Here is a 57,671-nt window from a genome sequence, read left to right as displayed (position 1 = left end):
GGTGCCGGTGTCGGTGCGGTAGGCGGTGCGGTGCTTACCGGTGGCAGCACCTTCGGAACACTGGGCGGCGCGGCGATCGGTGGTTTGATTGGACATGAAGTGAGCCGTTAATTTAATTGCTGCCGCGTTATTAACGTTGGCAGCCAATATATTAATTAACCTGTTTTATTGCCTGCTTAAATTATTCCGCTGTACTTCAAATGCAAAAAAGGCCGCCCAATGGGCGACCTTTTCCGGCACTTCCTTGTGCGACCATTCCCTATTTGTATAATTCTGCGGTCATGTGCACGCGCTTATTGGTATTTGCAGCGGTAATTTTATACTGAGCACCTTGCTCCTTAGCCTGCGCAGCGATTTTTGCTTCGGCACCATCCAGAGTAGAAGAGGTGACGGAAACGCTTTGCGCGCATTGGGTATGAGTAATTCCCAGGCAAAAAAAATTTAATGCTGTGCCAGGTCGATGATTAAGAGACGAATTTCGCGCGTGTTGACGTATCTTAACGCAACCTTCCTCGTCAATTTTCCAGGCCACTGTCAGTAATGAGTGTTTCAACCGGCATCTCCATGAAAGTTTTGGCGGCGCTCAGTTCTACGCTGATGCTTGCCTGCGTTAAAGGCCTCGGCGGAACTGTGCCGGTTGGTGAAGTGATTTTTTTCCGTTCGTTTCTCGCCATGCTTCCTTTGCTGGTTTGGCTTCGCCTGCAGGGAAATGTGAAAGAGGGGATCACGACGTCAGATGTTAAAGGGCATTTCTTGCGTGGGCTAGCAGGAACGGGCGGCATGTATTTAAGTTATCTCTCGCTGCTCTATATTTCCCTGGCCGATGCCACGGTGCTTAACTACGCAGCACCGCTTTTTACCGTCGTTCTTGCGGCCATTATTCTGCGTGAAAGGGTGAAGTTTTATCGCTGGATCGCGGTATTAACCGGGTTCGCGGGCATTCTGGTGATGCTTTCAGGCCTGATCGCTTTCTCTGGTTCATCAATCAGTTTTGCTTCGTCGGCGGGCGTGATGCTGGCAATCGCCGCTGCCTTATGTACGGCGGGCGCATCGATACAAATCCGCTTGCTTAATAAAACAGAAAAACCCGGCGCCATTGCTTTCTGGTTTGCGGTCATGACCGCCTCGACATCACTGCTTACGGTCGTTGCCGGTTGGAAGATGCCTGATAGTCGTGAACTGCTGTTATTAGTCGGTTGCGGCCTGTTTGGCGGAATTACACAAATCCTTCTGACGCTCAGTCTGCGATATGCTGATGCCTCATTACTGGCCCCATTTGATTACACCACGCTGATCTGGTCAGTATTAATTGGCTTTATGTTCCTCGGAGCATTACCTGGGATTAATACCTTTGCGGGTGCGGCGCTGGTTATGGCGGGTGGACTGTTTTCCATCATTGGCGAGCAGCGCCAGCGGAAAGCAGCGACGCTTCATCCATAAAATTCCCGGCGGTAGCCGGGAATGTGTCTTTCATCAAAAAACCAGCTGCACCTTCGCCGCGCGCTCTTTATCCGCCGCCAGTTCCAGTGCGAATGCCGCATCCTGCATCGGCATTTCGGCTGAAAGCAGCGGTAGGGGATTGATTTTGCCTAGCTCAAGCCAGCGTACCGCGGTGGTGAACTCGCTGGTGAAACGGAAGGATCCACGCAGCTGTATCTCTTTGACCAGCAGCGGTCCGATGGGATAGTTCACTTCTGCCGCGCCCATGCCGAGCTGCACGATAATGCCACCCGGACGCGTAAAGGCAACCAGCGAAGCCACCGCCGCGCCTGCGCCTGATGCTTCAAAGCAGACATCAAAACTGCCGCCATTCTCTGCCCAGAGTGCAGTTTGCTGCTCCTCACGCGGATCGAGCGCCGCGCTGGCGCCCATCTCGTTCGCCAGCTGACGGCAACGCTCACTGATGTCGGTTGCTACTACTTCGGTGGCACCCGAAGCCAGCGCCGCCGCGATGACCAGACAACCGATCGGTCCGGCGCCGGTGACCAGTACGCGCTTGCCGGTCAGATCGCCAGCCTGACGTACCGCATGAATGCACACCGCCAGCGGTTCGGCGAAGGCCATCACTTTGGCATCTGCGCCTTCGCTGTACGGCACGCACTGCACGGGATTAACCGCCACATATTGGGCAAATCCGCCGTTAACATGTGGGAAAAACTGCGCGCTGCCCATAAAGCGCATTGAGTGGCACAGGTTCTGTTTTCCTTCCTGACACAGCGCGCACAGCTGGCACGGTTGGGAAGGGTTGATCGCCACGCGCTGGCCAACCTTCAGGTCGCTGTTTTCTGGCACTTGCTCGATGATGCCAACAAATTCATGGCCTAAAATCATCGGCGCTTTCAGTACCGACATGCCCGCGCGGCCATGCTGGAAATAGTGAATATCCGAGCCACAAATCCCGCCACGCTCAACTTTGACTAACACTTGCTGCGCGCTCCACTCAATTTCCCGCGACTCACAGCGCACATCATGTGCGGCATTGACGATCACCGCGTTCACTGTTTTCTGCTGCATTATGCTTCTCTCTATGCGTTTGAAGGGGTTTCGAATTTCTTCTTATTTTCAGCTTGCTGTTCGCCGGGCGGCGTCATCACTTCAATTTTGCCAACCAGCAGCAGGTAGGCCAAAAAGCCCATCAGCGCGACGGCGGCGATGTACCACATGGCGTACTGGAAGTTGTGGGTGCGCTGCAAAATAACGCCAATGATGATCGGGCTGACAATGCCGGAGAGATTGCCAAAAATATTCAGAAAGCCGCCGATGGTGCCGATTAAGTGACGCGGAATCACATCGCTGCACACCACCCAGCCCAAATTAGAGAAGGCGTTGGCGAAGAAGGCGATAGAGAGAATAGCGATGGCAATCACCGGGCTGTCCTGGAAGAAATTCACCAGCGCAATCGAACAGGTGAGCAACATGCCCAGCATTACCGGCAGCTTGCGGGCAAAGGTGCGGCTGCGTCCACGCTTCAGCAGGAAATCACTCAGCGTTCCGCCGCACAGCACGCCAGCCATCGCCATCAGATAAGGGAACATCGCGCCAATCCCCGCTTTATCGATCGACAGATGCAACCCTTTTTCCAGATAGACAATAAACCAGGTCAGGAAAAAGTAGAGCGTCGACGAGGCCGCGAACTGCGCGATAAACAAACCCCATGTGGTGCGCTGACGCAGGATGTATTTTACCGACTGCCAGTTAACCTTGCCGTTTCCGGTTTGCTGATTCACTGAACCGTGGCCTCCGCCTTTGCGGATAATATCGAGTTCCGCATCATTCACTTTGCTGCTGTGCTGCGGATCGCGATAGACAATCAGCCAGTAAATGCCGAACACAATGCCAACCAGGCCAGAGAGATAAAATGACATCTCCCAACCCCATTGAGAAACGATTAACGACAGCACCGGCGTCAGCAGCGCCAGACCAATATATTGCGCGCTGGAATAGGTTGCCGTTGCACGCGCACGTTCATGGTCGGGAAACCAGGTGGCGATGATTTTGGTGTTGGAGGGAAAAGAGGGCGCTTCCGCCACGCCAATCAGCGCGCGGCACACCAGCAGCATCATAAATGACGCGGTGGCGGTGGTGAAAAAGTGATGCGACGCCAATCCCATCAGCAGGGTAAACAGGCTCCACAGCACAATCGCGCTGCCGTACAGCCAGCGCGAACCAATCCGGTCGAGCAGATAGCCGACCGGAATCTGGCTCAGGGCATAAAACCAGGTAAACATCGAAAACAGTAAACCCAACTGCGTGGCGGATAAGAAAAACTCGCCCTGAATATGGGAACCGGCCACCGCCAGGTTAGCGCGATCCATGTAATTGATAGCGGTGACAATAAACAGCATGAATAAAACGCTTAAACGCGTGCGCGTGGGTTTCATGGTCATGACTTCATTCTCTATTAGTATGCAGAGCGGGTTTGTGCCGTTGGCGTGCTTAGGCTGCTAAAGGTGGTCAGCGCGGTGAGTAATACCGCCACGACCAGCGATCCGCCCATAAATACGTAAGATGCCGCCGGGCTGCCGGTCAGGCCATTGAGATAGCCCACAATCCACGCGCCGACGAAAGATCCCAGCGCACCGAAGCAGACCACGAAGGACATCGCGCCCGCCACAACGTTGCGTGGCAGCATCTCAGGGATCGCAGCGAAGAAGGGTCCGTACGGCGTGTACATCGCACCGCCCGCGATCACCAACAGTGCCCATGAGAGCCAGAAGTGCGTCGCACCGAGCGTAAAGGAAGCAATGAAGCACACCGCGCCCAGCCCAAGGAAAAGCAGCACGATGTTTTTACGCTGTTGATATTTATCGGAGAACCAGGATGCGGTCAGCATCAGCGGCACGGCGAGCAGATAGGGCGCGGCTGAGAGCCAGCCGGTCGCGACGATGCCCATGCCGGACGCGCTCTTCAGCATGGAAGGCAGCCACATGATGAAACCGTACATGCCGATATTCCAGAAGAAGTGGATAAACGCCAGCGCCAGCACTTTAGGCGAGCGGAAGGCTTCACGGTAATTCTTAACCGGTTTGATCGACTGCTGCTCTGCCGCCAGCGCGTTTTCCACCGCACGCTTTTCGGCCTCGCTCAGCCATTTGGCATCACGCGGTCGGTCGGCATAAATTTTCCACCAGATAAACGCCCATAAGATGGCAGGCACGCCTTCAATAATGAACATGCCGCGCCAGCCAAAGGCGTTCACCAGATAGCCGGAGAGAATCGACATCCACAACACGGTGATCGGATTGCCGAGGAACAGAAAGGTGTTGGCTTTGGAACGCTCCGCGCGCGTGAACCAGTGGCTGAGGAAGATCAGCATCGCCGGCATCACCACACTTTCTGCTACGCCGAGCAGGAAGCGGATCACAGCCAGCAGCGCCACGCTGTGCACCATGCCGGTGGCGGTGGCCAATGCGCCCCACAGGATCAGGCTCCAAAAAATCAGCTTCTTCGCCGAGTGCTTTTCGGCATAAATGCCGCCCGGCACCTGGAAACAGAAGTAACCGAGGAAAAACAGTGCGCCAAGTAACGCCGAAATGGCGGGCGTGATATTGAGATCTTCAGCCAGACCTGCGGCGGCACCAAAACCGTAGTTGGCACGATCGAGGTAGGCGAGGCTATAGGTAATAAAGGCAATCGGGATGAGTTTTCCCCACCGACTGGCCGGTAAAATCCCTGCAATATTCTGGTTCATGGTATGACCTCAGGTCGCTTGAGTAGGATACAGCTGAGTCTTGATGCCCAGCTTAGGTCGTTTAAATCGGCCCTTTACAAGGTGGCGAGCCAGCCGCCATCCACGTAAATCATCTGGCCATTGACGTAATCGGAAGCAGAGGACGCCAGATAGATGGCGGTACCAACCAGCTCGTCGGGTTTTCCCCAGCGACCAGAAGGATTACTGCTGCAGACCCATTTATTGAACTCTTCGTTTTTGACCAGCGCTTCGTTCATATCCGTGAGGATGTAGCCCGGCCCGATGCCGTTGGTCTGGATGTTGAACGGTGCCCATTCAGCCGCCATCGATTTGGTTAGCAGCTTGATGCCGCCTTTCGCCGCAGTGTAAGGCGCGACGGTAGGGCGCGCGGCTTCGCTGGTCAGCGATCCGATATTGATAATTTTCCCACCGCGCTGGCGTTCCACCATGCGTTTGGCTGCGGCACGCGAGACGAGGAACGCGCTGGTGAGATTGACATCCAGCACGCGCTGCCAGTCGCTCAATGCCAGTTCCAGCATCGGTTTGCGGAACTGAATGCCTGCGTTGTTGATCACAATGTCGACGTGAATGTTCTCTTCATCAAGCTGCTGAAATACCGCTTCAATCGCGGCTTCATCTGCCACATTGAACAGAAAGCCTCGGGCATCAAATCCCCGTTGCTGTAATTGCTCCAGCGCCGTATCCATGTGCTCCTGACGCGTGCCATTCAGCAGCACCTTTGCGCCGGCCTGCGCCAGGCCTTGTGCATAAGCAAAGCCCAAACCGCGCGTTGAGCCGGTGATCAGGGCAGTTTTTCCGGAGAGGTTGAATAAGGTCTGCATAACAAAACGTCCTTCATGTAACATGACTAACAAGTTGGATGGGTTACTTTTACGTTATGCGCAGAATGGCAGCAATTGGCAGGCGAGAGATTTGTAAGATATCTCACAAATTTTTAATGCCATCGCCAGCAGGGAATTATCCAGTCTCTAAATTAAATCACTGAAAGTAATCACTAAATTTCGCTATTTTGCACTAATGCTCTTGATGTCACCAAAATTCATGCTTGTGTTGCAAGCAGTGACGCGTTAAAAAGCGGTAGACATGTAGGACAAGTGAGTGACGCCGTGGCGCTGGAAAGTATCCAAAAACATAATGTGGTTGATGTCATCTACGAGCAGATGAAGCAGAACATTCAGGATGGTCTGTGGGAGCCGGGCTGTAAGTTGCCGTCTGAAGCGGAACTAACCGCAACCTTTCAGGTAAGCCGCGTCAGCGTGCGCAGTGCCGTGCAGAAGCTGCGTGACCTTGGCGTGGTGGTGACGCATCAGGGAAAGGGCACGTATGTTACCCGCGAAGTGGCGCGCTACGGATCGTTCAGTGATAACCAGCCCATTCTGCATCTTTCGCAGGAAGAGTTTGATGATATGCGGGTTTTCCGTCAGACCGTCGAGTTCAAATGCATGGAGCTGGCAGTGCAGAACGCCACCGATGAGGATGTCAAAGTGCTGGAAAGCGCCTTGAATCGCATGCTGGTGAGTAAAGATGACTACAAGAAGTACTCGCTGGCGGACTACGATTTCCATCTGGCGATTGTGAAAGCCTCGCACAACAAGGTGTTCATCCACGTAATGGAATCCCTGAAGGGGATTTATGTGCATTACCTCGAAGAGTTGAACCGCGTATTAGGCATCACGCTGGAAAGCGTTGAAGCCCATATCAAAGTCTTTATGGCGTTGAAAAACCGCGATGCATCGCTGGCGGCCGAGACGCTTAATAGCGCGATGACACATAACGTGCACGCCATTGAAGATGTACGCCATAACTGAATAACCAAAAGCCCTGCAAGGGGCTTTTTAATACACATAACATGTAGGACATCATACAGCATGTTATCCAGATACCGTGAGGATCATGATGAGTAACCTGAAAATTACCGATGTAAAAACCATCCTTACCGCGCCAGGCGGCATCGATTTGGTGGTGGTAAAAATCGAAACCAGCGAACCCGGTTTATACGGCTTGGGCTGCGCCACCTTTACTCAGCGTATCTACGCGGTCGCCGCCGCGATTGAAAACTACATGAAGCCGTTTTTGATCGGCAAAGACCCGGCGCGTATCGAAGATATCTGGCAATCGGCGGCGGTCAGCGGTTACTGGCGTAACGGTCCGGTGATGAATAATGCGCTCTCCGGTGTGGATATGGCGCTGTGGGATCTGAAGGGTAAAGTTGCCGACTTGCCGGTGTATGAACTGCTTGGCGGCAAATGTCGCGATGGCGTGCCGCTTTATCGCCACTGCGATGGCGCTGATGAGATCGAAGTTGAAGATAACATTCGCGCGCGCATGGAGGAGGGCTATCAATATGTGCGCTGTCAGATGGGCATGTATGGCGGCGCGGGTACCGATGATTTGCGTTTGATTGCCGGCAAGCTGGCCAAAGCGCGCAATATCCAGCCGAAAGTGTCACCGCGTAATCCTACTCACGGCATCTATTTCGATCCGGATGCTTATGCGCGCGCAGTACCGCGCCTGTTTGATCATCTGCGCAATAAACTCGGCTTTGGCGTCGAATTTATTCATGATGTGCATGAACGCATCACGCCAATCGCTTCGATTCAGCTGGCAAAATCACTCGAACCGTATCAGCTATTTTTCCTCGAGGATCCGGTTGCGCCAGAAAATATCGACTGGCTGAGTAAGTTACGCAGCCAAAGCAGCACACCAATTGCCATGGGCGAGCTGTTTACACAAATCAACGAGTGGAAGCCATTAATTCAAAACCAGCTGATCGATTATATTCGCTGTCACGTCAGCACCATTGGCGGCATCACGCCGGCGAAGAAACTGGCGACCTTTGCGGAACTGTTTGGCGTGCGCACTGCGTGGCACGGTCCGGGCGATATCTCACCGATTGGCGTGGCAGCAAACCTGCATATTGATCTGAGCATCACCAATCTTGGCATTCAGGAGTACACGCCGGTGAATGAAGCATTGCAGGAAGTGTTCCCAGGCTGTCCGGAGATTGATCGCGGTTATGCCTACCTCAGCGATCGTCCGGGGTTGGGCGTGGATATCGATTTGAAAGAGGCGGCGAAATATCCGGTTTCAGGCGGTATTCCGGACTGGACTAACGCGCGTCTGCCAGATGGCACGGCGGCACGTCCGTAAACGATTTGAGTGTGTTAATTCCGGGGTATTAACCCCGGATTTTTATTTATAACAGCCGGGCGCGTGAGCGTTCGCTGGAAGGTGTATGACCGAACACGTGTTTGTAGCAGACCGTGAAATGGTTGCTGTTGGAAAATCCGCACATATAAGCGATGTCAGTAATGCTCTCTTCACTTTCGCGTATTTTCGCCCGCGCAGACACTAAACGCAGGCGCTTAATGAAATGCTCAGGCGTCATGCCGGTGGTGTCTTTAATCTGACGATAGAGCGTTCTTTTCGTCAGTAGAAACTGATCGCTTAACGCGTCCCAATTAATCTCTTCGAAACAGTTATCCTGAAGCCAGCCAATTAACTGATGCAGTTTATATTTGGTGTGACCGCGGCTGATGTTGCTGATTGCCTGATTAATTGCCATCAATAACTGAAAAAAGGCTACTTCTTTAAAAGCGTGCGCCATTTCATTTGAATTGGGCTGTTGGGACTGGATAAGTTGCGCAATTAACGACTGACAGGTACTGCGTTGCTCAGGTAATAACCATCCTTGCTGTAACTTTGAGGCTTCATTAATACGATTAATTAAGGTGTCGGTATTACTCAGGAAGTGGAAATCCTGCTGGCGATTAATCAGCACATTGGTGAGTTTTAACGTGCCGAGTTCATCATAGAAGTGATGATCGCCTTCGTTAACGAAAAAGACATCACCTTCCTGGATATAACTCGGTTTACCGTTAATCACATGCAAACCATGTCCACTCTCCACCAACACCAGTTCCGCGAACTCATGGCAATGTTCGTGATTATTATCTTCAGGATCACTGGAATAGACGGAAAATTGATCGCTGCTGTGAATGAAATAATCATCAATGTGAAGCTTGTGCATGGTGCGGGCGTTCCTGGAAACGAGAGGTAAGGCGCTTACCTTAAGGCAAGGTTTTTACGCTTTCCAACTTAAGTGCAGAAATTGTGATCGCATCCTTTCACACCACTCTGCCAGTGACATCAATAACCTCGAAATGGCAATTTCATAATAGCTGGTGGATAGAGGTCGCCCGTAATCTTCTCGGCATCACTACATGAGGAGATAACGATGGCACAAGGATTTCAGCAACTGAAGGATCACCGCCTGAAGAGAAATAGCCGCTTTCTGCAACTGGCTGAATCTCTGACCCCAGAATTACAGCAAACAACGATTCGCCCGCGCACCATCGTTCGTCTGCATAAGGATGATCGGCATCCCCATGGCTGGTTTGCAGAAGATATTGCCACCCCAGATTCACTGGATACACAGCGCCTCAATACCGGCGATGAAGTGATTCTCGATTTAGGGACGCATTGCGTCGGCTACCTACATCTCAGCTGTGAGGTGATGGGCAGCCCACAGGATGCTCCAGTGCATCTTCAGTTTATCTTTGGCGAAATTACCGCAGAAGTTGCCGAGGATTTCGCAGACTATTCTGGCTGGCTCAGCAGTAGCTGGTTGCAGCAGGAGCATCGCTATATCGATGTGCTGCCGGAGAACATTCAGCTTGCGCGCCGTTATTGCTGCCGATATGTCAAAATCCGCGTCGTTGCCACTTCGCAAAAATTTGGCATTCGATTAAGCGACATCGCCTTTACCTGTGTTTCATCGGCGCAAACGTTGCCTGCGCTGACGCGTTTTAGCGATCCGCTGCTGCAGAAAATCGATGATATCAGTGTGCTGACGCTGAAGAATTGCATGCAGAGTGTGTTCGAGGACGGTCCAAAGCGTGACAGACGACTATGGCTGGGCGATTTACGTTTGCAGGCATTAGTCAATTATCAGACTTTCCAGCAAGACAGTCTGGTGCGACGCTGTCTGTATCTTTTTGCCGGTGTAACCCGCGAGGATGGCATGGTTGCAGCCAATCTGTTTATGCAACCAGAAGTGATTGCGGATGATACCTACCTGCTGGATTACTCGTTGTTCTTCGTGGCGACCTTAGCCGATTACTTCGCTCATTCCGGTGACCGGGAAACCGTTGAGGATCTGTGGCCAACGGCCTGGCGACAAATTGAACTGGCGCTTGAGCGCCTGGATGCAGATGACCTGCTGCAGGATAGCGAGCAGTGGTGGGCATTCATTGACTGGCATGAACAGCTCAATAAGCAGGCACCGGCGCAGGGCGTGTTTATCTATTGTCTGCAGAAAGCCCTGATCCTTGCCAAAGCCGTTGCGCCGGCATCCGTAGCGGTAATTGCACAACTGCAGCGGCGCTTAAAAGACGCCAGTATGCAGCATCTCTGGCAACCCGAAATGGGCTTCTTTGCCAGCGGTAAGGATAAGCAGATTTCATGGGCCTCGCAGGTATGGATGATTCTAGCCGGGGTAGGTGATGAATCCTTCCAGCTGGCACTGCTCAACAGATTATCGTCCGATGCGCCCGCGATCGCTCTCCAGACTCCCTATATGATGCACCACTACGTAGAGGCACTTATACGGTGCAGGCAACATGCTGGGGCAGAGCAGGTGATTAAAGCTTATTGGGGAGAAATGGTTAATCGCGGTGCCGATACCTTCTGGGAAGTGTTCAATGCCGAGGATCCCACGCTCTCGCCATACGGCAGTCACCTGATCAATAGCTACTGTCATGCATGGAGCTGTACGCCTGCATGGTTATTACGTCAAAAATAAAAAGAGAAACAATATGACCTCTACCTTCGCTCAATGGCAACAACGACTGGGTTACGGAATTGCCGATCTCTCCTGTAACCTGGTCTGGCAGCTTATCTCGCTATACCTGATGTTTTTTTATACCGATATTATGGGGCTACCGGCCTATTATGCCGGCCTGATGTTTCTGGTTACGCGCTTAGTTGATGGTGTGGCTGACGTACTCATGGGGCTGGTGATTGATAACACCTCAACCCGCTGGGGGCGCTGCCGTCCGTGGCTGCTGATCGGCGCTATACCTTTCGGGCTGCTCTGCGTGATGGTTTTCTGGGTGCCCGAGTTTTCGACCATCGGTAAGCTGATTTACGCCTTTATTACTTATCTGTGCCTTTCGTTTCTGTATACGCTGGTGAACATCCCTTTTAGCGCCATGCTGCCGTTCCTTACCAGTGATGCTAAAGAGCGCACGGTGTTATCAACGGTGCGCATCATCATGGGATCACTGGGATCAACGCTGGTGGCCGTCGCCACGTTGCCGCTGGTTAAAACGCTGGGTAACGGCAATCAGGAGCAGGGTTTTCTCTACACCGCTGTCATCTTTGGCTGTATCGCCAGCTTCTTCCTGCTGCTGAGTTTTCGCAATGTGGAAGAGCGGATCAATGTCGTCAATGAAAAAATGACACTGTCACGTGCGTGGTACGGCCTGAAGAACAACCAACCCTGGAAGATCTTTGCGGTTAATATTTTCCTGATGTGGGGCGCATTCTTCTTCCAGACAGGGGCGCTGGTGTATTACTTCACCTATCACGTTCGCAGTGCAGATCTGACCGCCTTAGCCGCCGGGATTTCAACTTTTGTTCCGCTGCTGGGTACGCTTACTGTGCCGTGGCTGGCCTCCCGCATGAAAAAGATCTACGTCTACCAGGTTTCCTGCGCGGTGAATCTGCTGGGGATGGCGGTGATGATCCTGTCCAGTGATAGCGTTATGGGCCTGCTCACCGGTGCGGTGATTCTGTCGATTGGGGCGGGTCAACGTACGGCAATCTACTTCTCTATGCAGGCCGATCCTGTCGATTATGGCGAGTGGAAAACCGGCATCAATACCGCTGGCATCCTGAAGTCTGTCAATGGTTTCCTGGGAAAAGTGGCGATGGCCAGCGCTGGCGCGATTTCAGGTGGATTACTTTCCTGGGGCGGCTACATGGCGAATCAAAGCCAGTCGCCTGAAGCACTTCTGGCTATCAAAGCCTGCTACCTCTATATCCCAGCCGGACTCATTCTGCTGTCAATGATGTGGATGGGACGCTTCTACAAGCTGGACGCCCAATATGAGCGTATTCGTCGTGAGCTGGATCAACGTAATAACATCGAGCCCCAGCCCGAGATGACCGCCGTTGCTGACAACGCCCTTAACACTGTGAACGCCAATCTAAAATAACGAGAAAAAAATGAACAAGATCTCTCTACACGCTGCGCTCTGCTGTGCGCTAGCGGGGGGCGCTTTCGTGCCTATGAATAGCATGGCTGCGGTAAAAATGACGGTAGAACAGCGACTTGAACTGCTGGAGCAACGTCTCAACCAGGCTGAGTCCGATGTTAAAAATGCCCAGGCGAGCGCCGAAACCGCGCAACAACAGACGCGTTTAGCTGAGCGTCGTGCCATGGAAGCCGAACAAAAACTGGCCCAGCAGCAGGCCCAGACAGCGGAAAGTCAGGGCGCGACAACGCCAACCGCCGGTAAAGGCAAAGCGGAAGATTTCGAATTTTCCGGCTATGCGCGTTCAGGCATGTTGGTCAACGGCAGAGGACGAGGAGGGCGCGGCGGTCCCGGCGTTTCGCCCGCCAGCTCAATTGGTGGCGATGCGCACGTTGGGCGTCTCGGCAACGAAAAGGATAACTATGTCGAGCTGAGTTTTATCAAAAAACTGCAGTTTGAGGATGGGTCACATGCACGCTTCAAAGCCATGCTGGCGGATGGCGCGAATAATCCCGATCCCTGGGTGCAGGATAACGATAGCCATCACATGAATATTCGCCAGGCTTACGTCGAGATGGGCGATTTGCCGAGCTTTGGTGGCGTGGCGAAAGACGCCACGTTGTGGGCGGGTAAACGCTTCGACCGTGACAACTTTGATATTCATTTCACAGACAGCGACATTGTCTTCCTCGGAGGAACCGGCGGCGGCATTAATGACATCAAATGGACGCCTGGCCTGAGCAGTGATTTTTCCATCTATGCACGTAATTTCGGTGACTTAGGCAGTGACAGGTACAACGATAACGATGTGCAGAATGTCATGCTCACGGCCAATACTTTCTGGAATGGTTGGCAATGGATGATTACCGGCATGAGTGCGCAGGGTAACGATGACCTGAAAGATAACACGTCCACAACCGGGAGCTATGCCTACCGCAGTGATAACACGGCGAAACAGGGCATCTATAGCATGCTGGCATACCATGATAAGAGTCGATTTTATGGTCTGACCGAAGGGAGCTCTGAAACGGCGATCCAGATTGGACGAGGACTGGGCGCTGAAGCCCGGCAACCAGGCAGCGACGGGGATTTAACCGCGAATGCCAATACGCTACGTTTTGCTTCGTATGGCATCATGCCGATCAATGAAACCTGGGATCTCGCGCCGTCCGTGATCGCTCAGCACAGTGAAGATCGCTACCGTCAGGGCGATCGTTATGACTGGGCAACGTTCAACCTTCGAGCCTCGCAGGCGATCACCGAAAATTTTGCGTTACTGTATGAAGCATCGTGGCAGTACATGAATCTGAATCCGAATGGACGAACCTACAATAATGACGGCGATGTCGCGGCGTATCGCGCGGTTAAAGGTGATTTCTATAAATTAACCTTTGCGCCAACGTTCAAAGTAGGCGATGTATTTGATATCAAAGCACGGCCGGAGATCCGCTTTTTTGCCAGCTATATGAACTGGTCAAAAGAACTGGATAACTATGCGATGAACGATGATTTTGGTAGTGCCGGATTTACTTCGGGTGGGAACTGGAATTTTGGCGTGCAGGCGGAAATATGGTTCTGATAGTCGATGCGCTGATTTTGCTGTGATTAAAACCGACGCCCAAGCTTATGCGAGGGCGTCAATTCCAAGGCGGACATCTGAATTTAGCCACTACACACCAAAGGGCGCATAATGTATATTATGTTAAATGCGATATCTCATTGCGCACTCAAACCGTCACCCGCTCATCACCTGCCTTCTTTCACCTCCGTCACCAACAATCCGTAACCCGCAATAATCCTGGCGACGGACTGTTGAACTCACGCTGCCGTTATCTGCGCCCTTTAATCACTGACGCCTTCCAGTTGAAATCGCTGACTTCGCTCTCTTTCAACGATTCCGGTTTCTTCCTGCGCGTTGGCGTTTTCTTTGCCTTTTCAGCCAGCGCTTTCTCTTTGGCCAGTTTCGTTGTCATGATCTGCTGCCGGGCTTCCGCCGTGAACTCTTTCTCTTTCTTTGCATCCGGCTCTTTGCCGGTGCGCTGGCGATACTTCTCCATCAATCCTTTAAACGCTTCTTCTACTGCAACGCGTTCACTGAGATTGAATTGATCGATGGAAATCATTTTCTTGTCGTTCATAGCGTACCGTCCAATAGTGATTTTCTGGCAACAAGTGTACAGCATTTACCGCCAATGAAGATCGCACCATTGCCGCTTGCGTGGCTTTCTTGTAACCTTTGCCGTCAACATTTTAAGGATTTGCTATGAACGATCATCGCTCCAAAGATCCCTTGCACGGCGTCACGCTTGAGATGCAAATTAATGCGCTGGTCGCCCATTATGGCTGGGCCGAACTGGGTAAGCTCATCAATATCAACTGCTTCAAAAGCGATCCGAGCCTCAAGTCGAGTCTCAAGTTTTTGCGCCGCACACCTTGGGCACGCGCTGAAGTTGAAGCACTTTATCTGGATTCACTGGATGATTTTGCTGCAGATACGCCGGATGATTCAGCGCCAAATCCTTGGACGATGGGCAAAGATAAGTAATTTCTGGCGATAAAACCGGCAGCGCTACGTGAATTCTCGCTAACTTACACCCTGCTCTTTTCACAGAATTCACGTAGCGACGCCAGTGAAATTTGCCTCATTGCAGCATCGAAACCGACTATCCTGATATACTACCGCTCCTAAACTATTAAGGAGATTCAGATGGCACGATGCCTCACTCTATTTAAATCCCCCGGAAGCGCTGCCTTTCTGCCGCTTACGTTAATGCGCGTCGCTTTTGGTTTATTTTTCTTCGCATCCGGTTTTAACAAAGTGTTTGTTGCTGCTAATCAGGCGCTGATGCTGGAAACCATTACTGAAGCGGGCATTCCATTTCCAGCGTTCATGTCGGTGTTTGTCGCCAGCTGTGAAACCGTGTTTGGACTGCTTCTGGCGTTCGGTTTGTTTACGCGTCTGGGCGCGTTGGTGTTGCTGGTGATCAGCCTTGTGGCACTTTTTACCGTTGGGCTGTATCACATTCCCAGCGATCTTAACTTGTTAACCTGGTATAGCTGGCTGCTCTATCTGCCTGAATCCAGTTACATTTTAATGTGCGTAATGCTGATTGTTCAGGGCTGTGGCCCGTGGGGAATTGATCGTCTGATTGCTCAACGTTGTTCGCGCCAGTAACCTGTTTGTCCGCTGGCTTTTCCTAAGCCAGCGCTCTCCCTGAGATTTTTACTTCCTGCCAACCTTGCCCGCGTCATCACATTTTCCAATGACCGATCATATTGTAAGTTTCCATTCTGCATGACAATATCGCTACATGTATATACATGTACCACCAAGAGAAGCCACATCATACTAACAATAATCCCCCACTTTTAGACGCTTCAGCGAGGAAACTATGTCAGCCGAATCACCTGCAGCAGATTACGCCGGCGCAGAGAAACAGCGCCTGTCAGAAACGCGATCCATTGATTACATTCCTCCGAGCGAACGCCACGGTCATCCTTTCAGCCAGTTCACCTTGTGGTTTGGCGGCAATTTGCAGATCACCGCCATCGTAACCGGCGCGCTGGCCGTGGTGTTGGGCGGTGATGTGGTGTGGTCGATCATCGGCTTGCTGGTTGGGCAAGTTGTGGGCGCGGCGATCATGTCACTGCATGCGATTCAGGGACCGCGCCTCGGATTGCCGCAAATGATCACCAGCCGCATGCAGTTTGGCGTTTATGGTGCGGTGATTCCGTTGGTATTGGTGTGCATCATGTATGTCGGATTCTCTGCCAGCGGCACGGTGTTGGCCGGACAGGCGCTCGCCAAACTGATCGATACCAGCAATACGTCAGGCATGATCCTGTTCAGTGCGATTATCGTCGTCATCGCGGTGCTGGGATATCGCGTGATTCACCAGCTCGGTAAAGTGGCCAGCGTGATTGGCGTGCTCGCCTTTGTTTACCTGTTTGTCACGCTGCTCTCAACCCATGATCTGTCCGCGGTGTGGCAGAACCAGCATTTCACGGTGGCTAACTTCCTGCTTGCCGTTTCGTTGTCGTCTTCCTGGCAGATTGCATTTTGTCCGTATGTCTCTGACTATTCGCGCTATTTACCGGCTAACGTCTCAGCAAAAAAGCTCTTTAGCTGCGTTTTCTTCGGCACGGTTTTAGGAACCCAGGCTTCAATGACGTTGGGTGTGATTGTCGCGGCGATTGCCGGCAAGGCTTTTTCTGGCAACGAGGTTGGCTATATCGTCAGTTTAGGCAGCAGCGCCACGATGGCGATGGTGATCTATTTTGCGATCTGCTTCGGCAAAATCACTTTCACCACGCTGAATGCTTACGGCAGCTTTATGTCGCTCACCACCATCGTTTCTGGCTTCCGTCAGAAAACCGCATTAAGTCGTGGCGGCCGCATTCTGTTTGTGATTCTGATGGTGACGATTTCTTGTGTGATTGCGCTGATTAGCGAACCCGCATTCCTTAAATCCTTCACCCATTTCCTGCTGTTTTTACTGGCTTTTTTTGTGCCGTGGAGCGCAATCAGCCTGACCGATTTCTACCTGATCACCAAAGGTAAAGTCGATGTACCGGCGCTCTCCCAGCCCAACGGACGTTACGGTCGCTGGAACTGGGCGGGCATTATTGTCTACTTCTGCGGCGTGCTGGTGCAGTTGCCGTTCATTGATAATCCACTGCATCACGGTTCGTTAACCTGGATTTTTGCCGGTAATGATGTGTCATGGATTATTGGCTGGTTTGTCACTGCGCTATTGTGGTTAGCCGCAAGAAAGTCTGATCGTCGCGGGATTTTAGCGCAATCTATTTATCCCAATTAGTGACATTGTCACGCACTCCGTATTAATGAATTGCGCTCACAAGTGCTTGCAGCTTTGAGCGCATTATCATTCAGCCAACTCGCCGCTACACTTTAACCATGCTGCACTTACATGGAGATAAAGATGAACGATCAATTTGACGGCAATGGCATTTTCCCAAAAGGGCCTAAAAACGACGCTTTTGCGCAATATTTTACCGGAACCAGCTATCTGAGCATGCTGACGACAGAAGGCGTCAACATCGGCAACGTGGTATTTGAACCGGGCTGCCGCAACAACTGGCACATCCATCACGGCGGCGGGCAGATTTTGCTGGTGACTGGCGGAACCGGTTGGTATCAGGAGTGGAATCAGCCAGCGCGTCAGTTAGTGGCGGGTGACGTGGTAAACATTCCTGCGGGATTGAAGCATTGGCATGGCGCGGCATCAGATAGCTGGTTCGCACACATTGCTATCGCAGTACCGGCTGAAGGCGCTTCTAACGAGTGGCTGGAACCTGTTTCTGACGAGGAATATAAGCAACTGTAAGGCTGCTCCGTAGGGTGCGCATTTATGCGCACCTGGTCACCATAAATGACGACCCTACGGTACGTAACTCACCGCCGTCACCCAATTGGCGTCACCGCCGGCCGGTGCTTCGCCAACGCGCTTCAGTGCCCCGCTTTCGTGATCAATGGCATAGCTGCCGGTCACCGCACTCTTTTCGCCGCTGGCAATCAACCAACGTCCGTCAGCGGTTATCGCAATGCCGCGCGGCTGTTTCTCAACTTGCCAGCTATCAATCAGCGTCAGTTTGCCGTCTGCTTTGTTAATGCGGTAACCGCTGATGGTGCTGCTGGTCCGCTCGCTAACATAGAGAAAACGGCCGTCCGGCGTCAGACGAATATCGGCCGCCCAAATGCGCGGCGTAGTGTCGCTGTAGCCCGGCGGTCGCTCTTTGCCGTGTTGCAGTTGATATTTTTCCGCTACCGCATTCGGCGTCTCCGCCACCTTCACCAGCTCACCGCTGGCTTCACGACGAAACTGCGTAATGATGCCGCCCATCTCGCCGATGTTGTAGAGATAGCGATTATCCGGCGACAACACCGAATGGCGCGGTCCGTTTTCTGTCGCCGTTTTCACATAGCCGTTGCCTAACCCCGACAGTTCGCCCTCGGCGCTCAACTTCAATTGCAGCACGCGATCGGTGCCGAGATTGCCGACATAAGCATGCTCGCCGCTCGCATCGACAATCACAGAGTGCGCGGCATGTCCGGTTTTATAGCTGCCGACCGGCGGCGCAATCAGCTTGCCCTCGCTATTGAGTCGATAAACGTGCACCACATCGCCATCATAAGACGCGCCCAGCAGAAAACGTCCCTGCGGATCCGTGCTGATGTAGGGATAACTGGCCGCAGCGGATACGCTATTCAATGGGCTGAGATCGCCTGTTTTGCTGTCGATGTTCCAGCTCACCAGTTGCAGCGGTTTGCTGCGAATCGCGGCGTACAGATGTTTATGATCGGCGCTCAACGCCATTGGCATCACTTTGCCACCGGCCTGAGTGCGTCCCAATAGTTGTAGCGCACCGGTTTGCTCGTTCAGCGCGTAGCGCGCGATGGTGCCATCATCGGCTTCTGAAACGTAGACAAAAGTCTGCGCCAGCAACGGCGCGCTGGCGGCCAACGACGCTAAAAGCGTCGCCGCGCGTAATAGGTTCTTCATGCTGCTTCCTTAGCGTACCAATGACGGACGTTTGGCGTCATAGCGCCAGTTATCGATCAAAAACTGCATCCCCAGCGCATCGTTGCGATTTTTATCCGGCAGCGCGTTATACAGCGCATGCGCCTGTTCGATGCGATCCATATCCAGCTCGATGCCCAATCCCGGCCCCGGCGGTAACTCCAGATAACCATCGCGGATCTGCGGCGGTTGACGCGTGAGCTGCTGACCATCCTGCCAAATCCAATGCGTATCAAAGGCAGTTTGACGATCGCCCGGAGCGGCTGCACCCAGGTGCGCCACCATCGCCAGCGAAATGTCAAAATGGTTATTGGAGTGGCAGCCGGTTGTCAGGCCCCATTCGTTGCACAGCTGCGCCACCACGTTGGCGTTACGCATTGTCCAGAAGTGCGGATCGGCGAGCGGAATATCAATGGCATTCAGTTGCAGCGCATGATGCAGCTGGCGCCAGTCGTTGGCGATCATATTAGTCGCGACCGGCACGCCGGTGGCGCGGCGAAACTCGGCCAGCGTTTCCCGGCCTGAATAGCCTTGTTCAGCGCCACAAGGATCTTCGAGATACGGCACCTTCCCCGCCAGCTGCTTGCCAAAGCGAATCGCCTCCTCCAGCGACCAACTGGCGTTGGGATCGACGGTGACGCGTGCTTCAGGGAAGCGCGCCAGTAGCGCTTCCACCGTTGCCACTTCCACTTCGCCTGCCTGCACGCCCCCTTTGAGCTTGAAGTCGCGGAAGCCATATTGCTCAACCGCCGCTTCGGCCAGACGCACCACGGCATCGCTGTCCATCGCCGCTTCATGACGCAGACGGAACCAGCCATCTTGCTCATGTTCTCCCGATCGATAGTGCATATTGGTGCGCTTGCGGTCAGCGATATAAAACAAATAGCCGAGCACCGGAATACGATCGCGCTGTTTACCGCTGGCGAGCAGATCCGCCACCGGCAGGTTAAACAGTTTGCCTTGCAGATCCAGCAGCGCCGCTTCAATGGCGGCGGCGGCGTTATAAAACTTCTCCGGATTCATCTGCGGGATATGAATGTCGTTGGTGTGCGAGGTTTGTTGCTGACGCGCCTCGCTGCTGAACAGCTGGCTCAGCGTCGCGTTGAGACGCAGCAGCGAACTGCCCTCTATCAGCGGGCGAAACTGTTCCAGCAGCTGCAAGGTGGATGCATGACACGGCGTTTCGCCAACGCCGGTATGTCCGGCGGAATCGGTCAATATCACGATGATGCGCGTGAAGTAGCAGTTATGGGCGCCGCCAATGTTCAATAACATGCTGTCGTAGCCGGCAACCGGCACGATGCGCATCGATTTAATGACTGGACTGTCTGACATGGTTTCTCTCCGTGTGACCGAAAGCGGGTGGAACAGGTTTGCGACGCAGCAGCAAATAGAGTCCGGTCACCACGGACACGCTGGTTAGCGCGTAAAGTCCGCCGGTGGTGCTGCCGGTGTGCATTTCGAGGTAGCCGAATACCGTGGGCGCAAAGAAGCCACCGAGGTTGCCAATCGAGTTGATTAGCGCAATGCCTGGCGCGGCAATCGAGGCGGGTAATTCACCTTGCGGCATCGGCCAGAAGAACGCCGCGCTCACTTTGGATCCGATACAGGCCACAATCATCGCCACAAATCCAAACCACGGCGTACCCAGCGTGGCCATAAAGGTGCCGCACGCGGCGATCAGCATGGCGATGCCGAGCCCTTTATCCAGTTTATCGCGATAGCGGTCGGTGGCTTTGCCGAGCAGGAACAGCGCGACGATAGCGAACAGCCACGGCACTGCGGTCAGCAATCCGGTTTCAAAGCTGTTGAAGCCCTGAATGCGCTGAATGATTTGCGGCAGCCAGAACACTAACGTGTAGCCGGTCATGGTCATGGTGAAGAAGATCAGGCAGTAAGACAAAAGGCTGCGATCGCTGATCAAGCCCCAGCGGCCGTGTTTCACCGCGTGCTCTTCGCGCGCAGCATCTTCCAGCGCTAACTGCTGCGCCAGCGCCTGTTTCTCGGCATCGCTCAACCATTTCGCGCCTTCCGGTTTGGATACCAGCACAAAGGCAGCCAGCAAGCCGATAACAATCGATCCGCCGCCTTCCATAAACATCACCCATTTCCAGCCCGCGATGCCGCCAACATCATGCATCATCAGAATGGCGCCGGTGAGCGGACCGGAGAACAGAAAGGCGCTGGCGGTGGCGCTCAACACCATCGCGGTGGCACGTCCTCGCCACGCATTCGGCACCCATTGACGGAAGTAGAACAGCACGCCAGGGAAGAAGCCGGCTTCCGCCACGCCGAGCAGGAACCGCAGCAGATAGAAATGCAGCGGCGTACTCACAAAACCGGTAAGCACTACCACCATGCCCCACGTAATCATGATGCGCGTCAGCCACACGCGTGCGCCGAGTTTCTTCAGCATCATGTTGCTCGGCACTTCAAACAGCGCATAGCCGATAAAGAACAGCCCCGCGCCTAAGCCGAAGGCGGCCGCGCTGATGCCCGCATCCGTTTGCAGTTCGGCTTTAACGAAGCCAATGTTAGCCCGGTCAATCTGGTTCACAATTAACATCAGCGCCAGCATCGGAATGATGCGGCGGAAGAACTTGCCGATGGCCGAGGCGATATGCGCGTCATGATCGGGCGATAATACGTATTGTTGTTGTGTCATGCATCACCTGTAGGGATAAAAGCATCGCTATAGGTATACGCAGCAGAGTGAGGCCTGGTGTATGTGGCATTGCCCGAGACCGCTTAGGCAAATGCCCTATGATTGTTAAAATTCATGGTGTTATATTAATTCGCGTCGAAAAGTTTACGCCTGGTTTGTGCGCTGGCTCACTGGCATTAACGTTGTTTTTTTCCAGGTGCGCATAAATGCGCCCCTACGAAACCTCTTTAGGGTCGCCATTTATGGTGTAATGCTCGTCAGTTAAGACATGAACACCCGTAATTACCGAGAGCACACATTGTAGCGGCGCAATTCATTGCGCGATAAATCGCGCCGCTACGGAAGGTGCGGTGATTTGATACGGCGCTTAACTGATCGGCATTACGCCATTAATGGCGACCTTATCCCGCAAACCTACTGTTTCCTCGTCTACACTTGCCTCACGTGAAAACGCTAATAGAGGTAAAAATGTCGCAATCTAATCAACGTAATCAAGCTTGGCTATTAGCCTCACGCCCACATGGTGAACCGGTAAAAGAGAATTTCCGCCTGGTGGAGCAGCCCATTCCTGACGTGAAGGACGGGCAAATCCTGCTGCGCACGCTCTATTTGTCGCTCGATCCGTATATGCGCGGGCGCATGGATGACAGCAAATCTTATGCTGCACCTGCTGAACTCGACCAACCGATGGTGGGCGGCACGGTGAGCGAAGTGGTGGAATCTAAACACGCGGATTTCCAGCAAGGCGATGTGGTGCTCGCGCAAAGCGGCTGGCAAAGCTATGCGGTTTCGGACGGAAACGGCGTGGCGAAACTGGGCGATCTGCCCCATCCTTCCTGGGCGCTGGGCATTCTTGGTATGCCGGGCTTTACGGCCTATATGGGCTTGATGGATATCGGCCAGCCAAAACAGGGTGAAACCTTAGTGGTCGCGGCGGCTACTGGCCCAGTCGGTGCAACGGTGGGTCAGCTTGGCAAACTCAAAGGCTGCCATGTGGTAGGCGTTGCGGGTGGCGAAGAGAAGTGCCGTTATGCGATTGAGAAACTCGGTTTCTCCGCCTGTATCGATCACAATCGTGACGATTTTGCAGAACAGCTGGCGGCTGCCTGCCCAGACGGCATCGATATCTACTTCGAAAACGTCGGCGGCAAAGTGTTTGATGCCGTATTCCCGTTGCTGAACACCGCGGCGCGCGTGCCGGTCTGTGGCCTGGTTTCTGGCTATAGCAGCCGCGAATTACCGCCGGGCCCGGATCACACCCCGCAAATCATGGGCGGCATTCTCAAGCGTCGTATTCGCATGCAGGGCTTTATCATCTTCCAGGATTACGGCGATCGTTATCCTGAATTCCTCAAAGCGATGACGCCGCTGGTGGAGCAGCAAAAAATCCACTACCGCGAGCACATGATCGACGGACTGGAAAATGCGCCGCAGGCGTTTTTCGATATGCTAAAAGGCAAAAACTTCGGTAAAACCGTGGTGAAAGTCGCGCAGTAAGCCGTTGTGTTAACGCTATTTTTCACTTTGCATAGCCGCAATTGAGATATGGCGCGCGCTGAGCGCATGAGAAGATATTTTCCCTACATCGTCATTATCGGGAGTTCTCATGTCGCTCAGCCAAACCCACATCCTGAAGGTAAATTCCCAACAGCCTGAAGCCCCCGTTCCCTTACCTGCTGAACTAGCGCATATCATTCGTGATGATGCCGAAGCCATCGAAATTGCTCAACGTCTGGCCAGAGCGTTTGCGCGTGACGCCGCACTGCGCGACCGCGAAGGCATCTTGCCGCTCAACGAATTGGATGCGTTCTCACAAAGTGGCTTGTGGGCGATGGCGATCCCTAAAATTTATGGTGGCGCGGGCGTATCCTGGGTGACGGTGGCGAAAGTCATCGCCATCATTGCGGCGGCAGATTCCGCACTCGGCCAACTACCGCAGAACCATTTAGCCGGCGTGGCGCATCTGGTGGCGGATGGCAGCGAGGCGCAGAAAACGGAACTACTGGGCGAAGTGCTGGCTGGCTTGCGCTGGGGCAACGCTTTCTCAGAGAAGAATTCGCGCACCGTCGCCGATTTCCAGACGCGTTTTCAGCGTGAAGGTGATGACGTGGTGATCAACGGCGAGAAATTTTATGCCACCGGCGCGCTGCTGGCGCATCGGATTCACGCAGTGGCGCTCGACGATCAGGATCGCGCGCATCTGATCGTGCTCGACCGCAACACGCCGGGCGTGACCATCATCAACAACTGGTCGAGCTTTGGTCAGCGCACCACGGCATCGGGCACCGTGCTGCTGGAGAACGTGCGCGCCCCGCTATCCCGCGTGATCCCGGCTTATCAGGCGTTTGAGCGCCCGACTGCCGCCGGTCCGATTTCGCAGATTATTCAGGCGGCGGTGGATGTGGGCATTGCGCGCGGCACTATTGAAGACACGCTGCATTTTGTGCGCGAGCGGTCACGTCCGTGGATTGATAGCGGCCAGGAGCGCGCATCCGATGATCACTTTACGCTGGCGGCAGTCGGGGATTTAAAAATTCGCCTGCACGCCGCTGAAGCCTTGCTGTGGCGCGCTGGCGAAGCGATTGATCTGGCGCTGGAGCAACCCGATGAAAGCACGGTGGCTGCAGCAACGGTCGCTACCGCTGAAGCCAAAGTGTTAACCACCGAAATCGCTATTCTGGCAGGTAACAAACTGTTCGAACTGGCGGGTACGCGCGCAACGCTGCAGGAGTTCAACCTCGATCGCCACTGGCGCAACGCGCGCACCCACACCTTGCACGATCCTGTGCGCTGGAAGTATTACCACGTTGGCAATTATTACCTCAATGGCACCCCGCCGCCGCGCCATGCCTGGAATTAACGGCGGCGAAAACGTGCCGCTGGATGGTCAGCCGTGAGTCGCGGCTGACCAAACAACCGTTCGCGCAACGTCACGGCGTGCGCAGGCGTTTCGCGGATAAGCCCTCGGCTCCGCAGCACCGGCATCACATGCTGGATAAAATCCTCAAAGCTGCCGGGACTAATCGCCCAAGCCAGATTGAAACCATCAACACCCGACTCCGTGGCAAACTGTGCCAGCTGATCGGCGATACTCTCCGGGCCGCCGATCAGCAGCGGATGTAAGCCGCCAATGCCGATGTAGCGCGCCGCATCACGCAGCGTCCAGCGTTTTTGATCGTCAATGCGCGTCAGGCTGGCTAAAGCTGAGCGACAGGCATCGGTTTCGCGGAATGCCAGCGGCGTATCCAAATCCTCCAGTGACCAGTCGATACCGGTCCACGCAGAGAACAGCGCCAGCGCGGCCTCTTCGCTGATGTACTGCTGATATTCGCGATATTTAGCCTGCGCGGCTTCATCACTCTCTGCGGTGATCACCGTGATCGCCGTGACGAAACGCAGTGAAGCCGCATGGCGCCCTTCTGCTGCGGCTAACTGGCGGATGCGCTGGATATCCGCAGCAATGGCCTGCGGCGTAACGCCGCCGAGAAAAATTACTTCCGCGTTGCGTGCAGCGAATTGCGCCCCGCGACTGGAGGTTCCCGCCTGAAACAGCACCGGCGTGCGCTGCGGGCTCGGCTCACTCAGGTGCGCATCCGGCACCTGATACCAGCGCCCGGCATGCTTGATAGCGTGCACTTTGGCCGGATCGCTATACACGCTGTTCTGCTTATCACGCCGCACCGCGTCCTCTTCCCACGATCCTTCCCACAGCTTGCCGGTGACATCGAGAAACTCCTGCGCGCGATCGTAGCGTTCATCGTGCGGAATTTGCTGCATCAGCCCCAGATTACGCGCCGCTGAATCCAGCATTGACGTCACTATATTCCAGGCGATACGCCCGTTGCTCAGGTGATCAAGCGTGGTGAATTTGCGCGCCAGCAGATACGGCTGTTCGTAGGTGGTGGAAACGGTGATGCCAAAGCCCAGATGTTGCGTCACCGCTGCCATCGCAGAAACCAGCAACAGTGGATCGTTAACCGGCATTTGTGTCGCCAGACGCAGCGCCGCGTCCGGCGTGTTTTGCCACACGTCCAGCTGACCCAGCGCATCGGCGATGAACAACGCATCAAACCCGGCGCGATCCAGCTGTTGGGCAATTTCGGTCCAGTAACGCAATTCGGTATAGCGATGTGCCTGATCCTGCGGATGCCGCCACAATCCTGCAGAGATGTGGCCCGGCACATTCATCATAAAACCAAACAGTAAAAACGGTGCCCGGCTCATCTTTGACCTCTCTCAGCTGTGACGACGCGCGCGCAGAGCCCCGACGGCCAGCACAATGAAAATTAATCCGCCGGTGGCGACCTGTTGCCAGTAAAAATTCCAGCCGACCAGCAGCAAGCCGTTGGCGATAAAGCTCAGCAGCACTACGCCAAGCAACGTGCCCAACACATTAGGCCGACGTGACGGCGCGAAGGTCGCGCCAATAAAACTGGCACCAATCGCATTCAGCAGATAGGCATTGCCCGACAGCGGCACCCAGGCTTTGACGTTAGCCGCCAGAATCAAACCGACGATACCGGCAATCAACGCTGCGAGAATAAACGCCAGCGCAGTGAGCCGTTTCACCGGCACGCCCGAATGCTGTGCGACGCTGTACTGCTCGCCCATCACCCGCAACGAACGGCCGGTGGCGCTGCGATGCAGCAACTGATAGAGCGCCAGCGCAACCAGCAGCAACAGCCACAGCGGCAGCGGAATGCCGAGCAGCGCGCCGTGACCTATCGCCGAAAATCCGTCGGGCAGTTTCTGGCTCAGCAGATACACCGGTTGTCCGCCGTTTGACGACAGTTGCTGCACGCTTTGTCCGATAAACAGCGTGCCAAGCGTGGCGAGAAACGGCTCCACGCCTAACTGTGTCACCAAAAAGGCGTTAAACACGCCAACCAGCAGCGCAGCAATCAATGCCGCGATCAGCGCCACTGGCAAACTGATCTGATGCAGCACCAGTGTCACCAAAACCAGACAGGCAATATCGATCGCCGTGCCCACCGAGAGATCAATCGCGCCAATGCGTGTCACCAACGTCATCGCCAGGGCGACAATCGCCAGCGGCGCGACGTTATTCAGCAACACACTGCGAATATTGGAGACAGTGGCAAAAGCGGGTGCCGCGACAATAAAGAACACGAGCAGCGCCACAAAGGTCAGCACGATGGTGGCGCGCAGCCAGCCGGCCTGGCGCGGGCGTGGCGCGACAGCTGATAACAGAGAGTCAGACACCTTGCGTTCTCCTTGACTGGCGACGACGTAACAGCGCGGTTAACGCCACCACTAACAGGATCAACACGCCTTCGACGCCGTTTATCCAGTAACTTGAGACATTGATCAGCTGAAAGCCGTTAGCAATCAGGCTGAGGAACAGTGCGCTGATCAGTGCGCCGCCGAGTGTCGGCACCAGACGACGGGAAAACACCACGCCCAACAGCGCGGCCGCGATCACCATCAACAGATTGTCGTTGGCGCCAGGTGAACTGCCGCTTAATAGCGACACCGACGCAATCGCCGCGATAGCCGCGCTGACGCCACACAACACGTAGCTCAAACCCTGATAGCGTTTGACGCCGATGCCCGCCGCATTCGCTGCCTGCGGATGGCTGCCCACCGCCTGCAAGCGCAGGCCAAAGGACGTCAGGCGGCTCAAGGCGATCACGCCAAACGCCAGCAGCAGAAACGACCAGCCCAGCCACGACACCGCTAACGGACCGTTGCTTAACAACAGATTTTGCAGATCGCTGCTGGCTGACACCGAGGCGTTGCTGGTCAGCACCATTTCCAGGCCGATAGCGATATTCATGCTGGTGAGCGTTGCTAGCAGCGGCAAAATCCCCAGCCAGACAATCGCCAGCGCATTAAACAAACCCACAGCCGCGCCGGTTAACAGCGTCAGCAGCAGCGCAATCGCGATGGGCTGCCCGGCGTTGAGCTGGCTGGCAAACACCGCCGCACTTAGGCCAAGGTTGGCGGCAATCGACAAATCAATACCGCCGGTAATGCCCTGCAAGCCGCCGCCGCTCAAAACCAGCGTTAAGCCCAGCGCCAGCGTGCCAACCACCGCGGTTTGCTGCAGCACGTTGCCGAGATTCATCACCGTAAGGAAAATCGGCGACAGCCAGGCAAAGACGGCTAAAACCAGCATAATAATCAGCAGCGAAACGTGTTGCAGCCACTGCTGACCGCGCACGCTGCGTGGCGCTGCAAGCGTTGCAGATTGGGTAACATCACTCATGAAGCACGCTCCGTTAACGCGCCGGTGCCCGAAGCCCAGGAGAGAATTTCCTGATGGCTGGTGTGCTGTGCCTCCAGCGTGGCGACATGTTCGCCGCGCGCCAGCACCATAATGCGATCGGCCAGCGTTTGCAGTTCGAGTAAATCGGTGGAGAACACCAGAATCAGTGCGCCATCATCAGCCAGCTGCTGCAGCGTGTGATAAATCGCCGCCTTAGCCGCAATATCAACGCCCACGGTGGGCTCATCCAGCAGATACAGGCGCGCACCGGTGTTTAACCATTTGGCCAGCACCGCTTTCTGTTGGTTGCCGCCCGAAAGCTGGCGGAGCGCCGCCAGCTGCCCCGGCGTGCGGATATCCAGCTGCTGGATGTTCTTCGCCACCAATTTGCTCTCCGCCTGGCGCGATACGCCGCCCCAGCGCAGCAAGCGCTGTACCGTGGTTAAGGTGACATTGTCACGCAGAGACAAATCCAGCGCGACGCCGTTGGCTCGGCGATCTTCTGGTACAAAGGCGATACCGCGCTTTACTGCGGCATGCGGTGAAGCCGGCACGCCGCTCACTTCGCCCAGCGTAACCTTGCCGCTGACGCCGTTTTCCAGCCCGAACAGCGCGCGAATCAGCGCTTTACCGCCGGAACCTAATAAGCCGGTGATGCCGATGATTTCGCCTTGTCGGCCGGTGAATGACACACTGTGAAAACTGCCGGGCGCGCTGAGCGCAGTAACCTGCAGCACTTGCGCACCGGCGCGGCGCGACTGACGCGGTGCCAGTTCATGACGCGCATCGCCTACCATCGCCGCGATCAGTGCCGCCGGTGATAGCTGATCTGCGTTGAACTGCGCCACGTCTTTACCGTCACGCAGCACCGTGACGCGTTGGCAGAGCTCCTGAATTTCATCGAGATAGTGCGAAACATAAATCAGCGCGATGCCCTGCTGGCGCATGCGTTCAATCACCCGGAACAGCGCATGCACTTCATGGCGCGCCAGCGCGGCGGTCGGTTCATCCAGCACCACCACGCGCGGCGCGTTTTGCAGCACGCGGCAGATTTGCACCAGTTGCTGCTCCGCCACGCTCAGCGTGGCGATCAGCGCATCAGGATCGAGTTGCAAACCAAAGTGCTGCTGCAACTGCTGCTCTGCCTGCTGGCGCATACGACGTCGCAGGATAAACGGCGTACCGGCTAAGCGCGGTTCGTTGCCGAGCCACAGCGCTTCTGCCACCGTCAGCGAGCCGGGCAACAATCGCTCCTGATGCACGATGGCGATGCCCTGGCGCTGCGCCTGCGCGGGCGTAGACAATGCAAGCGGCTGACCATCCAGCTCGATGCTGCCGCGATCGGCGGCGTGAATGCCGCCTAACACTTTGATCAGCGTCGATTTGCCCGCACCGTTATGGCCAATCAAGCCGTGTACTTCACCGGCATGCACGCTGAGCGACACCGATTGCAGCGCAGGCACGCCATCAAAGGCTTTGCTGATGGCGTGCAGTTGCAACAGCGGCGCGTTATTTGCCATCCGTTTGACCCAGGGTTTTCTGCGCTTCGGCAGCGTTCTCTTTGGTCACCAGAATCGACGGCACATAGGTTGCGGGTGGCAGCGAACGATCGCCAGCGAGGTATTTCGCCACGTTCTGCACCGCCGTTTGGCCAATCACATACGGCTGCTGCGCCACCACCGCTGCCGCGCTGGATTTGGGATCTTTAACCAGCGACACCACATCCGGGCTGCCATCCACCGCGTACGTTTTGATTTCGTTGCGTCCGGCAGCGTCTACCGCCTGCGTGGCGCCGATTTGCGGCACATCCCACGCCGCCCAAATCGCCTGCACTGAACCTTTCGGATATTTATTCAGTAATTGACTGATTTGCGCATACGCATCCTGCACGGTATTCGGGATGACATCGCGCAATTCAGGTTGGATAATTTTAATTTTCGGATACCACTTCAGCACGGCTTTTAACTGGTCGTAGCGCATGGCTACCACCGGCACGCCATAGAAACCGTTAAATACCAAAATATTGCCTTCGCCGCGCAGGTCATTTACCAGTTTTAATGCTAACTGTTCGCCAATATAAAAGTTATCCGATGTAGTGACGTTAATACTGGATGGGCTGGCGGTATCAACAGTAAATAAAGGAATGCCCGCTTCGCGGATTTTTTTCAGCCAGGGTTCCAGCACCGACGCCGTGCCGAGCGTTTCAATAATGGCATCCGGTTTTTGCGCAATAAGCGTTTGAATCTGCGCAATTTGCTGCGACTCTTTACGCCCGCCATCCAGTGCAATCGGCGTTCCACCAAGGCGCTTCACCTCATCAATTTGTCCCTGATAAGCTTTCAAATCCCAATAGTGATCGGTACCCGCGACGGTGATGCCAATACGTTTACCCGCCAGCGACGGAATCGGTTGATCTTCGGCGTGTGCCATTCCTGATAATAGTGATAAAGAAGCCAATAACAGACCTGCCAGGCGGTGCTTTTTCATTCTTAATATCCCTGGAAACAATAAAATAATGTTGTATGACGCCTGTTATCTGGCGTGTGAAATAAAAATTATCACAGCCATTTTTTATCCATAATGCTATTTTCTCCTTAGGCTAGCTGGTGATTGGTAATAGCCAATACGCACTATTTCGGTGCGTGTTTTTTACCGCTGCGCTTTGTCGGTTATTTATGCACAGTTAAGTAAAGATACTGGTAATCCATACAGATAAGGTTCAGGATGGTCGCTCATCCTGGATTAGCACCCACGGCAATTCACCCTCAATCTGAGGGCTCGTTATGTACTTTTATTCAACTGAAACCGTTTGCGCCATTACCGGTGCCAACCGCGCCAATTTACGTCGCTGGTTGCGCGGTGGATTAATTTCTGAGAATCACGTCAATAAGGACTGGAGCCGACATCAGGTTGATGAAGTGCTCGCCATGATGGCATTGACCGCGGGTGGCGCCACGCTGTGGCAAATCTATCAGGGCCGACACTGCGGGCTCGATTACTCTTCGTCTGGTTGGGTGGCACGCCGCGGCGATCTGCTACGTCAGCTGGAGTTAGGTTCCGACCGTGAACTGGCGCGTACCGTGCGCAATCTGGCAGGCGATTACAGCAGCGATGATTTCGTCAATGTGCTGATGAAACCACTCAATCGCTGGCTGCGCGATGATACGCGTCGCGGCGCATCGCGCAGGTTGACGCGTTTTCATGAGGCGATCGTTCATCACAGCGACTGCGTCAAACGCGCTTCAGCCCGTCAGCAGCAGATGCCGCTGTTGCTGGAAGTGGTCAGCACCGGCGATGAAACGGAAGTGTGGCTGGAAGCTATTCGCCTTACCGGACAAGGATTCTGCGTCGATGTGGATCAAACCTCACAACCGATGCTGTACGGTTCAGAAAGCCGCCACGATCATCACCTGCTGTGGTGCGGTGCCGGGATCAGCCATGAACGCATGACCCAATTCCAGCGCGGATTACGTTCCGGTAAACCGGTGATGCTGAGCGGACCCGACCGCAGCGTTCATCCGGCTGTTGCTGAAGCCAGAGTCGCTTAGCCGGTGCTTTACGCACCGGTCTTATCGCATTCCGCACTTTGCTTATTCAAAAGAAGTAGTTAGCCACGGCAACAACGGTTAAGTCACATCTCTCCCTCTTCTGTTACGCTCTCGCCTCCCAATCAGGAGGATCCATGAGTTCATTAATCGATATTTTCACCAGTCATAAAAGCGATCGCAGTTTTACCGACCTTCCCGTTGCGGATGCGGTGCTGGATCGCATCATTTCGGCCGCGTATCGCGCGCCAACCTCGGTGAACTCGCAGCAGGTCTCTTTGGTGGTCACGCGCGATGCTGAAAGACGCGCACAAATCTCACAGATTGCCGGCGGCCAGCCGTGGATTGCCAAAGCGCCGGTGTTTATTACCCTGGTGCTGGATATGCATAAATCGCGTCTGGCGATGAACGCTATCGACCGCGAGCAGATCGCCCAGCAGAGCATCGAAAGCATAGTGTCGGGCTCAACCGACGTGGGTATTGCATTGGGTTCCATCATGGCGGCGGCGCGTGCGGAAGGTTTGGGCATTGTGCCGATTGGCGGTATTCGTCGCGATTCGCAGGCGTTAATCCGCTTACTGGATTTGCCGGAATACACCTTCCCGGTGGCGGGCGTGGTGATTGGCCATGTCGATCAGCCTGCGCATCAGAAGCCGCGTCTGCCGCTGGCAACCTTCCGTCATGAAGAGCGCTATCAACGTGAAGGACTGGAGCAGCACATCGCCGCCTACAATCAGGAGATGGTGCAGCACTGGAAAAATACCGGACGTGAGGATGGCGAGAGCTGGAGTGAAAGCGTCAGCGGTTATTATCACAAAATTTACTTCCCGCACGTGCTGGACGCGCTGAAAAAGCAAGGATTTGGCAACGACAAGTAACGGCTTTTCCCCGCGCGCTCTGCGCGGGGAATGAAAATTAACGCCCTTTCTTCTTACGACCCGGCTGCGCGAAACGCTGGCGATTAGCCGGTTTCGCCCCCGCTTTCTCACCCGGTTTTGCAGCAACCGCCGCGGGCTTTTTCGCCGCGCTGGCCGGTTTCTTCTTCGCCTGCGTCTTCTGCGTTTTTTGATCTTCGGACGATGAGTCTTCAATCAGTTTGAACAGGTCGATCAGCTCATCATCGGTTAAATCGCGCCACTCGCCGAGCGGAATGCCTTTCAGGCTGACGTTCATGATGCGCGTACGTTCAAGCTTGGTGACTTCAAAGCCGAAGTGCTTGGTCATACGACGAATCTGACGGTTCAGCCCCTGAACCAGAATGATGCGGAAGACAAAAGTCGACTCTTTTTTAACTTTGCACTTCTTGGTGACGGTGCCGAGCATCGGTACGCCCGCGCCCATTCCGGCAATAAATTCATCGGTGATCGGCTTATCGACGGTGACCACATACTCTTTTTCGTGGTTATTACCGGCACGCAGGATTTTATTCACCAGATCGCCGTGATTGGTGAGGAAAATCAGCCCCTGCGAATCTTTATCCAGACGACCAATCGGGAACACGCGTTTGCTGTGATTGACGAAATCGCCGATGTTGTCACGCTCACCCTCTTCCATGGTGGTGATGATGCCAACCGGTTTGTTCAGCGCAATCAGCACTAAATCCTCTTCGTCACGCGGCTCTATCAGCTGCCCGTTCACTTTGACTTCATCCCCTGCAAACACCTGCGCACCGACGGCAGCGCGTTTACCGTTTATGAAAACGTTGCCTTGCTCGATGTAACGATCGGCATCGCGGCGTGAGCAGATTCCGCTCTCGCTGATGTATTTGTTCAGGCGTGTGGATGAGTTAGGCAGCATGGTTCCTCCGAAAAAAAACGGACTATACAGCAACCTTAGGCGTTGGTTAAGCATCGCGACAATCATCAGCATTTCTCTTACCACGATATAACCGCACACTAACAATGTGGTTGTTGTCAGCGGATCGATCAGCGACAATTCGCACCCATCGTTTTTTCTTATGACAGAGTGATTCCCTAATGACAGATCAGCCATCGGTGACGTGGATAACATCCGTGCGCACCTTTCTGGCCCGCCTTTGGCCTCATCCGTTACCGGGGGGCAAAAAGCAGATGGTCATCGCCAGCATTGGCGCGGGATTGGGTTTGATGATTACCAGCCTGACCAGTCACTGGCTGCTGGGCGAAGTGAATCTGTGGTTTGTCGCGCCGATGGGCGCTTCGGCGGTGTTGCTGTTTGGTCTGCCGAACAGCCCGCTGGCGCAGCCGTGGTCAATCGTGGGCGGCAATCTTGTGGCGGGCGTTGTTGGCGTCACTACCGCGCTGTGGGTTCCCCATCCCGCGCTAGCGTGTGGTATCGCGGCCTGTGTAACGATTGCACTGATGTTTCAACTGCGCTGTTTGCATCCACCGAGCGGTGCGGTGGCGCTGACCGCAATTTTGGGCGGTAACGGCGTTCAGCAACTGGGTTACCACTTTATTCTGACACCGGTGCTGTTGAACTCGGTTTGCCTCGCGCTGCTGGCGTTGCTGTTTAACAATCTCGCCGGACGTCGTTACCCGCATCCGCTGGCGGCAACGGAAACCAAAGCGCCGCCTGTGGTGATCTACGTACCGATTACGCGTGAAGACCTGCATCAGGCGCTGGAAAGCGGTGAAGTGCTGGATATCGATGAGGATGATTTGCAGCAGTTGCTGCAACGCGCCGAAGAGATTGCGATTCTTCGTCAGCGCGGGCAAATGCCGGCATCATCATGAGCGGTCGCCATAAATGGCGTAATGTTTGTCAGTTAAGAGATAAAAACACAAATTACTGCGCGCACAAATCGTAGCGGCGCAATTCATTGCGCGATAAATCGCGCCGCTACGAAATGTGCCGTGATGTGATACGGTGCTTATCTGATGGCATTACGCCATGAATGGTGACCCTACACCGTATTCTTTCACGCGTACTTCATCGCCCTCAATTTCAACCACCGCAAACGGCACCTCATCTGCCCCATCCAGCATGCCTTTGAGTGTATAAAAGCCTGTCTGACCGATGCGAGCAAAGCCGCCGCGGTGGTCGTGTCCAGAGAAGCAGCATTGTATGTTGTAACTAGAAAGCAGCTCTGCCAGCGCGCTGCCGTTGAGTAAGTTGTGGCTGTTGTGCGGCGCCAGCGGATAATGGCCAAACACCACCACTTTCTCCCCTTGCAGCTGCGCTTGCTGCAACTGCTGCTCAATCCATGCCAGTTGCTGCGTTCCTACCGCACCGTTCCAGGGTTTGGCCTGCGGCTGCTGGCGCGCGGTCAGGTCCACCAGCATCGCCTCCGCCTGCACGCGATCGTCACCGTTCTGCGTGTTGCAATAGAGGCTGATGTCATTGCCGTCATAAACAATAAAACGCCAGCCCTGCAGCCCAAAAGCGTAATAGCTTTTGGGCAACGCCGCTGCTTCGTTGAGATGCTGCGCAATGGTCTGCGCATCGTGATTGCCCAGCACCACCGCATGCGGATGTTCGAGGCGATCGTAAATCGGCAATATCGCCGCGTAGCTGTTCCAGTCGCGATCGACTAAATCCCCCAGCGTAACGACAAAATCCAGCGGCTGCTGATTCAACACCTCAATCGCCTGCGGCAGCTTACGCAGCGCGTGGCGATAGTAGAGATTTTTCGCCCTATCGGCGTCGATGTCGGCATATTGCGGATCGGCAATCAAACCAAAACGCAGCGTGCTGCTCAGCAGCGCGGAACGCACATCGGGCAAGGCATAGAGCTCGGCGACATCGCCCAGCAGTTCACGCTGCAGTTCAGTCAGCGGATGCGGATAAGACACGAAAAGCACTCCTTAGCGAATACCGGCACGCATAAAAGACTGAATAAATTGACGCTGGAAAATCAGAAACAGCACCAACAGCGGCAACGTGGTCATCAAAGTAGCGGCACCAATCAACGCCCATTGCACGCCCTGCTCTGGCGCAGAAAACAGCTGTAAGCCCACGGTCAGCGGCCGCACGTTCACAGAATCGGTAATCACCAGCGGCCAGAGGAAATCATTCCAGTGGAAGCTGATCGACACCAGCGCAAACGCCACATAAATCGGCTTCGCCAGCGGAATATAAATCTTGCGCAGAATGTAAAAGCGGCTGGCACCTTCCACAATCGCCGCCTCTTCCAATACCAGCGGAATACTTTTAAAGGTCTGGCGCAGCAGAAAGATGGCGAAGGCCGAGGAGAAATACGGCAGCGCGATGCCGGTCAGCGTATCGCGGAAACCCAGCGCGCCGATGGTTTTATAGTTATTCAGAATCAGCACGTCGGGGCTGATCATCAGCTGCAGCAGAATCAGCGCGAAGATCGCGCCCGAGAATTTCAGGCGGAAGCGCACCAACGCGTAAGCGGCCATGGTCGCCAGAATCAGCTGCACCACCACAATCATCAGCACCAGCAAGCTGGTATTGAGGAAGTAGCGACCAAAGGGCGCGGCGTGCCACGCATTGATGAAATTCTGCAAGATCAGCGGCGAAAAAAGCGAAAAGTTCGCCTGATCGGATGCCGGATGAATCGCCACCCAAAACGCCACCAGAATCGGTAAAAACCACAGCAACGCGGCAAGCCCAATAGCCGTATTCAGGCACAGGCGACCAAAAGTGATTGTCGGCTTCATTGGTAATGGGCTCGCTTGTCCAGCAGGTTGAATTTAAGCAGCGCAATCGCGGCGAGGATCACCAGCAGCACCACCGTCATTGCTGCTGCGGCGGGCATATCCCAGAAGCTGAAGGCAGTGCGATAGATATAGAACAGCAGCAGGCTACTGCTGTTATTCGGCCCGCCGTTGGTCATCGCGATCACCTGATCGACTATACGAAACGCATTCATCGAAGCATTGATCAGCACAAACAGCGTGGTGGGCATCAGCAGCGGCCACTGCACGCGCCGGAAGAAATAGCGGCGTGACGCCCCTTCTATCTGCGCGGCTTCGCTGAGGCGCGGATCGATCTGCTGCAAAGCGGCGAGATAAAAGATCATAAAGAAGCCCGCTTCGCGCCATACCGACACCGCCATCAAACAATACAAGGCGCTACCCGGTTCGCCGAGCCAGTTAATCGCCGGCAGCGAAAACAGCGCCAGCAGCTTATTCAGCAAGCCCAGCTGCGGCGTGTAGAAGAACAGCCACAGATTGGCGATGGCGATCATCGGCAGCAGCGAAGGAATAAAGAACGCGGTGCGCACCAGCGCATTGGCGCGCATATGGCGATTGACCGCCAGCGCCATCAGCAGCGCCAGCGTGACCGCCAGCGGAATGGTGATCAGCGCATACAGCAGATTATTCCACAGCGACTGGATGAAGATGTCGTCATCCAGCAGCGCGAGATAGTTATCCAGCCCAACAAAATGGGCTGGACGACCGTTACGCGCTGCGCTGAACAGGCTTTCCCACACGGTCGCAACCGCCGGATAGTGGGTGAACAGCAGTAAAAAGCTCAGTGCCGGCAAAATCAGCAGATAGCCATACAGCTGCATCGACCATAACCGGGGACGACGAACCGGCGCGACGGTGAAAATCGTGCTCGTCATTATTGATAAGACTTCAGCAGACGATCGGCTTGCTTCTGCGCACCTTCCAGTGCTTCGGCTGGCGTTTTCGCCTGCGTCACCGCGGCTTCTACCGCGTGATTGAGCGCATCCTGAATCTGCACGCTGTTGTAAGTCGAGAGTTCCGGCTGGGCATACTTCAGCTGTTCACGCGCCACCAAGGCCTGCGGAACGTCTTTGACGTAATCCTTCATCACCGTGGTATCCCACGCTGCCGGAGATGTCGCAACGTAACCGGTGGCGATACTCCAGCGCGCTGCCTGTTCCGGTGACGTTACCCAACGGATAAACTCCATCGCCGCTTTCTGCTGTTCTGGTGAGGCATTTTTAAAGACATACAGGTTACCGCCGCCGGTTGGGCTGCCGCGCTGGGTTTTCTCCGGCAGCATCGCCACACCAAACGGGAACTTCGCGTTATCACGCACGTTGGTCAGGTTGCCGGTGGTGGTCACCATCATGGCGGTTTTGCCGCTGATGAAGTCTTGCGGCGTGGTGCCCCATGCAATGGCACCCTTCGGCGACACTTCCTCTTTCTGGCCGAGATCGGTCAGCCACTGCAGCGTTTCCACGTTGCCCGGCGTGTTGAAGTGCACCGCTGTGCCTTTGCCGTTATCCAGACGACCGCCGTTGGTGGCGGACAAGCCCTGGAAGTTCCAGTAACCGTTTGGCGTGGACGGAATCTCGATTCCCCATTGGCTGACGCCGTTAGCATCTTTGATAGTGAGTTTCTTACTGAACTCGACCACTTGCTGCCAGTTGGCCGGTGGCGTATCGGCGTTTAAACCGGCTTTCTCAAACGCCTGTTTGTTCCAGTACATCACCACGGTTGAACGCTGGAACGGTACGCCCCACACTTTGCCGTCAATGTGACGCAGAAACGCCGGATAGAAACCGTCGATCCATTTTTTGCCTTCATCGCCCTGCGCTAAGTCGCTGGCCGCCACAATCGCACCGGCATCAATCAGTGAATACGCTTCGATATCGCCGATCACCGCCAGCTGCGGTGCGTTGCCACCACGAAAAGCGGTCAGCGCTTTGGTCACGGTGGTGGCGTAATCACCGGTATACACCGGCTGAATGCTCACGTCCGGATGTACTTTCTGGAAATCCGCCACCAGCGAATCCACGGTGTGGCTCACTTTGCCGCCCACCGCGATCGGGTAATACATTTGTAGCTTGACCGGTTCAGCTGCAAAAGCTGAGGTGGTGATGGCGAGCACTAATGCAGAAAGACGTGAATAACGAATCGCAGACATGATTTTCCCTTGGGCAAATGACAACGGTTAAACGGCGTATTTTTTCTGTGAAGCAAACATCTGTTGTTCGGCTGGCGCGCAGCGCTTACCGCTCTCGCGATGAAACAAATATTGCCGCGCGGCGGACCACTGCAATCCCACTTCGCTGCCATCAGTGAAGCGCTGCATGCCAGGCACTTTGATGGTCAGCGGTTCGCTGATGCCAGCAAGCAGGCACACCAGCAACGTATCAGCCCCCATATATTCAGAACTGATTACCCGCGCGGTCAGCGCCGCCTGTTCTGCGGCGATCAGCTGGATATCTTCGGCGCGCAATCCGAGACTCAGCGGCGCATCGCGGTATTCCACCACCGGCGCGGTGAGATGCAGCAGATAGTGATGCGCGCCGTTGCGCTGCAGCGGCAGGATGTTCATCGGCGGTGCGCCAATGAACTGCGCGGCAAACACGCTGGCGGGATTGTTGTAGAGATCGTCTGGCGTGCCGTGCTGTTCGATGTGGCCATCGTTGAGCAGGATAATGCTGTCGGCCATGCTCATCGCTTCGGTCTGATCGTGCGTGACGTACAGCATGGTCAAGCCGAGTTTTTTCTGCAGTGCGCGGATTTCACGGCGCATGCTTTGACGCAGCTTGGCGTCGAGGTTCGACAGCGGCTCATCCATTAAACACAGCGTGTTATTGGCGATCACCGCACGGCCCAGCGCCACGCGCTGCTGCTGTCCACCGGAGAGCTGCGACGGCAAACGATCCAGCAACTTATCCAGCTCCATCAGCTTGCTGACGTTATCCAGGCGTGCAGCAAAAGACTGTTTCTCCTCGCCGCGCGCTTTCAAACCAAACAGCAGGTTTTCGCGCACGTTGAGGTGGGGAAACAGCGCATAGGACTGAAACACCATCGATAGCTTGCGCTGCGACGGCGGCAGATGGGTGATGTCGGCGTGTTTAAAGTGGATCGTCCCACGATCGGCTGTTTCCAGTCCGGCGATGGTGCGCAGCAGCGTCGATTTACCGCAGCCCGACGGACCGAGCAGCGCGACAAACGAGCCTTCTGCCGCGTCGAAGCTGATGTCGTCCAGGGCGATTTTCTCGCCCCAGGCTTTAGTGATGTGATGAAGCGAAAGGTGGCTCATGCATCCGCAATCCAGAAATCAGAATGGCGGTAAGCTAGCGGAAGGAAATGAAGGTTTTATGTCATTGCGGTGACCGCGCGGTTAATCAGATGCGCAATGAATTGCGCCGCTACAAATATTTGCATGCTTTTGTAGCGGCGCGATTCATCGCGCTCTTTTGACTTTTTACTGATTAAAATAGTGCTGATGCAAAATCGCCGCACCATCATCAATCGCTTTCATCAATATCTTTTCACTGGTGACCGCATCACCCGCCTGTAGCGCTTCCAGCAGATGATCATAGTTATGATGCCCATTCACCACCTCGGCCGGCTGCGGATAGAGATAGTTAAAGCACGGACCGATCTGCACCCAAAGCTGTTCGATCAGCGCCTCAAGCGTTGGCATTTGCGCATAGCTATACAGCGTAAAACGGAACGCGCGATTGGCTTCTAACGCCGCCTCCGCATCACCGCTCTGCTTGGCTTGCATAAAGCGCGCGCAGAGTTTTTTCAGCTCAGAAATTTGTTTTTTTCCCACAAATGGCGTCGCCGCCCTCACCGCTAAACCTTCAAGCTGCTTACGAATCAGCGTAATCTCATCAAAGCGCTGGCGCGTCATTTCCGGTACCAGAAACGCCGCAGCTGGCGTGGCATCCAGCGCTCCGGCAGAAACCAGTCGCAATAATGCTTCGCGTACCGGCGTGATGCTGGTGCCAAGCTGCGCCGCCAGATCGCGCGTCACCAGCCGTGCGCCAGGTTTTAACTTGCCGACAATCAGCGCGCTGCGCAGTGACGATTCCACCTGCGCGGTCAAACTCATGCGCTGCGCTTTATCCATTTCGATCATACGTTGAGAGCCTTTTACTGGAATTCGCAAATGGTAAGTTATTTTTAATGTTTTATTGCCAACCTGCCAGATTATAGGATATATCATGTATTACAAATAAGCACAGTCTTGATTCTGGCAGTATCCACTCTTTTCACTACCTTGCCGTTGGCAATTTTGGGAAACGTTATGAGACTACCTGCAGTGAAGTTTGCCACCACCGCGTTGCTATTTGCTCTGATGCCAGCAGTACAGGCAGCGGAACTGACCATTGGCCAACCCACGTCTGCTACGGCGATGGATCCCGGCTTTCTCAAAGAATCTGCCACCTTAGTCGACAACATCTTCGATACCTTAGTGCGCCGCGCCGATGACATGTCATTACAGCCGGGCTTAGCCACTGAGTGGAAAGCGATTAACGAAAACACCTGGCAGTTTACCCTGCGCCAGGGCGTGAAATTTACCGATGGCGAGCCGGTGAACGCCGAAGCGGTGAAATTCTCCATCGATCGTATTTTAGACCCCGCCAATCACGCACCGACGATTTCCTATATCCGCACCATCAAATCGGTGGACGTGATCAACGATTATCAGGTGCAGATCCACACCAACGGCCCGGATCCTCTGCTGCCCACGCGCATGAGTCGCTACCCGGCTTACATCGTGCCACCAGCCTACGTGAAGAAAGTGGGTGCCAGCGAGTTTGCGCGCAAACCGGTGGGCAGCGGCGCTTACAAGCTTGATAGCTTTATCCCGGATGAAAAAGTGGTGATGGTCGCCAATGAAACCTACTGGCGCGGCAAACCGGCGATTGATCGCGTCACCTGGCGTCCGATTCCCGAAGCCACCGCACGCCTCACCGCGCTGCTGACCGGCGAAGTGCAGCTGATTGAAAGCGTGCCAGCCGATTTAGTGCCAGCGCTGAAAAATCGCCCTAACGTCGAGCTGGAACAGGTAAAAGGCGGCGGGCTGACGATTTACCTCGGCCTTAAAGATGATGAGAAACCGCTGAGTGATGTACGCGTCCGTCAGGCGCTTTCGCTGGCGTTAAATCGCCAGGCTTATACCCAACAGCTGCTGCACGGTTTCGGTACGCCAACCGGCACCATGGCCGGTGCTAATGACTTTGGTTATCTGGCAGTTCCGGCCACCGCGCAGGATGTGGCGAAAGCCAAATCGCTGCTGGCTGCAGCCGGTTACGCAAACGGCTTTACCCTGCGCTTCCAGGCGCCGCGCCGCTATATTGCCAGCGCCGATGTGGCGCAAGCCATCGTGCAGGATTTAGCCGCGATTGGCGTGAAAGCCGAGCTGGAAGTGCCGGAATGGTCGGTTTACACCCAGCAGGTCGCGTCACAGAAACAGGCTCCGATGTATATGCTGGCGTGGGGCTCCACCCAGACGCTGGACGCCGATGCCGCGCTGTTCCCCATCCTGCGCAGCGGCGAGCCCTATTCCACCGTGCATGATGCGGAGCTGGATAAGCTGCTCGACCAAAGCCGCCAGATTGTCGATCCCGTTGCGCGCAAAAAAGTGTTAGAGCAGATTCAGCAACGCGTCGCGGAACAACAGCCGCTGCTGCCGCTGTATCGTGAAGACACCTTGTATGCGCACAGCACGTCGCTCAACTTCAAAGGCCGCGTCGATGCCCGCATCCCGCTGTTTGATCTGAGGCTGAAATGATTTCACCGGGCACCGTGCTGCAGCGCCGTCCGCGCCGCCTGATTTACGGCGATGCGGTGATCGGCAGCGTATTGCTGATCGTGGTGATTGCCGCGGCGCTGCTCTCTCCATGGCTGCCGTTGCCCGATGCCTTAAGTAATAACCTCAATGAAATGTTCCTGCCGCCGGGTTCGCCCGGCGCGCAAGCCACGCATTGGCTCGGCACCGATCAACTGGGGCGCGATCTGCTGGCACGCATTCTCTCCGGCACGCGCTTGTCGCTGTTGGTGGTCTTGGTTGCGGCGGCGATTGGCGCGGTAATTGGCGTCGCGCTCGGTATGTTCGCCGGTTACGCTGGCGGTTGGGTCGATGCGCTGATCATGCGCCTGATCGACATTCAGCTGGCGGTGCCGTTTATTCTGTTGATTCTGCTGGTGATTGCGCTGATGGGCGCATCACTCACCAACATCATTGTGATTATGGGCTGCACCAGCTGGGCGATTTATGCCCGCGTGGCGCGCGCCAAAACCTTAGAAATTCGTGAACTGGAATATATTCAGGCGGTGCGCGCCATGGGCTTTTCGCCGCTGCGCGTGCTGCTGCGGCATATCCTGCCCAATCTGCTGACGCCGCTGGTGGTGTTGCTGACGCTGGATATCCCACGCTTGATCGTGCTCGAAGCCTCAGTGGGTTTTCTCGGTATGGGCATTCAGCCGCCCACGCCAACGCTGGGCAACCTGATTGGCGAAGGCCGCTCTTACATGCTGCTGTCGCAATGGCTGGTGCTCTATCCCGGTTTGGTGATTGCGGCACTGGTGATTGGCTGCAACCTGCTCGGCGATGCGCTGCTACGTCGCACGCACACAAGGCTGGATTAAGATGCTGAACATTCTGCTCAATCGCCTTGGCCAATCGGTATTAGTGCTGCTCGGCGTGTCGCTGCTGATTTTCTTTAGCCTGCACATGACGGGCGATCCGGCGGCGCTAATGATGCCGCCCGGCTCCAGCCAGCAGGAGATGGATACTTTTCGTCACAGCATGGGTTTTGATCGTCCGCTGCTGTGGCAATACAGCCACTATCTTGGCGGCGTGCTGCACGGCGATTTTGGTGAATCGCTGCGCTACAGCCAGCCGGTATTGGCGTTGATTGCCGAACGTCTCCCGGCGACGGCTCTGCTGGCGGTGAGTGCGCTGGCGTGGAGTTCGCTGCTCGGTCTGCTGCTGGGCATTATTAGCGCCCTGCGACCGCACAGCCTGTGGGATTTGTTGTGCCGCCTGCTGGCCTTCTCCGGCCAGGCGATTCCGGTGTTCTGGCTCGGGCTGCTGCTGATTCTGCTGTTTAGCCTGAAGTTACAGTGGCTGCCATCCAGTGGTTACGGCACCTTCGCCGCGCTGGTGATGCCGGCGCTGAGCCTGGGTGCATTTTACATGAGCGCCGTGGCTCGCCTGACGCGCGCCAGCCTGATGGATGTGCTGCAACAGGATTATATCCGCACCGCGCGCGCCAAAGGGCTCAGCGCCTGGCGCATTGTGGTACGCCACGGTTTGCGTAACGCACTGATTCCGGTAATCACCGTGCAGGGCATGTATTTCGCCTCGCTGCTCGGCGGTGCACTGGTGACCGAGATTATTTTTGCCTGGCCGGGCATTGGTCGTCTGGCGATTCAGGCGATTCAAAACCGCGATTTCCCGCTGGTGCAGGCGATTGTGTTACTCGCTGCCGTGGTGTTCGTGGCGATCAATTTGCTGATCGACCTGCTCTATCTGGTGCTGAACCCGAGGATTCGTTTATGAGCCGCCTTGACGCCACGCTTGAACTGCTGAGTGAACTGACGCGCTGGCCAAGCGTGGCCGGTCAGTTATCCTCGCAGCGCGGGTTGGCTGCCTGGCTGGAACAGTGGATGGTAACGCAGCTGAATGCCGCGATCGTCTATCCGGTGGCGTCTCAAACCGATGATGTCCCGCCGCTGGTCCATGTGCGCATTGATAACGGCAGCAGCAAAACCGTGGTGCTGTACAACATGTATGACGTGATGCCTGCGGATGATGCCGGTTGGGATGTGCCGCCGTTTGTTGGTGGCGTGTGTCAGTGGGACGATGTTGGCGCGGTATTTGTCGGACGCGGTGCGGAGAACAACAAAGGCCCGGTCGCCGCCCTGCTGATCCTGCTACGTGAACTGCAGCAGAGCCAGCAGCTGGATTTTAATATCGAAATCCTGCTTGAAGGCGAAGAGGAAGTGGGCAGCGGCGCGCTGCGGCGTTATCTGGCGCAACAGCCTTGTCCGATTGCTCCCGCTGAAGCCGTGCTGTTTCCGTCACTGTGCGAATACGGTGGCGGCGCACCGCGCGTCTATCTCGGCTTTACCGGACTGGCCAGCGGACGCCTTAGCGTCACCGGCGGCGCATGGGGCGGACCGTCTTCCGCCATTCATGCCAGCAATGCCGGTTGGATCGCCAATCCGGCGTGGCGCTTAGTGCAGGCATTAGATGCCATCGCGCCAGCTGAACACAGCGGCGTATTGGCGTGTCACGCCACGGACGATGAGGCGAATCAATTATTGGCGACCTTAGCCGCTGAATTCAGCATCGATGACGAACTGCAGTTCCGTCGCAGCCAGCGCCTGATGATCGCAGGCGACACGCTGAGCTGCCTGCAAACGCTGCTCGGCAGCGCGGTCTTAACGCTGGCGGAATTGCACAGCGATCCGCCGGGCGGACGCGGCGTCATCCCTTTCCGTGCCAGCGCGGAACTGGCGTTCCGCATTCCGCCGGGTTTCGATCAGGACGCGATGATTGCCCGCGCGCAGCAGCGCCTGGCACAACCCGACTTAGCCGGCAGCGAGCTGCACCTGTTTGATCGTTATCCCGGCGTGCGCTTTAGCCGCAGCGCCAGCGGCGTCGATGCCTTGATCGCCAGCTATCAAACGCTGGGCGCGGCACCGCAAATCTGGCCGTGGGCGCCGGGCTGTGCGCCCGCCTACGCTTTCGCGGCCGTCGCGCCCGCCTTTTTGATTGGCGGATTAGGCCACGGCGGCAACGCTCACGCCGTCAATGAGTTTGTCACGCTGGGGGGACTCGAACGCTTCCAGCAATCCATGAGCTTATGGCTCAACGCATTCAATGATTCGGCCATTGGCCGGGTCGCGCCACACCAGGGAAACACCGCAGTACACAAAAATAAAGGTAGTAAATAATGAAATCAGTAGAAGAGTTTGAACGCGTTCCGCTCGGCTTCTTCCCCACTCCTCACGAGCCGCTGCCGCGGCTCAGTGAGGCACTTGGGATTACGCTGACGATCAAACGTGATGACTACAGTGGCTTCGGCGGCGGCGGCAATAAAGTCCGCAAGCTGGAGTATCTGATGGCGGAGGCCTGCAAAACAGGCGTGAATGTGGTGATCACCACCGGCGGGCATCAGTCGAACCACGCCCGCATGGTGGCCGCCGCCGCACGCAAGTTTGGTATGCGTCCGGTGCTGGTGCTGCGGGGCAATCCGCCCGCAAGCTGGCAGGGTAATCTGCTGCTGGATAAGCTGTTCGGGGCCGAGGTGCAGTTCCTCGATCCCGACGGCTATTTCAGCCAGATTGAAGGCGCGATGCAGGCGCACGCGGATGCGGCTCTCGCGCAAGGTGAAATCCCAATGATTATTCCGCTGGGTGGCGCAACGCCACTCGGCGCATTGGGTTATGTACGCGCAGTGGAAGAGATTGCGGCGCAGCTGGCACCCAGCCAGACGCCCGCACCCGATTTCATCGTCGCACCCACCGGTTCCGGCGGCACGCTGGCGGGATTGCATGTGGGTACGCGTCGCTATTGGCCCAATACCCGGGTGATTGGCGTGAGCGTCAGCGCCAAAGCCGACTGGTTCCAGCCACGCATTGCCGGCATGGCGCAGGATTGTGCCGATCTGCTGCAATGGCCGCAGCAGTGGCAGCCGGATGATATCTGGATTGAAGATGGTTATGTCGGTCAGGCGTACGGCGTGCCATCGGACGGCGGCATTGCCGCCATCTATCAACTCGCCCAGCTGGAAGGCGTGCTGCTGGATCCGGTCTACACCGGTAAAGCGATGCACGGCCTGTTCTCGCTGGTCGAGCAAGGGCGCATTCCGCAAGGGTCGCGCGTTACCTTCGTGCATTGTGGCGGTTCTCCGGCGCTCTATCCGTTCGCCGATCGCCTGCTGGAGCAGTAATGGAAGCCTTATTGCGTGTACTGGATGAAGCTACTGTCGCGCAATTAGGCGGCGGGGATGTCGCTTTGGCGCTGGAAGACGTCAAAGCGGTGATTCAGCTGATGCGTCTCGGCGAAGCGCAGATGCCCGCTGAAAACCATATCGACCTCGGCACGCCGCTCGGTAAAGCTTATGCCTTACCCGCGCGCGTCGGCGGCACCTACAACGCCGCAGGCGTGAAGTGGACGGCACATCGTCCACAGCGACCGGATGCGTTGCCCGCCGCCTTAGCCTTAACCCTGATTAACGATGCGCAGAGCGGCATTCCGCGCGGCTTGCTGGCCAGCGGCGCACTCACTGCGGCACGCACCGCGGCGGTGAGCGCACTGGCGTTACAGCTGGCCGCACCGCGTCCGGTGAAGCGCGTACTGCTGCTCGGCGCTGGTTTGCATGCGCAGGCGCATCTGCGCATGCTGCAGCAGCTGTTTCCGCAGCTGGAACAGATTGGCGTGTGGAATCGCTCTCCTTTTAAACTCAGTGCGTTGCGCGAAGTGCAGATCGAAACCGATCTGCAGCTCGCTCTGGCGCAGCCTTATGACGCCGTGCTGACCTGTACCAGCGCCGACCAGCCGATTGTCGACGCAGCAGCGGTACGTCCCGGCAGGATCATTGTGCAGGTTGGCTATCACGAAGTGAGTTTTGCCGCCATCAAAGCCAGCAGCAAGGTGGTGGTTGATGCGTGGGGCGATTTTGCCCAGCGCAGCGCCAAAAGCCTGTTCCAGATGTTCCGCGCTGGGGAGTTTAGTGAGCAGGGTGTGGCGGCCGATCTCACCGCGCTGCTGCTGGATAACTGGCGTCCACAGCCCGATGACAGCGTCTATTTCTCCTCGTTTGGCCTCAACGTGTTTGATATCGCCCTCGCCGCCCGCGTGTTACAGGCCGCCGAGCACGACGAGCTCGGTTCGTTGCAGTCGCTGTTTTCAGGAGTTCTGCATGATCATTGATGTGCTTTCACTGCATCAGCGCCAGGCGCGCGGCGAAGCGTTTCTGCTGATCGATGTGCGCAAATTTGCCGACTGGCAACGCGCCACCTTGCCCGGTGCGCAGCACTGTAACGTCTATGACTATTTTATTGAGGATTGCAGCGAGACAGGTTTAGCGGTGATGGCAGCCGAAGCCGCCACCGCGCTGCAGCCGATGTTTACCGCCTATCCCAACGCCACGCCGGTGTTTTTCGAGCAGCAGGTTGGCATGCGTTCACCGCGCGGCGCCTGGTTCGCGTGGCTGCTCAAACGTGATGATACGCTGATTCTCGATGGCGGCGTGGATGCATGGATTGCGGCAGGCTATGAACTCGCTCCGGGATTGGGATTAAGCCGCACCGTGGCGCATCCACCAGCAGCCAACGCACCCGCGTGGAATAGCGAACTGGTGTGCAGCCGGGAACAGGTGTTAGCAGCGGATGGAGTGAATGTGGTCAACGTGGATGCCCGTCGCCCCAGCGAGTTTGACGGCAGCTTTGCGCATGCCTGCTGCCAGCGTGCTGGACGGATTCCTCATTCTCAGCTGCTGTTCTGGGAAGATGTCATCGCCAATGGCCATTTCTTATCAGCGCAGCAGATTGCCGCTCGCGCCGCGGCGGCAGGATTGAGTAAAAACGCGAAGTTACAGGTTTATTGCCATCGTGGTGCCCGCGCCGCCACCGTGTTAGCGGCGTTGAAACTGGCGGGCTTTCCTCATGTCTCGGTGTATGTCGGTTCCTGGCATGAATGGGCAGAACATCACGAACTGCCGCTGTTACACGGCAGTTGATCGCAGCGCCAGCGCTTGCTGCACGTCGGGCGCAGCGGCAAGCAGTTGGCGGGTGTAATTATCCTGTGGATGGTTAATCACGCTGGCGGTCGCGCCCGATTCGACAATCCTGCCGTGATACATCACCACCACGCGATCGCACAACTGACGCACCGCGCCGAGATCGTGACTGATAAACAGCACCGATAATCCCAGCTTGTGGCGCAGCGTATTAAACAGCGCCAGAATCTGCCCGCGCACCGATAAATCCAGCGCCGCCACCGCTTCATCCGCCACCAGCAACTTCGGCTCCATCGCCAGCGCGCGCGCAATGGCAATACGCTGACGCTGACCGCCCGAGAACGCGCCCGGCAGACGTGTGGCATGTTCGGCCTTCAATCCCACCAACGCCAGCAGCTCTTTGACCCGCTCATTCACCGCCGCGCCTTTGCGCAGTTGCCAGACGCGCAGCGGTTCGGCGATCTGCTCACCGACCGGGATTTTCGGATTCAGGCTGGCATAAGGATCCTGGAAAATAATCTGCGTGTGGCGACGTAAAGTATGGAGCTGACGGCCTTGCAAATGCTGTCCCTGAAAATGCACCTCGCCGCCATCCGCCGTAATCAGGCCAATCGCCGCGCTGCCCAATGTGGTTTTACCGGAGCCGGATTCGCCAATCAGCCCGACAATTTCGCCCTGCGCAATCGACAGATTCGCCGGATGCAAAACGGTTTGCCGTTTGGCGGGCCACAGCGGCATGCGGCGCGGCAGCGGATAGCTTTTACTGATGTCGCGCAGCACCAGCAGCGGCGGCTGTTCAACCGGCGCAATCGCCTCGGGGATTTGCGCTGCCGAAGCAGCAATCAATTTGCGCGTGTAAGGATGCGTTGGCGCGCCGAGCGTACTCAGCACCGCGCCCTGTTCAACCAGCTGCCCTTGCTGCATCACGCAGACGCGGTCGGCGTAGCGCGCCACCACCGAGAGATCGTGGGTGATCAACAAGATCCCCATGCCCATTTCCTGCTGCAACTCCTGCAACAGCGCCAGAATCTGCGCCTGAATAGTGACGTCCAACGCGGTGGTCGGCTCATCGGCAATCAATAACTCCGGCTGACCGCTGATGGCGCTGGCGATCATCACACGTTGCCGCATGCCGCCCGACAGTTGATGAATATACTGCCGCGCACGCTGCGCCGGATTAACGATGCCGACGCGATCCAGCAGCGCTATCGCTTCCTGTTGTGCCTGTTTCCAGCTGAACTGACGATGACGCACCAGCACTTCGGCAATCTGTTCACCAATACGCAATGTGGGATTCATGCTGGTCATCGGCTCCTGAAATACCGTGGCGATGCGGCAGCCGCGTAATTGCTGGGTTGTACGCGCATCCAGCGGCTCGCCATTAAACACCACGCGGCCGCCACTCTGCTGCACGCCAGCAGGCAGCAAGCTCATCAGCGCCAGCGACGTTAAGGTTTTGCCGGAGCCCGATTCGCCAACTAACGCCAGGATTTCCTTGCGATCGAGATGAAAAGAGATGTTATCCACCAGCAAGCGCTGATCGTGAGTGTGCAGCGAGAGATTTTCAACCGAGAGCAAGCGCGCGTTAGTCATCAGGCAGGGATTCTCAACAAGGAAAAATACAGGATATATCCTGAACATAGCACGAACAAGACCGTTAGGTTATGGCACTGCGCGTTGCGGAATAAGGCTGTTCATTGAGTTTAAAATATTCCGTATTAACGGCGATGATCGCCGTTGAATCGTAAAACGGTAAACTTTTTCGCGGAATGCTCGTTAGTTAAGCGTCTTTCGGTCACCATAAATGGCGACCCTACAAAGGGTTGGCCGTTTAACTACACCTTCTCCTGCGACAAACTCAAAATGGTGCGGATGTTCTGCGCGGTGGTGGCGATAATATCGATCGCACCAGTGCGCAGTGCGCCGAGGATCGCCATCGCTTTGGTATTTTCCGCAGCAATGGCGATTACGCAGGGAATCTTGCGTAATTCATCAATGCTCAGCCCAATCACGCGATCGTTCATCACGGTATCTACGTGCTGGCCCTGCGAATTAAAGAAGTCATAGCCAGCGACATCGCCCGTCACACCCTGATTAACGCTGGCGTCGATGATTTCGTGCGGCGTGAACCAGCCGAGTTTCACCATATAGCTGTTTTCATTCATGTCGCCGATGCCCACCAGCGCCACATCGGCTTTACGCGCGCGGTCCAGCGTCTCTTTGATGGTGCCATTTTGCATAAACGCATCGCGCAACGCGCGGTTCTCAACATAGGCGGGCGCGTACAATGTTTCGCTGATGCCGCCGAACTTCTTCGCCAGACGACGGCTGATATGGTCAGCGTTGATGGCATCACCGGGGCGATGCGTGCCGCCAATGCCGCTGATAAACAGACAATTACGCGTCGGCACCTGGCCGGGATAATCGGCGACAGCGGCCACGTTGCGCCCTTGCCCGACGGCGACAATGGCGTCGTCTTTCAGCGACTGCGCTAAATGTGACGACACCAGTGCGGCGACCTGACGTCGCTGCTCGTCCTGATCGGGCTGATCGAGCGCTATCAGCGCACGTTGCAGCTGTGGGAAGCGATTTTGCAGCTGTTGTTCGAGGCGGGTACTGAAGACGGGATGGTAACGCACGTTGATTTCGACGATGCCCTCTTCGCGCGCGCGTTTGAGCAGTCGGCCGACTTTAATGCGGGAAATACCAAACTTACGCGCAATCTCCTCCTGGGTGATTTCGTCCTGATAATAGGCGACAGCTATTTCCGTCAGCAGCTCGGAGTCCTGAGAAAGCGTGTTTTTTTCCATCCGTAACCTGTCTTATTTGAGATCGTGTGTATCAATGCCAATCGGTTAAGTACTGATTTCACTAACCGCACATACTGTAGCGGCGCGATTCATCGCGCAATAAATTGCGCCGCTACAGTATGTGCGTGCTGTTTGGTCTTAACTGACATGCTTACACCAAAGGAAGGAGTTATATCATTGATACGACTCGCTTCGCCAGACCACAGCGCCGCGAGTCGATCGAGCATCACGCTTAGCGCTTGATGGCGTCGATTTTCAGCATACGGGCAATCACGATATCCAGCTCTTTCTGATCGAAGATCTGTTTCCAGTCAGGTTTCACAATTTTCTCACGACCGTACTCCATGGCGATCATGCAGGCATCCGAGAACGGGTTAGTAGCGCGGAACGCCACGGCCAGCGCGATCTGAATATGGCCATACAACATCGCTTTAGCCGCTTCTTCCGGCACGCCGCTGTGCTTAACGGTTTCATCCAGCGCTTCTTTCATAAACGCGCCAACCATGCAGGCCACGGTTTCCACCAGCGTCGGTTCCAGATACGCCAGCTGCGTCACGGTAACCCAATGCACTTGCTCCACCGGGCCGTACATCACGCTGATCACCTTGCTCAGCTCGGCTTTCTGCTCATCAGAACCGGTTTCATAGGAAGCCGCCACGTGCTGAATCGCCGCAATACCGCCGAAGGCATCGGCATGTTCTTCTTTGGTGTAACGCTCCAGGAATACCGACGGATGGCAAGGATGCGCCACCGCATATTCAATGCCATCACGATGGGCGATCAGATTGGCGTAGGCCGCCGCGGGGTCCAGCGTCAGCAGAATCGCGCCCGGTTTCATCTGTGGCACCACGCCTTCAGAGACTTTGCCCAGCACGATATCCGGCACCGCCAGAATCACCACGTCGCTCAATGGCACCACGGAGGCGGCATCAGAGAGTTCGCGCCCCTGCGCGCTGACCTGTTCTTGCGCCTTGGGTGAGTTCTCACAGTAAAACACCTGGTAATCGCTTTTCTGGAAGTTGGCAGAAATACGCATACCCATTTTGCCGCCCGCGCCAATCACGGTGATGGTTTTCAGTTGCACGCTCATGTTGTTACTCCTGATCTTGTTTACTACGTAAGAATTCCACGGTGCGGCGAGTCCAGTCGGCTTCTCGCTCGCAGGTTACGGCGGCATCGTCTTGCCACGGCAACCAATGTTCGACGATTTGGTTAATGCCTTTATCCGCCGGGCGCACGCTGGCGATCATCCGGTCGTAATCCAGCAAGCCTTCGCCCATTGGGCAGCCAGCGAAGGTAAAACCGACCCAGCCATCACGGCGCGTGAAGGCAAAGTCTTTGATGTGCAGATTGCCGACGCGCGCGGCGGTGTTGGCAATCACCTGCTCTGGCAATTCGAGTCCGGCGACACAGTTAGCGGGATCGAGACACACGCCGAGCCACGGCGACAGGAACTTGTTGATCACTGACATCATCGCGCCGCTGTTCACCTGCTCGTATGTCTCCAGACAGAGACGAACCTGCTGACGGGCAAAATCTGGCAACACTGCGCCAATCAGCTCGGCGGCTTCGTCGAGCGTGGGACGATGATCGGCGGTGTAGAACATCGAACGAATGACGCGTGCATCAAGGATTTCCGCCATGTGCAGATAACGACGCAGATGCTCTGTGCCGAGGCCGCGCGTGCCGAGTTCCAGCGTGATGCCGAGCGCATCGGCCTGCTGACGCAGCGTCAGCAGCTGTGCGTCAGACCAGCTTTCGATCGCCGGGTAGTCGCAGATTTGAAACACTGACACATCGAGATCGGCGGTCTGTTGCAGCATCTGCTCCAGCGTCAGCGGATGAGGGACTTTCGACGACATGCGCCAGAAAAAGGCGTAGGTACTGAGTCCGATACGGCTCATTAACGGAGCTCCTGAGCCAGCTCACTGGCTTCATCAATAATTTGTGCCAACGCTTTGGGATCGTGGGCAAAGCGACCCAGAAACAGGCCATTTACGTCCGCGCCAAGGCGCTGAATCAGTCCCGGACCGGCACTGCCGCCGTAGATGATTTTCAGGGTGATGCCGGGCGGCGTGGCGAGCTGCTGCAATCCGGCGCACACTGCGCGGATGTAGCTGTCCGGTGCCGGTTGCGGCGCACCAATTGCCCACTGCGGTTCGTAGGCAAAGAACACTTCGCCCTTCAAGCCCTGCTGCGCCGACTCGGCCAGCGCTTCGGCCAGCTGCTGCTGACACAGCGCGATCGCCTGCTGCGGTTCTGCCTGCACTTCTTCGCCAATGCACAGCACCGGCGTGATGCCGTGACGCAGCGACATCGCCACTTTGGCAGCAATTTGCACTTTATCTTCGTGGAAATGACGACGGCGCTCAGCGTGGCCAATTTCGGCCAGCGAGCAGCCCAACTCCTGCAACATGCTGGCGCTGACTTCGCCGGTCCAGGCACCGTTCTCAGCCTGGCAAACATCCTGAGCACCGAAGCGTACCGGCGTGTCAGCGAAGATGGCTGCAACCGCCGGAATCGCCGGATAAGCCGGTAACACAAACAGACCCACTTCGCCATTTTTCACCGCAGTATGGTCGGCTAATGCCGCCACATCGCGACACCATTGCAAGGTTTGCTGATAGCCGAAGTACATTTTTAAACTGACGCCGAGCCAGATTTTTGGCTGAGACATGCTTCAAGCTCCTTGTTCAGAGGCACTGTGTTCTTTTAGCAGATCGCCGACGGTATTGACGATCAATGCCAGCGAAATCGCTCCGGCATCCGGCGTGCCAACGCTTTTTTCTGCCAGTGGACGCGCACGCCCCATTTTCGGCACCAGCTGCGCGGTGTCCTGCGCGGCTTTATCGGCGACCTGCGCCGCCTTCAGCCAGGCGTCAGTTAACGACGCTCCGGCGGCAACTGCCTCACTCAGGCTGTCGCTGAACGGCACCAGCACATCCACCATGGTTTTATCGCCGACGCGCGCTTTACCAAAGTGCATGATGCCCTCTTTTGCTTCCCGTACGCCGGTTGCCACACGCTGTGCATCTGGCGTCTGACGATCGCCAAGCGCGGTACCCAACGCGGTGAGCGCCACGCCCCACAACGCGCCGGAGGTGCCACCGGCTTTATCCGCCCAGGCATCTGCCGCGCGGCACAGCAAGCTGCCCGCACCGGCACCACGCGCGGCGACTTCACGCGCTTTCTCAACCGCGCCCAGCACGCCGCGCTCCATGCCGATACCGTGATCGCCGTCACCGGCTACCGCATCGATGTCGCCAAGACGCTCAGCGTTACGCTGTAACATTTCCGCCACGGATTCGAGCAGCTGCAGTACGCGCTTCGCGCTCTCTTGCGATTCCGCTGTTGCTGCTGGCAAGGCTTCTTCTGTGCTTTCAACCAGTTCAGCGGCGCTCAGCGGTTCCGCCACCAATACGCTGCCTTTGCGGTAAGCTGGCGTATTGGTCGGCGCGCGCCATAAAGTTTCCAGCTGATCGTCCAGCCACATCAGCGTCAGTGACGCACCGGCCATATTGAAGCTGGTGACAAACTCACCGACGTCCGGCTCAACCACCTGCAGTTTGGCGGCCTCCAGCAGTTGCGCGACGCGACGATAGACGACAAACAGCTCTTCATATTTCACCGAGCCCAGACCGTTGAGGATCACCGCCACGCGCTGACCTTCAGCCTGCTGAATATCGGCTGGCAGTTCATTGAGCAAGCGCTCCACGAAGATCTCGGCCAGCTCATCCGCGCTTGGCATGTCGGTCTCTTTAATCCCCGGCTCGCCGTGAATGCCAAGTCCCAGCGCCATGCGCCCTTTTTCCACTTCGAACAACGGATGCGAGGCACCCGGCAGGCTGCAACCGGAAAACGCCACGCCAAAGGTACGCGTGCGTTGATTAGCATGCTGTGCCAGCTGCAGGACCTGTGATAAATCGTGACCCGCTTCAGCCGCGGCGCAGGCGGCTTTGAACACACAGAGATCGCCAGCCACACCGCGACGCTTCTCGAGTTCATCTTTACCCGCGCTGGAGATATCGTCAGTCACCGCCAGCACTTCACAGGCGATGCCTTCCGCCCGCAGACGCTCACATGCCTGGCCGAAATGCAGCACATCCCCCGCGTAGTTACCGAACATCAGCAGCACACCTGCGCCGTTATGGGCCGCACGTGCCACGTTGTAGATCTGCTGCGCCGACGGGGACGCGAATAAGTTACCCATCGCCGCGCCGTGTGCCAGACCTTGTCCAACCAACCCGGCAAACGCCGGATAGTGACCGGACCCGCCGCCCACAATCACCGCCACCGTATTTGGCTGGCTGCGGGTGCTGCGCACTACGCCTCCGGCGACCTGGCGCACTTTATCGGCGTTGGCGGCGACAAAGCCTTCGATAAGCTCAGCGGCAAAGGCTGAAGGTTGGTTAAACAGGTACGTCATATTAATGCTCCTGAGCTAAAGAGGTCGGCTGCGACGGCGAGCGACGGCGATTAAGTAACAGCATGAGGAACGCTGACAGCAGCATGAATCCACCTACCACAAACATCGGCAAGGCGTAGCTGTTAGTGGCGTCATGCAGCGCGCCGGTGATGTAGCCCGCGGAGAAGCCCGCTACGTTTCCTAAGGTATTGATCAAGGCAATTGCTGCGGCGGCAGACGCGCCAGTCAGGAACTGCGTCGGTAAGGTCCAGAAGTTCGGCAATGCGGCGAAGATCGAGCTGGCGGTAATCGCAATCACCATGATGGTGGTAAACGGTGAATCCATATACAACGCCAGCGGTACGCTGAGGCCGCCTGCCAGCGCCGGGATAGCGATGTGCCAGGTTTTGCAGCCGCGACGTGTGGCATCTTTCGACCAGAAGAACATCACCACCGCCGCGATCAGGTACGGTACGCCGGTAATCAGCCCTTTCTGCATCACGTTAAAGGTGGTGCCAAACTGCTGCTGGAAGCCAGCGATGATGGTCGGCAAGAAGAACGCCAGCGCATACAGGCCATAAATAAAGCCGAAGTAAATCAGGCACAGCATCCAGACGCGGCCGTTACCCATCACCGAGCGCAGGCTATGTTTCTGGTGGCCCTGCTTCTGCTGATGCTCGGCTTCCAGTTCGGTGGTCAGCCAGGTTTTCTCTTCGGCGGTCAGCCACTTGGCCTGACGCGGCGAATCCACCAACCAGAACAGCGCGGCGATACCAATCAGAATCGCGGGAATCGACACGCCCATAAACATCACGCGCCAGCCTTCCATGCCAAACAGGCCGTGCTGCTGAATCAGCGACGCAGCTAAAGGTGCACCGAACACCACCGTCAGCGGCTGGGCAAGATAGAACAGCGACAGGATTTTGCTGCGATGACGTCCCGGCACCCACATGCTGAGATAGAGAATCGCGCCAGGGAAGAAGCCGGCTTCGGCGATCCCCAGCAGCAGACGCAGCGTATACAAGCCTTCCACACTGCTCACCCAGGTGAACAACAGCGAGACAATGCCCCAGCTGATCATGATGCGCGCCAGCCAGCGACGTGCGCCGAACTTATGCAGCGCCAGGTTGCTTGGCACTTCCAGCAGGATGTAGCCGATAAAGAAGATGCCCGACGCCAGGCCAAACTGCAGCGCGGTGAGGCCGAGGTCTTGCGTCATGCCGTTGGGGCCGGCAAACGAAATCGCGGTGCGATCGAGGAAGTTGATAAAGAACATCAGCGCCACGAACGGCACTAAGCGCCAGGAGATTTTTCTGATGGTGGATTGTTCCACCGCCGTCATTGTTGGTTGGTTCATAACGCACCTCCACGACGTGCGTGAGTGATCATTTTTTTATGTGGTGTTGACCAAACGCCAAAGAGGCGCTGGCTGCAGGAGTACTGAGAGGTACGGTGTAAATGACACATGTTCGAGTCCTCGATGGGTCTTCTTGTACATTGGTATAGTCATGCGAACATATGAACACTACACGGATAATTGTGCATCTCTCAACTGCAACACGCGAAAGTGTGAGCAGCCTCATGAGATTTGATTTTGGTCAATTTATCGGATTACTACGCCCATTCGCCGCCGCACAGGCGGTTTCAAAGGGTTCAGTGAGGTATTCAGGCGCGATGCTGAAAGCAATTCATATGAACAACCATTGAACATATGATTGTATTTGTGGCAGGCTAACCATGAACATCTTCTCGCCTGCTGAACAAACGTGCAGGCGTCATTGCACACCCTGCTGGAGAACGACGATGAAAACTATCGCAATTGGCGCCGATGATGCGGCTATCGAATTGAAAAATGTGATTAAAAAGCTGCTGGAAGAGAAAGAGTATGTGGTGACGGATTACACCAATGACGCGCAAAACGACCGTCCGATGTACCCGGATGTGGCATTTGCGCTCGCCACCGCCATTCAGAAGAACGAATTTGAGCGCGGCATTCTGCTGTGCGGCACCGGCATCGGTGTGGCGATTGTCGCCAACAAGGTAGAAGGCGTGCGCGCGGCGCAGTGCCACGACACCTTCTCTGCCGAGCGTGCTCGCAAGAGCAACAACGCGCAGATCATGACCATGGGCGCGCGCGTCATCGGGCCTGAGCTGGCGAAGAACATTGTTAATGCCTGGCTGGCATCGGAGTTTGAAGGTGGCGGCTCAACGGCCAAAGTTGACAAGATCGGTTACTACGAACAAGTATCCCACGCTAAATAAGCGCCGACGTCGCACCTCTGGAGAACCTTATGTCTACACGCCGGGAAAGAGCCAACGCCATCCGCGCTTTGAGTATGGATGGCGTACAACAAGCCAATTCGGGACATCCGGGCGCCCCGCTCGGCATGGCGGATATCGCTGAAGTGTTGTGGCTCGACTTTTTGCAGCACAATCCACGCAATCCTCACTGGGCTAACCGCGACCGCTTCGTTTTATCGAACGGTCACGGCTCAATGCTGATTTACAGCCTGTTGCACCTAAGCGGTTACGATTTACCCCTCAGCGAATTAAAAAACTTCCGTCAGCTGCACTCTAAAACTCCAGGCCACCCGGAATATGGCTACACCGCAGGCGTTGAAACCACCACCGGCCCGCT

The 57,671-nt window shown here is 55.8% G+C and carries 52 protein-coding genes and 2 pseudogenes (1 of these 54 running past the window's edge); 25 read left to right on the top strand and 29 right to left on the bottom strand.

Annotated elements, in window-relative coordinates:
• Window positions 1–111 carry the 3' portion of a glycine zipper 2TM domain-containing protein gene (locus HX773_RS03470; protein WP_176970438.1) on the top strand. Its footprint begins 99 nt before the window's first position, so 111 of the gene's 210 nt are visible here — the last part of the coding sequence; the start codon falls outside the window, past its left edge; it ends in the stop codon at window positions 109–111.
• Window positions 112–259: 148 nt separating this feature from the next.
• Here the strand turns inward: HX773_RS03470 and HX773_RS03465 are convergent.
• Window positions 260–406 (bottom strand): annotated as a pseudogene (locus HX773_RS03465) (DUF1471 domain-containing protein); the annotation flags it as partial.
• Window positions 407–540: 134 nt separating this feature from the next.
• On the opposite strand from HX773_RS03465, the gene HX773_RS03460 reads away from it, so the two are divergent.
• Entirely contained in the window at window positions 541–1,440 is a 900-nt protein-coding gene (locus tag HX773_RS03460; RefSeq protein WP_176970437.1) for a DMT family transporter, read from the top strand.
• Window positions 1,441–1,473: 33 nt separating this feature from the next.
• Here HX773_RS03460 and idnD read toward each other — a convergent pair whose 3' ends face one another.
• From idnD to HX773_RS03440, 4 genes are all read right to left on the bottom strand, one after another.
• On the bottom strand, window positions 1,474–2,514 hold the full coding sequence (gene idnD / locus HX773_RS03455) for an L-idonate 5-dehydrogenase (protein ID WP_218168123.1): 1,041 nt from the start codon (window positions 2,512–2,514) through the stop codon (window positions 1,474–1,476).
• A gap of 11 nt (window positions 2,515–2,525) precedes the next feature.
• A complete protein-coding gene (locus tag HX773_RS03450) occupies window positions 2,526–3,881 on the bottom strand; it encodes an MFS transporter (protein ID WP_176970500.1) in 1,356 nt (451 codons plus the stop codon).
• Window positions 3,882–3,901: 20 nt separating this feature from the next.
• Window positions 3,902–5,191 (bottom strand): MFS transporter, encoded by a 1,290-nt coding sequence (locus tag HX773_RS03445; protein ID WP_176970436.1) that lies wholly within the window; start codon window positions 5,189–5,191, stop codon window positions 3,902–3,904.
• 74 nt (window positions 5,192–5,265) lie between these two features.
• Entirely contained in the window at window positions 5,266–6,033 is a 768-nt protein-coding gene (locus HX773_RS03440; protein ID WP_176970435.1) for an SDR family oxidoreductase, read from the bottom strand.
• A gap of 285 nt (window positions 6,034–6,318) precedes the next feature.
• Between HX773_RS03440 and HX773_RS03435 the strand changes: the two genes are divergently transcribed.
• Together HX773_RS03435 and HX773_RS03430 are read left to right on the top strand one after the other, a co-directional pair.
• Window positions 6,319–7,020: a FadR/GntR family transcriptional regulator gene (locus HX773_RS03435; protein ID WP_110866446.1), complete on the top strand. Its 702-nt coding sequence runs from the start codon at window positions 6,319–6,321 to the stop codon at window positions 7,018–7,020.
• 88 nt (window positions 7,021–7,108) lie between these two features.
• Entirely contained in the window at window positions 7,109–8,362 is a 1,254-nt protein-coding gene (locus tag HX773_RS03430; protein ID WP_008104104.1) for an enolase C-terminal domain-like protein, read from the top strand.
• 46 nt (window positions 8,363–8,408) lie between these two features.
• On the opposite strand, the gene HX773_RS03425 is transcribed toward HX773_RS03430, so the two are convergent.
• A complete protein-coding gene (locus HX773_RS03425; protein WP_176970434.1) occupies window positions 8,409–9,242 on the bottom strand; it encodes a helix-turn-helix domain-containing protein in 834 nt (277 codons plus the stop codon).
• Window positions 9,243–9,449: 207 nt separating this feature from the next.
• On the opposite strand from HX773_RS03425, the gene HX773_RS03420 reads away from it, so the two are divergent.
• Genes HX773_RS03420 through HX773_RS03410 form a run of 3 tightly spaced genes read left to right on the top strand, consistent with a single transcriptional unit; the run spans window position 9,450 to window position 14,050 of the window.
• Window positions 9,450–11,015, top strand: coding sequence for a sugar hydrolase (locus HX773_RS03420; RefSeq protein WP_176970433.1), 1,566 nt, complete (start codon window positions 9,450–9,452; stop codon window positions 11,013–11,015).
• Window positions 11,016–11,028: 13 nt separating this feature from the next.
• The gene (locus HX773_RS03415) at window positions 11,029–12,432 is read left to right on the top strand and encodes an MFS transporter (RefSeq protein ID WP_176970432.1); all 1,404 of its coding nucleotides are present in this window, start codon (window positions 11,029–11,031) and stop codon (window positions 12,430–12,432) included.
• Between the two features lie 10 nt (window positions 12,433–12,442).
• A complete protein-coding gene (locus tag HX773_RS03410) occupies window positions 12,443–14,050 on the top strand; it encodes a carbohydrate porin (protein ID WP_176970431.1) in 1,608 nt (535 codons plus the stop codon).
• Window positions 14,051–14,300: 250 nt separating this feature from the next.
• Here the strand turns inward: HX773_RS03410 and HX773_RS03405 are convergent, their stop codons facing one another.
• Window positions 14,301–14,609 carry a hypothetical protein gene (locus HX773_RS03405; protein ID WP_110866151.1) on the bottom strand — a complete coding sequence of 103 codons (309 nt, stop codon included), beginning with the start codon at window positions 14,607–14,609 and terminating at the stop codon, window positions 14,301–14,303.
• 125 nt (window positions 14,610–14,734) lie between these two features.
• Here HX773_RS03405 and HX773_RS03400 point away from each other — a divergent pair, with 125 nt between their 5' ends.
• The 4 genes from HX773_RS03400 (at window position 14,735) to HX773_RS03385 (ending at window position 17,819) form a co-directional block, all read left to right on the top strand.
• Window positions 14,735–15,016, top strand: a complete 282-nt coding sequence (locus tag HX773_RS03400; RefSeq protein WP_176970430.1) for a VF530 family DNA-binding protein — start codon at window positions 14,735–14,737, stop codon at window positions 15,014–15,016.
• A gap of 162 nt (window positions 15,017–15,178) precedes the next feature.
• Window positions 15,179–15,646 (top strand): DoxX family protein, encoded by a 468-nt coding sequence (locus tag HX773_RS03395; RefSeq protein ID WP_176970429.1) that lies wholly within the window; start codon window positions 15,179–15,181, stop codon window positions 15,644–15,646.
• A gap of 217 nt (window positions 15,647–15,863) precedes the next feature.
• Window positions 15,864–17,291, top strand: coding sequence for a cytosine permease (locus tag HX773_RS03390; protein ID WP_176970428.1), 1,428 nt, complete (start codon window positions 15,864–15,866; stop codon window positions 17,289–17,291).
• A gap of 123 nt (window positions 17,292–17,414) precedes the next feature.
• Window positions 17,415–17,819, top strand: a complete 405-nt coding sequence (locus HX773_RS03385; protein ID WP_176970427.1) for a cupin domain-containing protein — start codon at window positions 17,415–17,417, stop codon at window positions 17,817–17,819.
• Between the two features lie 54 nt (window positions 17,820–17,873).
• Here the strand turns inward: HX773_RS03385 and HX773_RS03380 are convergent, their stop codons facing one another.
• Genes HX773_RS03380 through HX773_RS03370 form a run of 3 tightly spaced genes read right to left on the bottom strand, consistent with a single transcriptional unit; the run spans window position 17,874 to window position 21,678 of the window.
• Complete coding sequence (locus HX773_RS03380; RefSeq protein WP_176970426.1) at window positions 17,874–18,995, bottom strand: beta-propeller fold lactonase family protein; 1,122 nt, start codon at window positions 18,993–18,995, stop codon at window positions 17,874–17,876.
• 9 nt (window positions 18,996–19,004) lie between these two features.
• Window positions 19,005–20,348, bottom strand: coding sequence for an enolase C-terminal domain-like protein (locus tag HX773_RS03375; protein WP_176970425.1), 1,344 nt, complete (start codon window positions 20,346–20,348; stop codon window positions 19,005–19,007).
• Window positions 20,326–21,678: an MFS transporter gene (locus HX773_RS03370; RefSeq protein ID WP_176970424.1), complete on the bottom strand. Its 1,353-nt coding sequence runs from the start codon at window positions 21,676–21,678 to the stop codon at window positions 20,326–20,328. Before HX773_RS03370 ends, HX773_RS03375 begins: the two co-directional genes overlap by 23 nt.
• Before the next feature lie 468 nt (window positions 21,679–22,146).
• Here HX773_RS03370 and HX773_RS03365 point away from each other — a divergent pair, with 468 nt between their 5' ends.
• Both HX773_RS03365 and HX773_RS03360 read left to right on the top strand, forming a co-directional pair.
• Window positions 22,147–23,175, top strand: a complete 1,029-nt coding sequence (locus HX773_RS03365) for an NADP-dependent oxidoreductase (protein WP_176970423.1) — start codon at window positions 22,147–22,149, stop codon at window positions 23,173–23,175.
• Window positions 23,176–23,284: 109 nt separating this feature from the next.
• A complete protein-coding gene (locus HX773_RS03360; protein WP_176970422.1) occupies window positions 23,285–24,538 on the top strand; it encodes an SfnB family sulfur acquisition oxidoreductase in 1,254 nt (417 codons plus the stop codon).
• On the opposite strand, the gene HX773_RS03355 is transcribed toward HX773_RS03360, so the two are convergent.
• From HX773_RS03355 to HX773_RS03335, 5 genes are read right to left on the bottom strand one after another with little or no spacing between them, the layout of a single operon-like run.
• Window positions 24,535–25,902 carry an LLM class flavin-dependent oxidoreductase gene (locus HX773_RS03355; protein ID WP_176970421.1) on the bottom strand — a complete coding sequence of 456 codons (1,368 nt, stop codon included), beginning with the start codon at window positions 25,900–25,902 and terminating at the stop codon, window positions 24,535–24,537. The two genes, HX773_RS03360 and HX773_RS03355, sit on opposite strands and share 4 nt — an antisense overlap.
• Window positions 25,903–25,914: 12 nt before the next feature.
• Window positions 25,915–26,901, bottom strand: a complete 987-nt coding sequence (locus tag HX773_RS03350) for an ABC transporter permease (RefSeq protein ID WP_370463583.1) — start codon at window positions 26,899–26,901, stop codon at window positions 25,915–25,917.
• Window positions 26,894–27,907, bottom strand: coding sequence for an ABC transporter permease (locus tag HX773_RS03345; protein ID WP_176970420.1), 1,014 nt, complete (start codon window positions 27,905–27,907; stop codon window positions 26,894–26,896). Before HX773_RS03345 ends, HX773_RS03350 begins: the two co-directional genes overlap by 8 nt.
• Window positions 27,904–29,427 (bottom strand): sugar ABC transporter ATP-binding protein, encoded by a 1,524-nt coding sequence (locus HX773_RS03340; RefSeq protein ID WP_176970419.1) that lies wholly within the window; start codon window positions 29,425–29,427, stop codon window positions 27,904–27,906. Before HX773_RS03340 ends, HX773_RS03345 begins: the two co-directional genes overlap by 4 nt.
• Window positions 29,417–30,394 (bottom strand): sugar ABC transporter substrate-binding protein, encoded by a 978-nt coding sequence (locus HX773_RS03335; RefSeq protein WP_101764408.1) that lies wholly within the window; start codon window positions 30,392–30,394, stop codon window positions 29,417–29,419. The genes HX773_RS03340 and HX773_RS03335 overlap by 11 nt, the downstream gene beginning before the upstream one ends.
• A 296-nt stretch (window positions 30,395–30,690) precedes the next feature.
• Between HX773_RS03335 and HX773_RS03330 the strand changes: the two genes are divergently transcribed.
• Entirely contained in the window at window positions 30,691–31,455 is a 765-nt protein-coding gene (locus HX773_RS03330; RefSeq protein ID WP_176970418.1) for a hypothetical protein, read from the top strand.
• Between the two features lie 134 nt (window positions 31,456–31,589).
• Window positions 31,590–32,330 carry a nitroreductase family protein gene (locus HX773_RS03325; protein ID WP_176970417.1) on the top strand — a complete coding sequence of 247 codons (741 nt, stop codon included), beginning with the start codon at window positions 31,590–31,592 and terminating at the stop codon, window positions 32,328–32,330.
• A 37-nt stretch (window positions 32,331–32,367) separates the two neighbouring features.
• Here HX773_RS03325 and rluF read toward each other — a convergent pair whose 3' ends face one another.
• Window positions 32,368–33,249 (bottom strand): 23S rRNA pseudouridine(2604) synthase RluF, encoded by an 882-nt coding sequence (gene rluF, locus HX773_RS03320; RefSeq protein ID WP_176970416.1) that lies wholly within the window; start codon window positions 33,247–33,249, stop codon window positions 32,368–32,370.
• Between the two features lie 179 nt (window positions 33,250–33,428).
• Here rluF and HX773_RS03315 point away from each other — a divergent pair, with 179 nt between their 5' ends.
• Window positions 33,429–34,166, top strand: coding sequence for an HPP family protein (locus HX773_RS03315; protein ID WP_176970415.1), 738 nt, complete (start codon window positions 33,429–33,431; stop codon window positions 34,164–34,166).
• Between the two features lie 150 nt (window positions 34,167–34,316).
• On the opposite strand, the gene HX773_RS03310 is transcribed toward HX773_RS03315, so the two are convergent.
• The 6 genes from HX773_RS03310 to HX773_RS03285 all read right to left on the bottom strand — a co-directional run bounded on the left by HX773_RS03310 (window position 34,317) and on the right by HX773_RS03285 (window position 40,197).
• Complete coding sequence (locus tag HX773_RS03310; protein WP_176970414.1) at window positions 34,317–35,225, bottom strand: metallophosphoesterase; 909 nt, start codon at window positions 35,223–35,225, stop codon at window positions 34,317–34,319.
• 12 nt (window positions 35,226–35,237) lie between these two features.
• Complete coding sequence (locus HX773_RS03305) at window positions 35,238–36,056, bottom strand: carbohydrate ABC transporter permease (RefSeq protein ID WP_176970413.1); 819 nt, start codon at window positions 36,054–36,056, stop codon at window positions 35,238–35,240.
• On the bottom strand, window positions 36,053–36,967 hold the full coding sequence (locus tag HX773_RS03300) for a carbohydrate ABC transporter permease (protein WP_176970412.1): 915 nt from the start codon (window positions 36,965–36,967) through the stop codon (window positions 36,053–36,055). The genes HX773_RS03305 and HX773_RS03300 overlap by 4 nt, the downstream gene beginning before the upstream one ends.
• On the bottom strand, window positions 36,967–38,241 hold the full coding sequence (locus HX773_RS03295; RefSeq protein WP_176970411.1) for an ABC transporter substrate-binding protein: 1,275 nt from the start codon (window positions 38,239–38,241) through the stop codon (window positions 36,967–36,969). Before HX773_RS03295 ends, HX773_RS03300 begins: the two co-directional genes overlap by 1 nt.
• Before the next feature lie 27 nt (window positions 38,242–38,268).
• On the bottom strand, window positions 38,269–39,369 hold the full coding sequence (locus HX773_RS03290; protein WP_176970410.1) for an ABC transporter ATP-binding protein: 1,101 nt from the start codon (window positions 39,367–39,369) through the stop codon (window positions 38,269–38,271).
• A 165-nt stretch (window positions 39,370–39,534) separates the two neighbouring features.
• Window positions 39,535–40,197, bottom strand: a complete 663-nt coding sequence (locus HX773_RS03285) for a GntR family transcriptional regulator (protein ID WP_176970409.1) — start codon at window positions 40,195–40,197, stop codon at window positions 39,535–39,537.
• Window positions 40,198–40,365: 168 nt separating this feature from the next.
• Here HX773_RS03285 and HX773_RS03280 point away from each other — a divergent pair, with 168 nt between their 5' ends.
• Genes HX773_RS03280 through HX773_RS03250 form a run of 7 tightly spaced genes read left to right on the top strand, consistent with a single transcriptional unit; the run spans window position 40,366 to window position 47,818 of the window.
• Entirely contained in the window at window positions 40,366–41,856 is a 1,491-nt protein-coding gene (locus HX773_RS03280) for an ABC transporter substrate-binding protein (RefSeq protein WP_176970408.1), read from the top strand.
• A complete protein-coding gene (locus HX773_RS03275; RefSeq protein ID WP_176970407.1) occupies window positions 41,853–42,713 on the top strand; it encodes an ABC transporter permease in 861 nt (286 codons plus the stop codon). The genes HX773_RS03280 and HX773_RS03275 overlap by 4 nt, the downstream gene beginning before the upstream one ends.
• Window position 42,714: 1 nt before the next feature.
• Window positions 42,715–43,629: an ABC transporter permease gene (locus HX773_RS03270; RefSeq protein WP_176970406.1), complete on the top strand. Its 915-nt coding sequence runs from the start codon at window positions 42,715–42,717 to the stop codon at window positions 43,627–43,629.
• Window positions 43,626–45,029 carry a M20 family metallopeptidase gene (locus tag HX773_RS03265; protein ID WP_176970405.1) on the top strand — a complete coding sequence of 468 codons (1,404 nt, stop codon included), beginning with the start codon at window positions 43,626–43,628 and terminating at the stop codon, window positions 45,027–45,029. Before HX773_RS03270 ends, HX773_RS03265 begins: the two co-directional genes overlap by 4 nt.
• Window positions 45,029–46,027 (top strand): 1-aminocyclopropane-1-carboxylate deaminase/D-cysteine desulfhydrase, encoded by a 999-nt coding sequence (locus HX773_RS03260; RefSeq protein WP_176970404.1) that lies wholly within the window; start codon window positions 45,029–45,031, stop codon window positions 46,025–46,027. Before HX773_RS03265 ends, HX773_RS03260 begins: the two co-directional genes overlap by 1 nt.
• Complete coding sequence (locus HX773_RS03255; RefSeq protein ID WP_176970403.1) at window positions 46,027–47,010, top strand: ornithine cyclodeaminase; 984 nt, start codon at window positions 46,027–46,029, stop codon at window positions 47,008–47,010. The genes HX773_RS03260 and HX773_RS03255 overlap by 1 nt, the downstream gene beginning before the upstream one ends.
• A complete protein-coding gene (locus HX773_RS03250) occupies window positions 47,000–47,818 on the top strand; it encodes a sulfurtransferase (protein ID WP_176970402.1) in 819 nt (272 codons plus the stop codon). Before HX773_RS03255 ends, HX773_RS03250 begins: the two co-directional genes overlap by 11 nt.
• On the opposite strand, the gene HX773_RS03245 is transcribed toward HX773_RS03250, so the two are convergent.
• The 7 genes from HX773_RS03245 to HX773_RS03215 all read right to left on the bottom strand — a co-directional run bounded on the left by HX773_RS03245 (window position 47,804) and on the right by HX773_RS03215 (window position 56,390).
• Complete coding sequence (locus HX773_RS03245) at window positions 47,804–49,411, bottom strand: ABC transporter ATP-binding protein (protein WP_176970401.1); 1,608 nt, start codon at window positions 49,409–49,411, stop codon at window positions 47,804–47,806. The two genes, HX773_RS03250 and HX773_RS03245, sit on opposite strands and share 15 nt — an antisense overlap.
• Window positions 49,412–49,653: 242 nt before the next feature.
• Window positions 49,654–50,628 (bottom strand): sugar-binding transcriptional regulator, encoded by a 975-nt coding sequence (locus tag HX773_RS03240; RefSeq protein WP_176970400.1) that lies wholly within the window; start codon window positions 50,626–50,628, stop codon window positions 49,654–49,656.
• A gap of 232 nt (window positions 50,629–50,860) precedes the next feature.
• Complete coding sequence (locus HX773_RS03235) at window positions 50,861–51,718, bottom strand: phosphogluconate dehydrogenase C-terminal domain-containing protein (RefSeq protein WP_101764427.1); 858 nt, start codon at window positions 51,716–51,718, stop codon at window positions 50,861–50,863.
• Window positions 51,719–51,722: 4 nt separating this feature from the next.
• The gene (locus HX773_RS03230) at window positions 51,723–52,532 is read right to left on the bottom strand and encodes a sugar phosphate isomerase/epimerase (protein ID WP_176970399.1); all 810 of its coding nucleotides are present in this window, start codon (window positions 52,530–52,532) and stop codon (window positions 51,723–51,725) included.
• Window positions 52,532–53,305, bottom strand: coding sequence for a triose-phosphate isomerase family protein (locus HX773_RS03225; RefSeq protein WP_176970398.1), 774 nt, complete (start codon window positions 53,303–53,305; stop codon window positions 52,532–52,534). Before HX773_RS03225 ends, HX773_RS03230 begins: the two co-directional genes overlap by 1 nt.
• 3 nt (window positions 53,306–53,308) lie before the next feature.
• Window positions 53,309–55,054, bottom strand: coding sequence for a dihydroxyacetone kinase family protein (locus tag HX773_RS03220; RefSeq protein WP_176970397.1), 1,746 nt, complete (start codon window positions 55,052–55,054; stop codon window positions 53,309–53,311).
• Between the two features lies 1 nt (window position 55,055).
• The gene (locus HX773_RS03215) at window positions 55,056–56,390 is read right to left on the bottom strand and encodes an MFS transporter (RefSeq protein ID WP_176970396.1); all 1,335 of its coding nucleotides are present in this window, start codon (window positions 56,388–56,390) and stop codon (window positions 55,056–55,058) included.
• Between the two features lie 446 nt (window positions 56,391–56,836).
• Here HX773_RS03215 and HX773_RS03210 point away from each other — a divergent pair, with 446 nt between their 5' ends.
• Both HX773_RS03210 and HX773_RS03205 read left to right on the top strand, forming a co-directional pair.
• Entirely contained in the window at window positions 56,837–57,295 is a 459-nt protein-coding gene (locus HX773_RS03210) for an RpiB/LacA/LacB family sugar-phosphate isomerase (RefSeq protein WP_101764432.1), read from the top strand.
• A 29-nt stretch (window positions 57,296–57,324) separates the two neighbouring features.
• Window positions 57,325–57,671: pseudogene (locus HX773_RS03205) on the top strand (transketolase); the annotation flags it as partial.

The sequence above is a fragment of the Pantoea sp. B9002 genome, assembly GCF_013385945.1.
Lineage (GTDB): Bacteria > Pseudomonadota > Gammaproteobacteria > Enterobacterales > Enterobacteriaceae > Pantoea.
This window is presented reverse-complemented; position numbering and strand designations above follow the sequence as displayed.

Excerpts from the sequence above, each read along its gene's own strand:
- HX773_RS03280 (WP_176970408.1), top strand. The coding sequence starts at position 40,366 with ATGAGACTACCTGCAGTGAAGTTTGCCACCACCGCGTTGCTATTTGCT.
- HX773_RS03215 (WP_176970396.1), bottom strand. The coding sequence starts at position 56,390 with ATGAACCAACCAACAATGACGGCGGTGGAACAATCCACCATCAGAAAA.
- HX773_RS03325 (WP_176970417.1), top strand. The coding sequence starts at position 31,590 with ATGAGTTCATTAATCGATATTTTCACCAGTCATAAAAGCGATCGCAGT.
- HX773_RS03250 (WP_176970402.1), top strand. The coding sequence starts at position 47,000 with ATGATCATTGATGTGCTTTCACTGCATCAGCGCCAGGCGCGCGGCGAA.
- HX773_RS03290 (WP_176970410.1), bottom strand. The coding sequence starts at position 39,369 with ATGAGCCACCTTTCGCTTCATCACATCACTAAAGCCTGGGGCGAGAAA.
- HX773_RS03220 (WP_176970397.1), bottom strand. The coding sequence starts at position 55,054 with ATGACGTACCTGTTTAACCAACCTTCAGCCTTTGCCGCTGAGCTTATC.
- rluF (WP_176970416.1), bottom strand. The coding sequence starts at position 33,249 with ATGCTGCCTAACTCATCCACACGCCTGAACAAATACATCAGCGAGAGC.
- HX773_RS03260 (WP_176970404.1), top strand. The coding sequence starts at position 45,029 with ATGAAATCAGTAGAAGAGTTTGAACGCGTTCCGCTCGGCTTCTTCCCC.
- HX773_RS03355 (WP_176970421.1), bottom strand. The coding sequence starts at position 25,902 with ATGAGCCGGGCACCGTTTTTACTGTTTGGTTTTATGATGAATGTGCCG.
- HX773_RS03240 (WP_176970400.1), bottom strand. The coding sequence starts at position 50,628 with ATGGAAAAAAACACGCTTTCTCAGGACTCCGAGCTGCTGACGGAAATA.
- HX773_RS03275 (WP_176970407.1), top strand. The coding sequence starts at position 41,853 with ATGATTTCACCGGGCACCGTGCTGCAGCGCCGTCCGCGCCGCCTGATT.
- HX773_RS03440 (WP_176970435.1), bottom strand. The coding sequence starts at position 6,033 with ATGCAGACCTTATTCAACCTCTCCGGAAAAACTGCCCTGATCACCGGC.
- HX773_RS03385 (WP_176970427.1), top strand. The coding sequence starts at position 17,415 with ATGAACGATCAATTTGACGGCAATGGCATTTTCCCAAAAGGGCCTAAA.
- HX773_RS03365 (WP_176970423.1), top strand. The coding sequence starts at position 22,147 with ATGTCGCAATCTAATCAACGTAATCAAGCTTGGCTATTAGCCTCACGC.
- HX773_RS03375 (WP_176970425.1), bottom strand. The coding sequence starts at position 20,348 with ATGTCAGACAGTCCAGTCATTAAATCGATGCGCATCGTGCCGGTTGCC.
- HX773_RS03415 (WP_176970432.1), top strand. The coding sequence starts at position 11,029 with ATGACCTCTACCTTCGCTCAATGGCAACAACGACTGGGTTACGGAATT.
- HX773_RS03225 (WP_176970398.1), bottom strand. The coding sequence starts at position 53,305 with ATGTCTCAGCCAAAAATCTGGCTCGGCGTCAGTTTAAAAATGTACTTC.
- HX773_RS03450 (WP_176970500.1), bottom strand. The coding sequence starts at position 3,881 with ATGAAACCCACGCGCACGCGTTTAAGCGTTTTATTCATGCTGTTTATT.
- HX773_RS03400 (WP_176970430.1), top strand. The coding sequence starts at position 14,735 with ATGAACGATCATCGCTCCAAAGATCCCTTGCACGGCGTCACGCTTGAG.
- HX773_RS03315 (WP_176970415.1), top strand. The coding sequence starts at position 33,429 with ATGACAGATCAGCCATCGGTGACGTGGATAACATCCGTGCGCACCTTT.
- HX773_RS03380 (WP_176970426.1), bottom strand. The coding sequence starts at position 18,995 with ATGAAGAACCTATTACGCGCGGCGACGCTTTTAGCGTCGTTGGCCGCC.
- HX773_RS03425 (WP_176970434.1), bottom strand. The coding sequence starts at position 9,242 with ATGCACAAGCTTCACATTGATGATTATTTCATTCACAGCAGCGATCAA.
- HX773_RS03370 (WP_176970424.1), bottom strand. The coding sequence starts at position 21,678 with ATGACACAACAACAATACGTATTATCGCCCGATCATGACGCGCATATC.
- HX773_RS03295 (WP_176970411.1), bottom strand. The coding sequence starts at position 38,241 with ATGTCTGCGATTCGTTATTCACGTCTTTCTGCATTAGTGCTCGCCATC.
- HX773_RS03210 (WP_101764432.1), top strand. The coding sequence starts at position 56,837 with ATGAAAACTATCGCAATTGGCGCCGATGATGCGGCTATCGAATTGAAA.
- HX773_RS03430 (WP_008104104.1), top strand. The coding sequence starts at position 7,109 with ATGAGTAACCTGAAAATTACCGATGTAAAAACCATCCTTACCGCGCCA.
- HX773_RS03460 (WP_176970437.1), top strand. The coding sequence starts at position 541 with ATGAGTGTTTCAACCGGCATCTCCATGAAAGTTTTGGCGGCGCTCAGT.
- HX773_RS03270 (WP_176970406.1), top strand. The coding sequence starts at position 42,715 with ATGCTGAACATTCTGCTCAATCGCCTTGGCCAATCGGTATTAGTGCTG.
- HX773_RS03230 (WP_176970399.1), bottom strand. The coding sequence starts at position 52,532 with ATGAGCCGTATCGGACTCAGTACCTACGCCTTTTTCTGGCGCATGTCG.
- HX773_RS03405 (WP_110866151.1), bottom strand. The coding sequence starts at position 14,609 with ATGAACGACAAGAAAATGATTTCCATCGATCAATTCAATCTCAGTGAA.
- HX773_RS03255 (WP_176970403.1), top strand. The coding sequence starts at position 46,027 with ATGGAAGCCTTATTGCGTGTACTGGATGAAGCTACTGTCGCGCAATTA.
- HX773_RS03335 (WP_101764408.1), bottom strand. The coding sequence starts at position 30,394 with ATGAAAAAGCACCGCCTGGCAGGTCTGTTATTGGCTTCTTTATCACTA.
- HX773_RS03265 (WP_176970405.1), top strand. The coding sequence starts at position 43,626 with ATGAGCCGCCTTGACGCCACGCTTGAACTGCTGAGTGAACTGACGCGC.
- HX773_RS03285 (WP_176970409.1), bottom strand. The coding sequence starts at position 40,197 with ATGATCGAAATGGATAAAGCGCAGCGCATGAGTTTGACCGCGCAGGTG.
- HX773_RS03330 (WP_176970418.1), top strand. The coding sequence starts at position 30,691 with ATGTACTTTTATTCAACTGAAACCGTTTGCGCCATTACCGGTGCCAAC.
- HX773_RS03420 (WP_176970433.1), top strand. The coding sequence starts at position 9,450 with ATGGCACAAGGATTTCAGCAACTGAAGGATCACCGCCTGAAGAGAAAT.
- idnD (WP_218168123.1), bottom strand. The coding sequence starts at position 2,514 with ATGCAGCAGAAAACAGTGAACGCGGTGATCGTCAATGCCGCACATGAT.
- HX773_RS03410 (WP_176970431.1), top strand. The coding sequence starts at position 12,443 with ATGAACAAGATCTCTCTACACGCTGCGCTCTGCTGTGCGCTAGCGGGG.
- HX773_RS03390 (WP_176970428.1), top strand. The coding sequence starts at position 15,864 with ATGTCAGCCGAATCACCTGCAGCAGATTACGCCGGCGCAGAGAAACAG.
- HX773_RS03300 (WP_176970412.1), bottom strand. The coding sequence starts at position 36,967 with ATGACGAGCACGATTTTCACCGTCGCGCCGGTTCGTCGTCCCCGGTTA.
- HX773_RS03235 (WP_101764427.1), bottom strand. The coding sequence starts at position 51,718 with ATGAGCGTGCAACTGAAAACCATCACCGTGATTGGCGCGGGCGGCAAA.
- HX773_RS03245 (WP_176970401.1), bottom strand. The coding sequence starts at position 49,411 with ATGACTAACGCGCGCTTGCTCTCGGTTGAAAATCTCTCGCTGCACACT.
- HX773_RS03395 (WP_176970429.1), top strand. The coding sequence starts at position 15,179 with ATGGCACGATGCCTCACTCTATTTAAATCCCCCGGAAGCGCTGCCTTT.
- HX773_RS03305 (WP_176970413.1), bottom strand. The coding sequence starts at position 36,056 with ATGAAGCCGACAATCACTTTTGGTCGCCTGTGCCTGAATACGGCTATT.
- HX773_RS03340 (WP_176970419.1), bottom strand. The coding sequence starts at position 29,427 with ATGGCAAATAACGCGCCGCTGTTGCAACTGCACGCCATCAGCAAAGCC.
- HX773_RS03445 (WP_176970436.1), bottom strand. The coding sequence starts at position 5,191 with ATGAACCAGAATATTGCAGGGATTTTACCGGCCAGTCGGTGGGGAAAA.
- HX773_RS03345 (WP_176970420.1), bottom strand. The coding sequence starts at position 27,907 with ATGAGTGATGTTACCCAATCTGCAACGCTTGCAGCGCCACGCAGCGTG.
- HX773_RS03360 (WP_176970422.1), top strand. The coding sequence starts at position 23,285 with ATGTCGCTCAGCCAAACCCACATCCTGAAGGTAAATTCCCAACAGCCT.